At 65.5% G+C, this 56,335-nt stretch carries 55 protein-coding genes (2 of these 55 running past the window's edge); 35 read left to right on the top strand and 20 right to left on the bottom strand.

Annotated elements, in window-relative coordinates:
• Nucleotides 1-758 carry the 5' portion of a Fis family transcriptional regulator gene (locus AWC07_RS12715; RefSeq protein WP_244187574.1) on the bottom strand. The gene continues 451 nt to the left of window position 1, outside the view, so the window shows 758 of its 1,209 coding nt (coding positions 1-758); the start codon lies at nt 756-758; the stop codon falls past the left edge of the window.
• Between the two features lie 225 nt (nt 759-983).
• Here AWC07_RS12715 and AWC07_RS12710 point away from each other — a divergent pair, with 225 nt between their 5' ends.
• From AWC07_RS12710 to AWC07_RS12665, 10 genes are all read left to right on the top strand, one after another.
• A complete protein-coding gene (locus AWC07_RS12710) occupies nt 984-2,855 on the top strand; it encodes a hypothetical protein (RefSeq protein ID WP_036412065.1) in 1,872 nt (623 codons plus the stop codon).
• Nucleotides 2,856-2,870: 15 nt separating this feature from the next.
• Nucleotides 2,871-4,496: a class I SAM-dependent DNA methyltransferase gene (locus AWC07_RS12705; RefSeq protein ID WP_036412067.1), complete on the top strand. Its 1,626-nt coding sequence runs from the start codon at nt 2,871-2,873 to the stop codon at nt 4,494-4,496.
• Nucleotides 4,493-5,593, top strand: a complete 1,101-nt coding sequence (locus AWC07_RS12700; protein WP_036412068.1) for a restriction endonuclease subunit S — start codon at nt 4,493-4,495, stop codon at nt 5,591-5,593. The genes AWC07_RS12705 and AWC07_RS12700 overlap by 4 nt, the downstream gene beginning before the upstream one ends.
• Nucleotides 5,594-5,616: 23 nt before the next feature.
• Entirely contained in the window at nt 5,617-5,808 is a 192-nt protein-coding gene (locus AWC07_RS12695) for a hypothetical protein (protein WP_084293459.1), read from the top strand.
• Entirely contained in the window at nt 5,808-8,999 is a 3,192-nt protein-coding gene (locus tag AWC07_RS12690; RefSeq protein ID WP_036412069.1) for a type I restriction endonuclease subunit R, read from the top strand. The genes AWC07_RS12695 and AWC07_RS12690 overlap by 1 nt, the downstream gene beginning before the upstream one ends.
• An 86-nt stretch (nt 9,000-9,085) precedes the next feature.
• Nucleotides 9,086-9,322 (top strand): FitA-like ribbon-helix-helix domain-containing protein, encoded by a 237-nt coding sequence (locus AWC07_RS12685; protein ID WP_036417665.1) that lies wholly within the window; start codon nt 9,086-9,088, stop codon nt 9,320-9,322.
• Complete coding sequence (locus tag AWC07_RS12680; RefSeq protein WP_036417667.1) at nt 9,319-9,717, top strand: type II toxin-antitoxin system VapC family toxin; 399 nt, start codon at nt 9,319-9,321, stop codon at nt 9,715-9,717. Before AWC07_RS12685 ends, AWC07_RS12680 begins: the two co-directional genes overlap by 4 nt.
• 78 nt (nt 9,718-9,795) lie before the next feature.
• Entirely contained in the window at nt 9,796-10,548 is a 753-nt protein-coding gene (gene thyX, locus AWC07_RS12675; RefSeq protein ID WP_036417668.1) for an FAD-dependent thymidylate synthase, read from the top strand.
• Between the two features lie 70 nt (nt 10,549-10,618).
• Entirely contained in the window at nt 10,619-11,521 is a 903-nt protein-coding gene (dapA, locus tag AWC07_RS12670; protein ID WP_036417687.1) for a 4-hydroxy-tetrahydrodipicolinate synthase, read from the top strand.
• Nucleotides 11,522-11,540: 19 nt separating this feature from the next.
• The gene (locus AWC07_RS12665) at nt 11,541-13,217 is read left to right on the top strand and encodes a ribonuclease J (protein ID WP_036417670.1); all 1,677 of its coding nucleotides are present in this window, start codon (nt 11,541-11,543) and stop codon (nt 13,215-13,217) included.
• Between the two features lie 110 nt (nt 13,218-13,327).
• Here AWC07_RS12665 and AWC07_RS12660 read toward each other — a convergent pair whose 3' ends face one another.
• Genes AWC07_RS12660 through AWC07_RS12650 form a run of 3 tightly spaced genes read right to left on the bottom strand, consistent with a single transcriptional unit; the run spans nt 13,328 to nt 15,351 of the window.
• On the bottom strand, nt 13,328-14,200 hold the full coding sequence (locus AWC07_RS12660; RefSeq protein ID WP_036417672.1) for an SAM-dependent methyltransferase: 873 nt from the start codon (nt 14,198-14,200) through the stop codon (nt 13,328-13,330).
• Nucleotides 14,201-14,203: 3 nt separating this feature from the next.
• Nucleotides 14,204-15,037 carry a mycofactocin-coupled SDR family oxidoreductase gene (locus tag AWC07_RS12655; RefSeq protein ID WP_036417674.1) on the bottom strand — a complete coding sequence of 278 codons (834 nt, stop codon included), beginning with the start codon at nt 15,035-15,037 and terminating at the stop codon, nt 14,204-14,206.
• Nucleotides 15,037-15,351 carry a putative quinol monooxygenase gene (locus AWC07_RS12650; protein WP_036417676.1) on the bottom strand — a complete coding sequence of 105 codons (315 nt, stop codon included), beginning with the start codon at nt 15,349-15,351 and terminating at the stop codon, nt 15,037-15,039. The genes AWC07_RS12655 and AWC07_RS12650 overlap by 1 nt, the downstream gene beginning before the upstream one ends.
• Nucleotides 15,352-15,576: 225 nt before the next feature.
• On the opposite strand from AWC07_RS12650, the gene AWC07_RS12645 reads away from it, so the two are divergent.
• A complete protein-coding gene (locus tag AWC07_RS12645; protein WP_036417679.1) occupies nt 15,577-18,102 on the top strand; it encodes an FtsK/SpoIIIE family DNA translocase in 2,526 nt (841 codons plus the stop codon).
• A 15-nt stretch (nt 18,103-18,117) separates the two neighbouring features.
• Here the strand turns inward: AWC07_RS12645 and AWC07_RS12640 are convergent, their stop codons facing one another.
• Nucleotides 18,118-18,651 carry an amino-acid N-acetyltransferase gene (locus tag AWC07_RS12640; RefSeq protein ID WP_036417681.1) on the bottom strand — a complete coding sequence of 178 codons (534 nt, stop codon included), beginning with the start codon at nt 18,649-18,651 and terminating at the stop codon, nt 18,118-18,120.
• Nucleotides 18,652-18,735: 84 nt separating this feature from the next.
• Here AWC07_RS12640 and pgsA point away from each other — a divergent pair, with 84 nt between their 5' ends.
• From pgsA to pspM, 4 genes are all read left to right on the top strand, one after another.
• On the top strand, nt 18,736-19,308 hold the full coding sequence (gene pgsA / locus AWC07_RS12635) for a CDP-diacylglycerol--glycerol-3-phosphate 3-phosphatidyltransferase (RefSeq protein ID WP_036417683.1): 573 nt from the start codon (nt 18,736-18,738) through the stop codon (nt 19,306-19,308).
• Between the two features lie 163 nt (nt 19,309-19,471).
• Entirely contained in the window at nt 19,472-19,801 is a 330-nt protein-coding gene (clgR, locus tag AWC07_RS12630) for a transcriptional regulator ClgR (protein WP_036417689.1), read from the top strand.
• 147 nt (nt 19,802-19,948) lie between these two features.
• On the top strand, nt 19,949-20,770 hold the full coding sequence (gene pspA / locus AWC07_RS12625) for a phage shock protein PspA (protein ID WP_036417685.1): 822 nt from the start codon (nt 19,949-19,951) through the stop codon (nt 20,768-20,770).
• Between the two features lie 9 nt (nt 20,771-20,779).
• Nucleotides 20,780-21,595, top strand: a complete 816-nt coding sequence (gene pspM / locus AWC07_RS12620; RefSeq protein ID WP_036411123.1) for a phage shock envelope stress response protein PspM — start codon at nt 20,780-20,782, stop codon at nt 21,593-21,595.
• A gap of 14 nt (nt 21,596-21,609) precedes the next feature.
• On the opposite strand, the gene AWC07_RS12615 is transcribed toward pspM, so the two are convergent.
• A complete protein-coding gene (locus AWC07_RS12615; RefSeq protein WP_036411124.1) occupies nt 21,610-22,050 on the bottom strand; it encodes a limonene-1,2-epoxide hydrolase in 441 nt (146 codons plus the stop codon).
• A gap of 73 nt (nt 22,051-22,123) precedes the next feature.
• Between AWC07_RS12615 and AWC07_RS12610 the strand changes: the two genes are divergently transcribed.
• Both AWC07_RS12610 and AWC07_RS12605 read left to right on the top strand, forming a co-directional pair.
• Nucleotides 22,124-23,278, top strand: a complete 1,155-nt coding sequence (locus tag AWC07_RS12610) for a glycosyltransferase (protein ID WP_036411126.1) — start codon at nt 22,124-22,126, stop codon at nt 23,276-23,278.
• Nucleotides 23,279-23,308: 30 nt separating this feature from the next.
• The gene (locus AWC07_RS12605) at nt 23,309-23,503 is read left to right on the top strand and encodes a DUF3046 domain-containing protein (RefSeq protein WP_036411128.1); all 195 of its coding nucleotides are present in this window, start codon (nt 23,309-23,311) and stop codon (nt 23,501-23,503) included.
• A 94-nt stretch (nt 23,504-23,597) separates the two neighbouring features.
• Here AWC07_RS12605 and AWC07_RS12600 read toward each other — a convergent pair whose 3' ends face one another.
• Nucleotides 23,598-24,248: a (2Fe-2S)-binding protein gene (locus tag AWC07_RS12600; RefSeq protein ID WP_036411130.1), complete on the bottom strand. Its 651-nt coding sequence runs from the start codon at nt 24,246-24,248 to the stop codon at nt 23,598-23,600.
• Between the two features lie 182 nt (nt 24,249-24,430).
• On the opposite strand from AWC07_RS12600, the gene recA reads away from it, so the two are divergent.
• From recA to AWC07_RS12580, 4 genes are all read left to right on the top strand, one after another.
• Nucleotides 24,431-25,483 carry a recombinase RecA gene (recA, locus tag AWC07_RS12595; RefSeq protein WP_036411745.1) on the top strand — a complete coding sequence of 351 codons (1,053 nt, stop codon included), beginning with the start codon at nt 24,431-24,433 and terminating at the stop codon, nt 25,481-25,483.
• Complete coding sequence (gene recX, locus AWC07_RS12590) at nt 25,449-25,970, top strand: recombination regulator RecX (protein ID WP_036411743.1); 522 nt, start codon at nt 25,449-25,451, stop codon at nt 25,968-25,970. Before recA ends, recX begins: the two co-directional genes overlap by 35 nt.
• 90 nt (nt 25,971-26,060) lie before the next feature.
• Complete coding sequence (miaB, locus tag AWC07_RS12585; protein WP_036411741.1) at nt 26,061-27,689, top strand: tRNA (N6-isopentenyl adenosine(37)-C2)-methylthiotransferase MiaB; 1,629 nt, start codon at nt 26,061-26,063, stop codon at nt 27,687-27,689.
• Nucleotides 27,673-28,287 (top strand): Rv2732c family membrane protein, encoded by a 615-nt coding sequence (locus tag AWC07_RS12580; RefSeq protein ID WP_036411739.1) that lies wholly within the window; start codon nt 27,673-27,675, stop codon nt 28,285-28,287. The genes miaB and AWC07_RS12580 overlap by 17 nt, the downstream gene beginning before the upstream one ends.
• Here the strand turns inward: AWC07_RS12580 and AWC07_RS12575 are convergent.
• Nucleotides 28,284-29,630 (bottom strand): DUF349 domain-containing protein, encoded by a 1,347-nt coding sequence (locus tag AWC07_RS12575; RefSeq protein ID WP_084293448.1) that lies wholly within the window; start codon nt 29,628-29,630, stop codon nt 28,284-28,286. The two genes, AWC07_RS12580 and AWC07_RS12575, sit on opposite strands and share 4 nt — an antisense overlap.
• Before the next feature lie 196 nt (nt 29,631-29,826).
• Nucleotides 29,827-31,611, bottom strand: coding sequence for a serine/threonine-protein kinase (locus AWC07_RS12570; protein ID WP_036411737.1), 1,785 nt, complete (start codon nt 31,609-31,611; stop codon nt 29,827-29,829).
• 588 nt (nt 31,612-32,199) lie between these two features.
• Between AWC07_RS12570 and AWC07_RS12565 the strand changes: the two genes are divergently transcribed.
• The 7 genes from AWC07_RS12565 (at nt 32,200) to AWC07_RS12535 (ending at nt 39,853) form a co-directional block, all read left to right on the top strand.
• Complete coding sequence (locus AWC07_RS12565; protein WP_036411735.1) at nt 32,200-33,102, top strand: DMT family transporter; 903 nt, start codon at nt 32,200-32,202, stop codon at nt 33,100-33,102.
• Nucleotides 33,103-33,540: 438 nt separating this feature from the next.
• Nucleotides 33,541-34,512 carry a DMT family transporter gene (locus AWC07_RS27580; protein ID WP_084293447.1) on the top strand — a complete coding sequence of 324 codons (972 nt, stop codon included), beginning with the start codon at nt 33,541-33,543 and terminating at the stop codon, nt 34,510-34,512.
• Nucleotides 34,513-34,617: 105 nt separating this feature from the next.
• A complete protein-coding gene (locus tag AWC07_RS12555; protein WP_036411733.1) occupies nt 34,618-35,313 on the top strand; it encodes a class III extradiol ring-cleavage dioxygenase family protein in 696 nt (231 codons plus the stop codon).
• Nucleotides 35,310-36,239 (top strand): tRNA (adenosine(37)-N6)-dimethylallyltransferase MiaA, encoded by a 930-nt coding sequence (miaA, locus tag AWC07_RS12550; protein ID WP_036411732.1) that lies wholly within the window; start codon nt 35,310-35,312, stop codon nt 36,237-36,239. The genes AWC07_RS12555 and miaA overlap by 4 nt, the downstream gene beginning before the upstream one ends.
• Before the next feature lie 4 nt (nt 36,240-36,243).
• Nucleotides 36,244-37,116, top strand: a complete 873-nt coding sequence (dapF, locus tag AWC07_RS12545; RefSeq protein WP_036411731.1) for a diaminopimelate epimerase — start codon at nt 36,244-36,246, stop codon at nt 37,114-37,116.
• Between the two features lie 46 nt (nt 37,117-37,162).
• A complete protein-coding gene (hflX, locus tag AWC07_RS12540; RefSeq protein ID WP_036411729.1) occupies nt 37,163-38,614 on the top strand; it encodes a GTPase HflX in 1,452 nt (483 codons plus the stop codon).
• 78 nt (nt 38,615-38,692) lie between these two features.
• A complete protein-coding gene (locus AWC07_RS12535) occupies nt 38,693-39,853 on the top strand; it encodes an acyl-CoA dehydrogenase family protein (protein WP_036411726.1) in 1,161 nt (386 codons plus the stop codon).
• A 13-nt stretch (nt 39,854-39,866) separates the two neighbouring features.
• On the opposite strand, the gene AWC07_RS12530 is transcribed toward AWC07_RS12535, so the two are convergent.
• The gene (locus AWC07_RS12530; protein WP_036411724.1) at nt 39,867-41,045 is read right to left on the bottom strand and encodes a TerC/Alx family metal homeostasis membrane protein; all 1,179 of its coding nucleotides are present in this window, start codon (nt 41,043-41,045) and stop codon (nt 39,867-39,869) included.
• Nucleotides 41,046-41,336: 291 nt separating this feature from the next.
• On the opposite strand from AWC07_RS12530, the gene AWC07_RS12525 reads away from it, so the two are divergent.
• The gene (locus AWC07_RS12525) at nt 41,337-43,577 is read left to right on the top strand and encodes an LGFP repeat-containing protein (RefSeq protein WP_208622409.1); all 2,241 of its coding nucleotides are present in this window, start codon (nt 41,337-41,339) and stop codon (nt 43,575-43,577) included.
• A 46-nt stretch (nt 43,578-43,623) separates the two neighbouring features.
• On the opposite strand, the gene lexA is transcribed toward AWC07_RS12525, so the two are convergent.
• Nucleotides 43,624-44,304, bottom strand: a complete 681-nt coding sequence (gene lexA, locus AWC07_RS12520) for a transcriptional repressor LexA (RefSeq protein WP_036411722.1) — start codon at nt 44,302-44,304, stop codon at nt 43,624-43,626.
• 308 nt (nt 44,305-44,612) lie between these two features.
• On the opposite strand from lexA, the gene AWC07_RS12515 reads away from it, so the two are divergent.
• The 3 genes from AWC07_RS12515 (at nt 44,613) to AWC07_RS12505 (ending at nt 46,278) form a co-directional block, all read left to right on the top strand.
• A complete protein-coding gene (locus AWC07_RS12515) occupies nt 44,613-45,131 on the top strand; it encodes a LysM peptidoglycan-binding domain-containing protein (RefSeq protein ID WP_036411719.1) in 519 nt (172 codons plus the stop codon).
• A gap of 166 nt (nt 45,132-45,297) precedes the next feature.
• Nucleotides 45,298-45,762, top strand: coding sequence for a transcriptional regulator NrdR (nrdR, locus tag AWC07_RS12510; protein ID WP_036411716.1), 465 nt, complete (start codon nt 45,298-45,300; stop codon nt 45,760-45,762).
• Between the two features lie 30 nt (nt 45,763-45,792).
• Entirely contained in the window at nt 45,793-46,278 is a 486-nt protein-coding gene (locus tag AWC07_RS12505; RefSeq protein WP_036411713.1) for a peroxynitrite isomerase, read from the top strand.
• A gap of 2 nt (nt 46,279-46,280) precedes the next feature.
• Here AWC07_RS12505 and AWC07_RS12500 read toward each other — a convergent pair whose 3' ends face one another.
• The 4 genes from AWC07_RS12500 to sthA form a co-directional block, all read right to left on the bottom strand.
• Nucleotides 46,281-46,967 carry a PhzF family phenazine biosynthesis protein gene (locus AWC07_RS12500; RefSeq protein ID WP_036411709.1) on the bottom strand — a complete coding sequence of 229 codons (687 nt, stop codon included), beginning with the start codon at nt 46,965-46,967 and terminating at the stop codon, nt 46,281-46,283.
• A gap of 45 nt (nt 46,968-47,012) precedes the next feature.
• Nucleotides 47,013-48,038 (bottom strand): alpha/beta fold hydrolase, encoded by a 1,026-nt coding sequence (locus AWC07_RS12495; protein ID WP_036411707.1) that lies wholly within the window; start codon nt 48,036-48,038, stop codon nt 47,013-47,015.
• Nucleotides 48,039-48,094: 56 nt separating this feature from the next.
• Nucleotides 48,095-49,072: a proteasome assembly chaperone family protein gene (locus tag AWC07_RS12490; RefSeq protein ID WP_085105091.1), complete on the bottom strand. Its 978-nt coding sequence runs from the start codon at nt 49,070-49,072 to the stop codon at nt 48,095-48,097.
• A gap of 296 nt (nt 49,073-49,368) precedes the next feature.
• On the bottom strand, nt 49,369-50,775 hold the full coding sequence (gene sthA / locus AWC07_RS12485; RefSeq protein ID WP_139829673.1) for a Si-specific NAD(P)(+) transhydrogenase: 1,407 nt from the start codon (nt 50,773-50,775) through the stop codon (nt 49,369-49,371).
• A gap of 114 nt (nt 50,776-50,889) precedes the next feature.
• Between sthA and AWC07_RS12480 the strand changes: the two genes are divergently transcribed.
• The gene (locus AWC07_RS12480) at nt 50,890-51,966 is read left to right on the top strand and encodes a DUF4192 domain-containing protein (protein ID WP_036411134.1); all 1,077 of its coding nucleotides are present in this window, start codon (nt 50,890-50,892) and stop codon (nt 51,964-51,966) included.
• Here the strand turns inward: AWC07_RS12480 and ideR are convergent, their stop codons facing one another.
• The 3 genes from ideR to AWC07_RS12465 all read right to left on the bottom strand — a co-directional run bounded on the left by ideR (nt 51,967) and on the right by AWC07_RS12465 (nt 54,380).
• Nucleotides 51,967-52,659, bottom strand: a complete 693-nt coding sequence (gene ideR, locus AWC07_RS12475) for an iron-dependent transcriptional regulator IdeR (RefSeq protein WP_023372597.1) — start codon at nt 52,657-52,659, stop codon at nt 51,967-51,969.
• A 167-nt stretch (nt 52,660-52,826) separates the two neighbouring features.
• On the bottom strand, nt 52,827-53,786 hold the full coding sequence (sigB, locus tag AWC07_RS12470; RefSeq protein ID WP_036411136.1) for a sigma-70 family RNA polymerase sigma factor SigB: 960 nt from the start codon (nt 53,784-53,786) through the stop codon (nt 52,827-52,829).
• Nucleotides 53,787-53,936: 150 nt separating this feature from the next.
• On the bottom strand, nt 53,937-54,380 hold the full coding sequence (locus AWC07_RS12465; RefSeq protein ID WP_084293409.1) for a DUF3099 domain-containing protein: 444 nt from the start codon (nt 54,378-54,380) through the stop codon (nt 53,937-53,939).
• A 45-nt stretch (nt 54,381-54,425) separates the two neighbouring features.
• On the opposite strand from AWC07_RS12465, the gene AWC07_RS12460 reads away from it, so the two are divergent.
• Complete coding sequence (locus AWC07_RS12460) at nt 54,426-54,665, top strand: DUF3039 domain-containing protein (protein ID WP_036411138.1); 240 nt, start codon at nt 54,426-54,428, stop codon at nt 54,663-54,665.
• A gap of 49 nt (nt 54,666-54,714) precedes the next feature.
• Here AWC07_RS12460 and AWC07_RS12455 read toward each other — a convergent pair whose 3' ends face one another.
• Together AWC07_RS12455 and AWC07_RS12450 are read right to left on the bottom strand one after the other, a co-directional pair.
• Complete coding sequence (locus AWC07_RS12455) at nt 54,715-55,647, bottom strand: YihY/virulence factor BrkB family protein (protein ID WP_051507874.1); 933 nt, start codon at nt 55,645-55,647, stop codon at nt 54,715-54,717.
• A gap of 75 nt (nt 55,648-55,722) precedes the next feature.
• The gene (locus AWC07_RS12450; RefSeq protein ID WP_023372607.1) at nt 55,723-55,908 is read right to left on the bottom strand and encodes a DUF7455 domain-containing protein; all 186 of its coding nucleotides are present in this window, start codon (nt 55,906-55,908) and stop codon (nt 55,723-55,725) included.
• 126 nt (nt 55,909-56,034) lie between these two features.
• Here AWC07_RS12450 and AWC07_RS12445 point away from each other — a divergent pair, with 126 nt between their 5' ends.
• Nucleotides 56,035-56,335: the 5' portion of a DUF952 domain-containing protein gene (locus AWC07_RS12445; protein WP_036411139.1), read on the top strand. Its footprint extends 68 nt past the window's final position; the window shows 301 of its 369 coding nt (coding positions 1-301); its start codon is at nt 56,035-56,037; the stop codon falls past the right edge of the window.

The following is a 56,335-nucleotide window of genomic DNA, read 5'->3' as shown; positions in this document are numbered from 1 at the left end:
GCGTTTAGCTGGTTCTCGAACGTGTCACCCTTGATTGGCGTGATCTTTGCCAGGCTGGCCTTGGCGTCTTGGACCTTCAGCACAGTCGCGAGTTCGTCGAGCTTCTTAACCAAGTCTTTGTGGTTGGTGTCGAAATGCTCGGCCAACTTGCGCTGCTGCGCCTGGAGCTCCGCGGTGTGCTTCGCCATCGGCGACGTGGGATCACTGGGATCGAACTGCTTCACGGCCTGTGCGATCAGGTCCGTCGTGCCCGCCTTCACCTTGGCGTCGAGAGCGGTTCCGAATTTATCGAGAACGGGCTGCAGCCGATCTAACAACTCAGGGTTCTCACCGCTGAAAATCCGTCGCAACTCCGCGTTGAGGCCCTTAGTCGCCACCGAGACCGATTCGCTGAATTCCTTTCGACTGGCTTCGTCAGCCTCGACGGTGGCCCTTTTGGCGTCGTAGGCCGCCTTCGCTACCACCTCTGACGCGGCCCTCGCGGCTCGTTCGGTGTTTGCTACGGCCTTGTTGGTCGTTTCAGCGATCCGCTGCCCGACTTCCTTCAGCATCTGTTCTAGGGCTCGGGATTCCTGCGCCTGGCCGGCCGCGGATAGCGCGTGGGCGCCAATCTTGACGGCCTCGGTCACAAATTGCGAAAGGTCGGCGCCGGCGAGAATGGCGGGATCATCGACGATCGCTCCGCGTTCGCCGCTAGTCCAACGTTGCGCTTCACGCGGAACGTCCTTGTCGCGCACCGTAAGTCGGTCGATGACCACGGCGGAGAGGTTGTCGTCGAAATGCGCGTGTCGGTTGTGATCGGGCGTGGGCGTCCCTCCTCGGGTAGGGGCTGCCGCACGTGTGGCAGCGCGATGAAGGGCAGAATTGGCCGTACTCATTTTAGTAGTCAAGAAAATCACTGATAAGCCTGCTTATCAGATACTGGCATTGCTATATCCAGACCTGGGCTTAATTATGTGAGCTGACCGGAGGAAGGGGCCACGGTGAACACGCTGACGCTGCAGGACGTCGCCGACCTTGCCAAGGTACGCCGGCCTGTGGTCAGCATGTGGCGAAAACGCCCAATTGTTCGCGGCGTGTCGATTCCATTCCCGGAACCGGTGGAGGTCGTCGACGGCGTCGCGCGGTTCGCCTGGGATGAGATGGTCGACTGGCTGACGCGCACCCGCCGCGGCAAGAACTCAGAACACGCCTATGACGCACCTGCGGTGGCCGTGCCCGACGGCGCGGAGCTGGAGGATGTGGTGACGCTGTTGTGCTGGCACGTCGTGACTGGAGAGGAACTCGGGGACACCTCGCTTGGCCAACGCGTTCGACGGGCAGAACAGTTCGACCCGGATGATGTTGTGTTGCTGCGTGAGATCCGCCGCTTGCAGGCCTCGGATGCGGTGCTCACCTACGTCGACGATCTGGTGGAGGCCTCGTTCGGGCCGCCCGATGCGTTGGCGCGGCTTGAGCGAGGGCGTCTGAAGCGGGTGCAGGGGGTGCGGGAGCTGACACCGGCCGCGGTGGAGTTGCTCGGCTGGATCGTTGGGGCGGCGGCCACACACCTCGGGCAAGAGCCCGTCGTCATGCGCGCCGACGATTCGCTCGTCGCCCTCGATATAGCCGCGGCATGCGAACTCGACATCGCTTCGGACAACCGAGAACTTCGGCGCAGAGCGGTGATCCGCGGTATCCCCGTCAGGGAACCGACCGTTCGGTCCGGCATTTCCGTGTCATCGTTCGTCGGACTGGGCATCTCGGAAACGCTTGACGGTGCCGACGACGTCGTCGTCGCGCTGAACGACGGCGACATAGCGCTGGTCGTGGGTCCCGCCGCCGCGCTTTCCGATGAGCTGGCCGGAACCCTGCAACAACGTCGCGCAAGGACACTGCGGGTTGGCAATGTGGTTGCAGCGATCCGACTTCCGCGGGGACTGTGGCGCGAGGCGCACAGGCAGAGCCTTGCCGTATGGATATGCCTGGGAGGTGCCAACGCTCAGCGGCCCTGGGTTGCCGACCTGGGCGCCGTCGACGACCTTGAGCGCAGCGATATTGCTGCTGATGTCGCGGGGGCGTTGGCGCAGACCGAGGATCGCGCCTTTCGGTATGCGCGCCGCGTTGAGCTGGCCAGCGTACTGGCCGCGGGTTCGGTAGTACCCCGCGGGGTACGGGCGCCGACATTGCGAGAACCGGAACCGTCCGCACACCTGGATCGCGTCCATGCTGCGACGTTGACCACGACCTCGCCGTTGAGGCCGTTGGATGTCCTGGTAGCGCCCTCGCCAGGACGCTTCCGACTGGTACACCGATCCCTTGGCGAGCTCCATGAACGCAAGCATTTAATTGTCAAGCGCGGCAACAGAATCGATTTGGCTGATGCCTCACCTCACGGGACGGTGCCGGTGCTACCACCCGAAATAGCCGGAACGATCACACTCGACCCGTTCGACGCCGCCCGCAAGTATCCGCGTGCGGTCCGCACCGAGCCTGACGACGTGATCTTCGTAGAGAAGCCGCGCCCGCGCGCCTGGGTCGACACGGTTGGCGGCGCCATGGTCGCCTGCCCCGCGCGGATCATCCGGCTGCGTGACTCGGCCGAGATAGGCCCCATGGTCCTCGCAACGGTAATCAACGAAATGGCTTCTGCAGGAAGCGAATGGAAGACGTGGACGGTTCCTACCATGCGCCGCGACGAGGCGGCGCGGCTCGAAGAGGCGCTGACGCGGGCTGAGGAGTTCGAACGCGAAGCGCACCGGCGGGTCGACGCAGCGCGGGATCTGAAGACCGCCCTGATCGAGGGGGTCGCGGCGGGCGCCCTCACGCTCGATGCCCACCCCACCACGCCCGGGATCCCCGTGGCCGAGAGATAGGAAGGAAATCCTCCGATGCCTCCGAGAAAGAAGCAGCTGGAGCCGCAGGCGCCGTCGACCATGAAAGAGCTCAAGGACACGCTCTGGAAGGCTGCCGACAAATTGCGGGGGTCGCTATCGGCCAGCCAGTACAAGGACGTGATCCTGGGTCTAGTGTTCCTTAAATACGTGTCGGACGCGTATGACGAACGGCGAGAGGCGATTCGTGCCGAACTGGCTGCCGATGGGATGGACGAGTCTCAGATCGAAGACCTGATCGACGATCCTGAGGAGTACCAGGGCTACGGCGTGTTCGTGGTGCCGCCGAATGCACGCTGGAAGTTCTTGGCGGAGAACGCAAAAGGAAAGCCGGCGATTGGCCATGAGATGGCGAAGAACATCGGCCAGCTGATCGACGAGGCGATGGATGCGGTGATGAAGGCCAACCCGACGCTGGCCGGGACACTGCCGCGGTTATACAACAAGGACAACATCGACCAGCGCCGGCTGGGTGAGCTGATTGACCTGTTCAACAGCGCACGGTTCAGTCGTCAAGGCGAACACCGTGCGCGCGACCTCATGGGCGAGGTCTATGAATACTTTCTCGGGAATTTCGCACGTGCGGAAGGCAAACGGGGTGGGGAGTTCTTCACCCCGCCCAGCGTGGTCAAGGTGATCGTTGAGGTGCTCGAACCGTCACGGGGGCGGGTGTATGACCCGTGCTGTGGGTCGGGCGGCATGTTCGTGCAGACCGAGAAGTTCATCTACGAACACGACGGCGATCCGAAGGACATCTCGATCTACGGCCAAGAGAGCATCGAAGAAACATGGCGGATGGCCAAGATGAACCTCGCGATTCACGGCATCGACAACAAGGGCCTCGGAGCGCGGTGGGGCGACACCTTCGCTCGCGATCAGCATGCCGATGTGCAGATGGATTACGTGATGGCCAATCCGCCGTTCAACATCAAGCACTGGTCGCGCAACGAGGAAGACCCGCGCTGGCGCTTCGGCGTTCCGCCGGCCAACAACGCCAACTATGCCTGGATTCAACACATCCTGTCCAAGCTGGCGCCGGGGGGCAAGGCCGGGGTGGTGATGGCAAACGGCTCAATGTCGTCAAACACCAACGGCGAGGGTGATATTCGTGCGCAGATTGTCGAAGCCGATCTGGTGGCGTGCATGGTCGCGTTGCCGACGCAGCTGTTTCGTAGCACAGGAATACCCGTGTGCCTGTGGTTTTTTGCGAAGGACAAGACGCCCGGTAAGCAGGGTTCTGTTGACCGGTCTAGGCAGGTGCTGTTTATCGATGCGCGCGAGTTGGGCTACCTGGTGGACCGAGCCGAGCGTGCGCTGACCAACGAGGAGATCGTCCGGATCGGCGACACCTACCACGCGTGGCGAGGGTCTGCCTCGGCCGCCGCGAAAGGGCTTACCTATCAGGATATTCCGGGATTTTGCAAATCGGCGACGTTGGAGGAGATTAAGGCGGCTGACTATGCGTTAACGCCGGGACGGTATGTTGGTGCGCCCGAGGTCGAGGACGACGGTGAGCCAATCGACGAGAAGATCGCGCGGCTAACGAAGGAGCTGTTAGTGGCGTTCGACGAGTCTGCGCGGCTGGAGAAGGTGGTGCGGGAACAGCTGGAGCGGTTGTCGTGAGTCGGGCGTGGCCGATTGTTCAGTTCGGGGATGTCCTTGAACTGCAACGAGGGCATGATCTACCTACCTCGTCGCGTTGCTCCGGAACTGTGCCTGTTATCGGTTCTTTTGGCGTGACGGGCAGTCATAACCAGGCAGCTTACGATGGTCCCGGTGTCGCCATTGGTAGGAGCGGCGCAGCGATTGGTACTGCGACCTTTGTTGATGCGCCGTTCTGGCCGCTTAACACATGCTTATTTGTTCGCGACTTCAAAGGAAACGATCCCCGTTGGGTCTATCGGCTCCTTCAGGTGACCGACTTCTTGGCGTTCAATTCGGGAAGTGCCCAGCCATCATTGAATCGCAACTTTCTTCGAAATATCGAAGTCCCGCTCCCCCCAATTTATGAACAGCGTGCAATCGCTGAATTGCTGGGAGCGTTCGACGACAAGATCGCTGCTAACGAGCGGGTTGTCGACGCTGCAGAAGCATTGATGTTGGCAGCTGCCGAATCAGTTACAGTGCGCACGCCGCTGTCCACGCTAGCGAGTCAATCGAATGCGTCTCGTAGGCCTGAAGAGTTCGCGGATTCCATTGCGCATTTCAGTCTTCCCGCATTCGACGCCAACGCTCAACCTGAGATCGTGGGCGGGGCGAGCGTCAAGAGCAGCAAGTTTTTTCTTTCGAAACCGTGCGTGTTGTTTTCTAAGCTGAATCCGCGGATACCTCGTATTTGGGACGTCTGCACCTTACCAGCAGAGATGGCCTTGGCTAGTACAGAGTTCGTCGTCCTCATACCGGCCTGCGTGGATGCAACATTGTTGTGGGCTACGTTGCGTCAAACCGACATATCAGAAGAGTTGACACAGATGGTCGCTGGTACATCTGGTAGCCACCAACGGATTAGGCCCCATGATCTACTTGGTGCCTGGGTGCGGGACATACGCGAACTGGAGCCTGATCTCGCTAGCTTGCTCGTCGATCTCGGACAGGTATGCCATCGACGCCGGAAAGAGTCGCAACTACTGGCACGGACCCGCGACCAACTTCTCCCCGTCCTGATGTCCGGCAAGATTCGGGTCAAGGATGCCGCGGCATCCGTGGGCGAGGTGTTGTGAGCACCGCAGGGCACGACTCATGAGTGAGCACGGCGTGCGGCCGACAGGGTCGGGCCCGGCTGGGGTACACCACACCGATCGGTGTGGCGGAGAGGAAGACCGCTATCACCGAGAGCCTGCCCGCCGAACTCGAATCCATCCTTCCCGCAGTGGAAGAACTCGAAATTGAGTTGGCATGCGCCCCCGGCGGCGTCCCACACGAAGGAGACGGCTGATGACCGGATTCAGTGAAGCCGATTGGGAACAGCTCGCGCTGGACACGCTCGGCGAACATGAATGGCAAAAGCTCACCGGAACGCAGATCGCTCCAGGCGCTGAGGGTGGCCGCCAGTCGTGGACCGACATCACCCTGCCCGACCGCATGTTGGCCAAGATGCGCGACCTCAATCCGCACGTTCCCGCTGAGTACCTCGACCAGGCCCGCGCCGCGATCATCCAGCCGCAGTCGCAGGACGCGATCGCCGAGAACTACCGCATACACCAGCTGCTGGTACACGGCTACCGCGGCATCACTTACATCGACGTCGACGGTATCGAGCAGAACCCCACCATCCGTTTGGTCAGCCACCGACCTGAAGACAACGAATTCCTTGCGGTGCAACAGGTCACGGTCCGCAGCACCGAACATCAACGGCGCTTCGACGTCGTGCTATACCTCAATGGCATGCCGGTCGCGATCTTCGAACTCAAGCAGGCCGGTTCGGCACACGCCGACATCGCCGCCGCACACGCACAACTGCAGACGTATCTGCGGGAGTTCCCAATGGCGTTTCGTTTCACGGTGCTGGTGGTCGCCAGCGACGGCATCACCGCCCGATACGGAACACCGTTCACTCCGCTGGAGCACTTCGCTCCTTGGAACGTCGATGACGACGGCAGGCCCGTGCCGTATGGCGAGCCCTCCGATAAAGAAGACGTTCCGATCGAACTCGAAACCCTCATCGACGGGTTATTCAACACCGAGCGGTTCCTGCAGCTCCTGCGCAACTTCACGGCTTTCGATGAGGACGGCGACGGGCTCGTCAAGCGAATCGCCAAGCCGCACCAGTATTTTGCCGTCACCAAGGCCGTGTGGAAGACGGTGCAAGCCACCGAAAGCAATGGCAAGGCCGGCGTTGTCTGGCACACGCAAGGCTCCGGCAAGTCGATGGAGATGGAGCTTTATGCGCACCTGGTCGCCAACCAGCCTAAGCTGAAAAACCCGACCATCGTCGTCGTCACCGACCGCAAGGAGCTCGACACCCAGCTGTTCGAGACCTTCAATCGGTCACGGCTGCTTGACGAATCGCCGAAGAAGATGACCAAGCGCTCGGAGCTGCGCGACGAGCTGTCCAATCGAACCACTGGGGGCATCTACTTCACCACCTTGCAGAAGTTCGGCCTGACCAAAGAGGAACGCGCATCGGGCACCGATCACCCGTTGCTCACCGACCGGCGCAACATCATCGTCGTCGTCGACGAGGCCCACCGCAGCCACTACGACGACCTCGACGGCTATGCCCGCCACATCCGCGACGCCCTACCGAACGCCGTCTTCATCGCGTTCACCGGCACGCCGATCTCGGAAGTGGCCCGCAACACTCGCGAAGTCTTCGGCCCCGATATCGACGTCTACGACCTCACCCGCGCTGTTGCTGACAATGCCACCGTCCCAGTGTATTTCGAGCCTCGACTAGCGAAAGTCGGGTGGTCCAAGGACTTCAGCGAAGACGACCTCGACCACGCCGTCGACGAGGCAACGCTTGGACTCGACGACGTGGAGCGCGCTCAAATCGAAAAGTCAGTCGCGGTCATCAACGCCATCTATGGCGCGCCCGAGCGGCTGGCGACGCTCGCCGCGGACATCGTCAGCCATTGGGATGCCCGATCTGCCGAGATGCGCAAATTCATCTCCTCACCCGGTAAGGCGTTCATCGTCGGCGCCACCCGCCAGATTTGCGCACAGCTATACGAGGAGATCATCAAATTACGACCGCATTGGCACGACGACTCCATCAACAAGGGCGTGATCAAAGTCGTCTACTCCGGCTCCCCGCAAGACCAGGGGATCATTGCCAAACACGTTCGCCGCGAAAGCCAAAACAAGGCGATTCAACGGCGGCTGCGTGACGCCGAAGACGAGCTGCAGATCGTAATCGTCAAGGACATGATGCTCACCGGCTTCGACGCGCCGCCGCTACACACGCTCTACCTCGACCGCCCCCTCAAGGGGGCGCTGCTGATGCAGACGCTGGCGCGAGTCAACCGAACATTCCGTGGCAAGCCATCGGGACTCTTGGTCGCCTACGCGCCGCTCGCGGAAAACCTCGCCGCAGCACTCGCCGAATACACGGAGACCGACCGCCACACCAAGCCCGTCGGCAAGGACATCGACACGGCGGTGAAGCTGACCGCCGATCTCGTCGGTCAGCTCGACCAGCTGTGCGCCGGATACGACTGGCGATCGAAAGCCAAGGCGCCACAACATGGATGGATGAAGGCCGCGATCGGCCTCACCGCTTACCTGCGCTCACCATCCACTCCGGGAAATCAGGTTCCCGACGAAGAGCCGAACTTTGGGGACCGGTTCCGCAAGCTCGCCAACCACCTGGCCCGCGCGTGGTCGCTGTGCGCCGGCAACGAAACCCTGGATGCCTTGCGGCCGACAATCAGGTTCTATGAGCAAGTCCGGGTATGGATGGGCAAGTTCGACGCCGAACAGCGGCGGGCCGAAGGCAAGCCAGTCCCAGAAGAGATCAAACGGTTGCTTTCCAGCCTCGTCGATGAATCGACCGCGTCGGGCGACATTTTTGACATCTACGACGCTGCGGGCCTGCCGAAGCCGGCGCTGTCAGACCTTGGCCCGGACTATGAACTCAAGGCTAAAGCCGCAGCGCATCCGCACCTGGCGATCGAGGCGCTGCGCGCGGTGCTGACTCAGGAGCTTGCTACGGCCACGAAGAACAACGTGGTGCGGCAGCGCGCGTTCTCCGATCGAATCGCTAAACTAATGCGCCAATACACCAACCAGCAACTCACCTCTGCCGAGGTGATCGCAGAGCTAATCGCGATGGCGAAAGAGGTTGCGGCCGAAGGTAACCGAGGCAAGCGCTTTACCCCGCCGCTATCCCACGATGAGTTGGCCTTCTACGACGCGGTAGCCCAGAACGAGTCCGCGGTCGAGCTTCAGGGTGAGGAAGTGCTGGCCCAGATCTCGCGCGGGCTGGTTGGTGTGATGCAGCGTGATACCAAGACCGACTGGACCGTGCGTGACGACGTACGCGCGAAGCTGCGCTCCTCGATCAAGCGCCTGCTGGTGAAGTACCGGTACCCGCCGGACAAGCAGCCGGAAGCAATCAAGTTGGTCATCGAACAAATGGAGGCACTCGCGCCGCACTACGCGGAGCGGGCACGCTATGCCGGTTAACGTCGAGAAGCCGCGAACAAGCACCAAGCAGCCTGTGCGCCACCCGAAGCGCTATTTTAGCGCTAAGATAGCGCTAAAATAGCGCTATGGCCACAATACAGATCCGCGAGATACCCGACGAAGCCTACGAGGTCATCCGCAAGCGCGCCCGTGCTGCGGGGCGCTCCATCCAGTCCTACATGCGAGATTGGGTGATCCAGTTCGCGAGCCGTCCGACCACCGACGAAGCGCTGGCAGCCATGGAAGCCGCGCGAGAAGCCAGCGAGACACCGGGGGCGACCAGGGAGTCCATCCTCACCGACTTGGCTGCGGACCGGCGGTGAACGACTACGTCATCGATGCGTCGGCGCTAGTGCTGGCTTTGGCCGGCAAGACGAAAGCCGCCGACAGACTTCGGGCCCGCCTGCCGGGCATGCGGCGACACGCACCACACCTGATCGACGCCGAAGTGGGCAACGTGCTGCGTCGCCATGAGCTTGCGGGTCTCATCAGCACTAGGGAGGCTGAGACTGCGGCGCGTGTCGCCAGCTTGCTCATCGACGACCGATATCCGCACGTCGGCGTACTTGCTCGACGCGCATGGACCCTGCGTCACACCATGACTTTCTACGACGCGCTCTACGTGGCACTCGCCAGCTACCTCGACATCCCACTACTCACCGGCGATGCGCGTCTTAGCCGCGCGCCGGGACTGATCTGCCAGACCGAACTGGTTTGAACAATAGGCTCTGGTTGGACCGAGGGTTGTGTGCGACAGCCTCAGAGCCTGACGGGTCGCCCCGCTAGGGTGAGCGCCGTGGCCCAAACCGCCCCGCTACGTGTGCACCTGATCGCCAAGACTGACTTCCTGGCACCGCCCGACGTGCCGTGGACCACCGATGCCGACGGCGGCTCGGCGTTGGTGGAGTTCGCCGGTCGGGCGTGCTACCAGAGCTGGTCCAAACCCAATCCCAGGACCGCGACCAACGACGGATACCTCAAGCACATCATCGACGTCGGCCATTTCTCGGTGCTCGAGCACGCGAGCGTGTCCTTCTACGTCACCGGGATTTCGCGGTCGTGCACCCATGAACTGATCCGGCACCGCCACTTCTCTTATTCGCAGCTGTCGCAGCGTTACGTGCCCGAAGGCGACTCGCAGGTCGTCGTGCCCCCGGGAATGGAGGACGACGCGGAACTGCAGCAGATCCTGACCGCCGCCGCCGACGCCAGCCGCGCCACCTACACCGAGTTGCTGACCAAGCTGGAGGCCAAGTTCGCCGACCAGCCCAACGCCGTGCTGCGGCGCAAACAGGCACGCCAGGCCGCCCGTGCCGTGCTGCCCAACGCCACCGAGACCCGCATCGTGGTGACCGGCAACTACCGGGCGTGGCGGCACTTCATCGCCATGCGGGCCAGCGAGCACGCTGATGTGGAGATCCGGCGGCTGGCCATCGAGTGCCTGCGTCAGCTCGCCGACGTCGCACCCGCGGTGTTCGCCGACTTCGAGGTCACGACCCTGGCCGACGGCAGCGAGGTTGCGACGAGTCCGCTGGCCACCGAAGCCTGAGGCTTGGCCCGCGCACACGCGCTGGCGCTGCTGCCAAAAAGCTTGGCGGCGCCAGGTAACCTTGGACAACGTGAGCACCGTCGGATTCGACGTCCCCGCGCGCTTGGGGACATTGCTGACCGCGATGGTGACACCATTCGGCGCCGATGGCTCCCTGGACACCGCCGCCGCGGCGCGCCTGGCCAATCGCCTGGTGGACCAGGGATGCGATGGCCTGGTGGTTTCGGGTACCACGGGTGAGTCGCCGACGACCACCGACGACGAGAAGCTCGAGTTGCTGCGTGTCGTCTTGGAGGCGGTGGGTGACCGGGCGCGGGTGATCGCCGGCGCCGGCACCTACGACACCGCGCACAGCATCCGGCTGGCCCAGGCGTGCGCTGCCGAGGGAGCGCACGGGCTGCTGGTGGTCACCCCGTACTACTCGAAGCCGCCGCAGAGCGGGCTGCTGGCGCACTTCACCGCCGTTGCCGATGCGACCGATCTGCCGGTGCTGCTTTACGACATCCCGGGCAGGTCCGGCGTGCCGATCGAGCCCGAGACCATCCGCGCGCTGGCGTCGCACCCCAACATCGTCGGGGTCAAAGACGCCAAAGCCGACCTGCCCAGCGGCGCCCAGATCATCGCCGACACCGGACTGGCCTATTACTCCGGCGACGACGCGCTCAACCTGCCGTGGCTGGCAATGGGTGCCATCGGGTTCATCAGTGTGATCGGTCATCTGGCGGCAGGTCAGCTTCGCGAGTTGCTGTCGGCCTTCCAGTCGGGCGACATCGCCACCGCGCGCAAGATCAACGTCGCGGTAAGCCCGTTGTGCAAGGCGATGAGCCGTCTGGGCGGGGTCACCATGGCCAAAGCGGGCCTGCGACTACAGGGCATCGATGTCGGAGACCCCCGGTTGCCGCAGATGCCCGCAACACCGGAGCAGATCGACGCGTTGGTCGCCGATATGCGTGCAGTTTCGGTGCTTCGGTGAGTCATAGAGCGAGCCACCCGTGAACGAAGACCTCCCGCCGCCAGCTCCGTTGGCTGCGGGCGGTTTGCGGGTCACCGCGTTGGGCGGCATCAACGAAATCGGCCGCAACATGACGGTTTTCGAGCATCTGGGCCGGCTGCTGATCATCGACTGCGGGGTGCTGTTCCCCACCCACGACGAACCCGGCGTCGACCTTATCCTGCCTGACCTGCGTCACATCGAAGACCGCCTCGACGACATCGAGGCGCTGGTGTTGACCCATGCGCACGAGGACCACATCGGGGCGATCCCCTTCCTGCTCAAGCTGCGCCCCGACATCCCCGTCGTCGGCTCGAAGTTCACCCTGGCATTGGTTGCCGCGAAATGCCGCGAGCACCGCATCAAACCGGTGTTCGTCGAGGTCGCCGAGGGGCAGAGCAGTAGGCACGGGGTGTTCGAGTGCGAGTACTTCGCGGTCAACCACTCCGTCCCCGACGCGCTGGCCATCGCCGTCTATACTGGCGCGGGAACCGTCTTGCACACCGGCGACATCAAGCTCGATCAACTGCCGCTCGACGGCCGTCCCACCGACCTGCCCGGCATGTCCCGACTGGGCGACGCCGGCGTCGACCTGTTCTTGTGCGACTCCACCAACGCCGAGATTCCCGGTGTCGGGCCATCGGAAAGCGAGGTGGGCCCGACGCTGCACCGGTTGATCCGGGGCGCCGAGGGTCGGGTCATCGTGGCATGTTTTGCCTCCAATGTGGATCGGGTGCAGCAGATCATCGACGCCGCAGTGGCTTTGGGCCGGCGAGTGTCATTCGTGGGCCGGTCGATGGTGCGTAACATGGGCATCGCAAGGGAATTGGGTTTTTTGCGGGTGGCCGATTCCGACCTGATCGACATCGCCGCCGCGGAGATGATGCCGGCCGAACAGGTGGTGCTGATCACCACCGGCACGCAGGGCGAACCGATGTCGGCGTTGTCTCGGATGTCGCGCGGCGAACATCGCAGTATCACTCTGACTTCGGGTGATCTCATCGTGTTGTCGTCGTCGCTGATTCCCGGAAACGAGGAGGCGGTCTACGGCGTCATCGACGAGCTCTCCAAGATCGGAACTCGCGTTGTCACCAATGCCCAAGCACGGGTGCATGTTTCCGGACACGCATACAGCGGCGAGCTGCTGTTCCTGTACAACGGACTACGGCCGCGCCATGTGATGCCGGTACACGGGACCTGGCGAATGCTGCGCGCCAATGCGAAGCTCGCGGCCGGCACCGGAGTTCCGGAAGAATCGATCCTGTTGGCCGAGAATGGGGTCAGCGTCGATCTGGTCGGCGGCAGAGCATCGATCGCCGGCGCCGTGCCGGTCGGCAAGATGTTCGTCGACGGGCTGATCACCGGCGACGTCGGCGAAATCACCCTGGGTGAACGGCTGATCCTGTCGTCAGGCTTTGTCGCGGTGACCGTGGTGGTCAAGCGTGGCACCGGGCTCCCGGTGGCGACGCCGCATCTGTATTCGCGCGGCTTTTCCGAAGATCCCAAGGCGCTGGAACCGGCCGTGCGCAAGGTCGAAGCGGAGCTGGAATCGCTGAGCGCCGCCAACGTCACCGATCCGACCCGGATCGCGCAGGGCGTGCGTCGCACGGTCGGCAAGTGGGTGGGTGAAACCTACCGCCGCCAGCCGATGATCGTGCCCACGGTCATCGAGGTCTGATCCTCGCCTTCGCGAAACTTTAACGGCTGCTACGTGTTTCGCCGTGTCGTAGCGGTCATTTAAGTGTCGTGATCGCAGCCGGCCCAGCGAGGCCAGCCAGCCCAGCCGGCCTAGATCTTCTCCGCATAGGCAGACCATTCGATCTGCGAGGCCTTGAGTTTGCGACCGGTGGGCGCGACATAGCGCTGGACGAGTTCGTCCGGCCCGGCTTGTTCCACCAGCCGCCATCCGTATTCGGCGAGAAAATCGGCCACCTGCTCGGGCAGCAAGCCGAAATGCCACAGCTGACGCCGCTGCCGGACAGCACGGTACAGCGTCCGGGTGCCGTATCGGTTGCTCCCGTCGATGAAGTCGCGGCGCACGTAGGTGAACACCAAGCGACTACCCGGTGCGGTGGCGCGCAGTCCGTCCAACGTCCGCCGGACGGCGGGTTCGCTGAGGTACTGGGTCACGCCTTCGCAGATGAAAAAGACCCGATAATCGGTGCGATAGCCGTGCTCGGCCAGCGCGGTGAGCAGATCGTCATGCTCGAAATCCAAGGCTACCAACCGAACTGACAGCGGCAACTCGCCCAGCACGCGTCGGACCGTCTTGGCCTTGCGCGCGATGTTGACCGGCAGGTCCACTTCGAAGACCGGGATGCGTACCTGCCGGGTCAACCGATAAGCGCGGGTGTCCAATCCGGCGCCGAGAATGACGACCGCGTCGACGTCGTCGAGTGCTGCGGCGAGCAAGTCGGCGATGAATCGTTTGCGGCACACCAGGTTCGCCCACAGGCCGCGGCCCGACCACTCCGACCCCGCGATGAACAGGCGCCTGATTGTCGTCGCCCGGGTGGCGCTGACGAGCCAGCGTAGCGGCCTGGGCAAGAACAGGTCCGCGAGGTCGTCGTCCACCAGCCGGTGCTCGGGTGGCTCGTTTTGTTCGACGGCCGATAAGACTATCGGGCCGAATGCAGTCTGCGCAGCGGGATTTCGGGCCATCAGCTACCTCTTGTTCACACAACCCGCGTCGACCGGCAACGGCACGCCGGTGATGTATCGGGCTTCGTCGGACACCAGCCACGCCACGGCATTGGCGACGTCTTCTGCTTGCAGAATCTGCACCGGCAACGCGTTGCCCGCGCCCGACGCGGAGCCGGTCGAAGCGGCCATGTCGGCAAGCCACTGCGCGGTGAACTCGTTGTTGATCATCGGGGTGGCGACAGCGGACGGATGCACGGAGTTAACTCGAATGTTATGGGGTGCAAGCAAATTGGCGTATAGCCGCATCAACCCCACCAGTCCGTGTTTGGCGGCGGTATAGCCGATGGAGCCGGCATCGGCGCTGCCGAAGCCGGCCAGTCCCGCCGCCGAACTGATCAGCACGATTGACCCGCCTTCACCTTGAGAGACCATGCTCGGTATCGCGACATCCACGGTGTGGTAGACGCCGGTGAGGTTGACGTCGATGACGTCGCGCCAGCCGTCGGCGCCCGACTGCATCGGGGCGATCCCGGCATTGGCGACGACGATATCGAGCCGGCCGAATTCGTCGAGGCCGGCCCGCAGCGCGGCGGCCAGCGACGCGCGATCGCGGACGTCGGCTTGTTGTGCGACGATGCGCGCGCCGGTGTCCTCGACGAGCTTGACGGTGAGTGCCAGGTCGTCGGCGGTGCCCAGCGGGTAGGGCACGCTGGCGATCTGCTCGCACAGGTCGACCGCGATCACGTTCGCGCCGTCGGCCGCAAGGCGAACCGCATGGGCGCGGCCCTGGCCGCGCGCGGCTCCGGTGATGAAGGCGACCCGGCCGCTCAGCGGGCCTTGTGACGGCCGAGCCATCAGGGCCGAAGCTGCCCTTTGCCCGGATCGCCCGCTGGGATGGGCTGCAACATCTTGATGTCGGGGGCACCGACCAAGTGGTCACCGGCCGCCTTGGACATCTTGGCGACTGCGGGCGCGGTGCTGTGGACTTTGAGTGCGTCGGCGTCGGCCCATTGTTCGACGAAGACGAAGGTCTCACCCGATTGATGCAGCGAGTACAGCTCACAACCAGGTTCGCCGTGCACCTCTTCGACCACGGTCGTGAGGATGTCGCGGACTGTGTCGACCGACTCGGGCTTGACGGTCAGCGTGGCGACGACGACGACGGGCATGCTGGGTCCTCCTGGAAGTGCGGCGGATTATCGGCGGCGTGACGCGGCATGACGCGGATGACCGCGGATGACCGCGGATGACCGCGGATGACCGCGGATGACAATTGTCACCTCTGGCCACCCTACTCACGCCTGCCGGTCACGAGGCGAGCACGGGTTGGAGAAGCCGGCGTTACCAGTGTGGCATGTGGTGCAGAAGATGCATTTGCGACTAGGCTTGCCGGCATGGCCAATCGGACCGTTGCCCGCTCCGGAAGCAGAACGAGCAGGTCAAAAGCCACTTCGCGGGGGGCGACGCGCAGTGCGTCGCGGTCGGCTGCGCCCAGAAAGCCCCCGAGCAGGCCGGTCAAGCGGGTGAGTCGGCCCGCTCGGCGGCGCAACCAATCCCTGCTGGTGTTGACCGGGCTCGCCTGCGGCCGGGCCATGCGCGCGACCTGGCTGATGGCGGCCAAGGGCACCGGGGGAGCGGCGCGGTCGATCGGACGCGCGCGTGACATCGAACCCGGACATCGTCGCGACGGTGTGGCGCTGGTTCTGCTGGGCCTTGCCGTGGTCGTCGCCGCCGGTTCGTGGTTCCACGCCGCGCGGCCCGTCGGGGCGTGGGTCGACGCGGTGCTGCGAATACTCATCGGCTCGGCCGTCGTGCTGCTGCCCATCGTCCTCGTCGCCACGGCCATAGTGCTGATGCGGACCGAGCCCAATCCCGACACCCGTCCCCGGCTGATCCTGGGATCCAGCCTGATCGCGACATCTTTCCTGGGTTTACGGCACTTGTGGGCCGGGTCACCGGAAACCCCAACGTTGCGCGGGCACGCGGCCGGGTTCATCGGTTTTGTGATCGGTGGGCCGTTGTCGGACGGGCTGACGGCGTGGATCGCCGCACCACTGTTATTCATCGGTGCGCTGTTCGGGCTGCTACTGCTCACCGGAACCACGGTCCGCGAGGTGCCAGACGCCCTGCGGCGCATCTTCGGCACGCGGCTATTCCAGCGTGACTACTTCCAGGACCACGAATACGAGCACGAATACGACCAGGGCTGTGACGACTTCGCGGGCGACGACGCGGACACCGTCGAGGTTGCGCGCGAGGATTTCTCCGACGGCTACTACGACGAAGTCCCGCTGCGGCCGGAGAGCTGCCCGCCTTCTGACGATGACGTACCGACCGTTCCCGAACCGGCGGTCGGGCGCGGCCGCAAGCGCAGCCCCAAGAAGCAGGACACCCAAGCACTGGACCGCGTCGTCGAGGGTCCCTACACGCTGCCCTCGCTGGACCTGCTGGTGGCCGGCGATCCACCCAAGAAACGCAGCGCGGCCAACAACCACATGGCCGCCGCCATTGGCGAGGTGCTCACCCAGTTCAAGGTCGACGCGGCCGTCACCGGCTGCACCCGCGGCCCCACCGTCACCCGCTACGAGGTCGAACTGGGGCCCGGCGTCAAGGTGGAGAAGATCACCGCGCTGCAGAAGAACATCGCCTACGCCGTGGCCACCGAGAGTGTGCGGATGCTGGCCCCGATCCCCGGCAAGTCGGCCGTCGGCATCGAGGTGCCCAACACCGACCGGGAAATGGTGCGGCTGGCCGACGTGCTGACGGCGCCGTCAACCCGCCGCGACCACCATCCGCTGGTGATCGGGCTGGGCAAGGACATCGAAGGCGACTTCATCTCGGCCAACCTGGCCAAGATGCCGCACCTGCTGGTCGCCGGCTCCACCGGATCCGGCAAGTCCAGCTTCGTCAACTCCATGCTGATATCGCTGTTGACCCGGGCCACCCCGGAAGAGGTCAGGATGATCCTGATCGACCCGAAGATGGTGGAGCTGACGCCGTATGAAGGCATCCCCCATCTGATTACGCCGATCATCACCCAGCCGAAGAAGGCCGCGGCCGCGCTGGCCTGGCTGGTCGAGGAGATGGAGCAGCGCTACCAGGACATGCAGGCGTCGCGGGTGCGCCACATCGACGACTTCAACGACAAGGTGCGATCCGGCGCGATCACCGCGCCGCTGGGCAGCCAGCGGGTGTACCGGCCCTACCCCTACGTCGTGGCGATCGTCGACGAGCTGGCCGACCTGATGATGACCGCCCCGCGTGACGTCGAGGACGCCATCGTGCGGATCACCCAGAAGGCGCGGGCGGCTGGCATTCATCTGGTGTTGGCCACCCAGCGCCCGTCGGTCGACGTGGTTACCGGCCTGATCAAGACCAATGTGCCGTCGCGGCTGGCGTTTGCCACGTCGTCGCTCACCGACAGCCGGGTAATCCTGGACCAGGCGGGTGCGGAAAAACTGATCGGGATGGGCGATGGCCTCTTCCTGCCGATGGGCGCCAGCAAGCCGGTCCGGCTGCAGGGCGCCTACATCACCGACGAGGAGATTCACGCCGTCGTCACCGCCTGTAAGAACCAGGCCGAACCCGAGTACACCGAGGGCGTCACCACCGCCAAGCCCAGCGCCGAGCGCACCGACTCGGATGGTCGGGACCCGGACATCGGCGACGACATGGACGTCTTCCTGCAGGCCGTGGAGCTGGTGGTGTCCAGCCAGTTCGGTTCCACCTCGATGCTGCAGCGCAAACTGCGGGTGGGTTTCGCCAAGGCCGGCCGGCTGATGGACCTGATGGAGACGCGCGGCATCGTCGGGCCCAGCGAAGGGTCCAAGGCGCGTGAGGTGCTGATCAAGCCCGACGAGCTGGCGGGGACGCTGGCATTGATCCGGGGCGGCAGCGGCGCCGACGGCGACCCCGAGTAGCGCCTGCTCGCGAACTCACAAGACCAGCAGCATCCGCGAGTTTCCCAGAATGTTGGGCTTGACATAGCTCAAGTCCAGGAATTCGGCGACCCCGAGGTCGTAGGACCGGCACATCTCCTCGAACACCTCGGCGGTGACCGGCGTGCCCTCGATCTCGGTAAATCCGTGCTGGGCAAAGAATTCGGTCTCGAAAGTCAACACGAACAGCCGCTCCAGCTGAAGTTCGCGGGCAACCTCGAGCAACCGGTCGACGATCGCGTGGCCGATGCCGCGACCCGTCATGACGGGGTCGACCGCGACGGTACGGATTTCCCCGAGATCGGCCCACAACACGTGCAGCGCCCCGCAACCGACTATTTTTTTCGGGTTGCCTGGGTCGCTGGGGTGTTCGGCCACCCAGAATTCCTGCACCGCTTCGTAAAGCGTTACCAGGTTCTTTTCCAGCAGAATCTTTCCCGCATAGGTGTCGACAAGTTTCTTGATCGCAGGCACGTCCGACGTGCGGGCGCGCCGGACTACCAGTTGGAAATCCCGCGGACTTTCGGTCACGGGAGAACAGTATCGACATCGGCGACGGACGGGCTGGTCAACCGTTATTCTGTTGCCGTGCCCGGGCAGCCGCAAACAGGTCAGATGCCAGGAACCGCCCGTATTGCCAACCTCGCCAATATTCTGACCGGCCTGCGGCTGGTGTTGGTGCCGATTTTCTTGTACGCACTGTTCTTTGACGGCGGCCACCAAACCCCGGCCCGAGTCGCGGCCTGGGCGATATTTGCCGTTGCCAGCATTACCGACCGGTTCGATGGCTTGCTGGCCCGCAACTACGGTATGGCGACCGAATTCGGCGCATTCGTCGATCCGATTGCCGACAAGACCTTGATCGGGGCGGCGCTGATCGGCCTGTCGATGTTGGGCGACTTGCCGTGGTGGGTCACGGTGTTGATCCTGGCCCGGGAGGTCGGGGTGACGGTGTTGCGGCTGGCCGTGATTCGCCGCGGTGTCATTCCCGCCAGTTGGGGCGGCAAGCTCAAGACCGTGGTCCAGGCGGTGGCGATCGGCTTGTTCGTGTTGCCACTCTCGGGCGCGCTGCACACGGCGGCGGTGGTGGTGATGGCCGCTGCCATCGTGCTTACCGTGGTGACCGGTGTCGATTACGTGGCATCCACAGTCAGGGAGATTCGTGCGGGGAGCCGCGGGGCCAAGTAATCGGCGTTAATTGGGTACTTCGGGATATTTCCGGGTAGTCCGTGCTCCTCCGGTGCCCGGGAACCGCATCGCCCTGCTCGGCGTTGACCTAAGGACCATTGCGATCGGGTTGCGATCGGGTGTGGTTGAGATGTCGGTGCGTGACCGGATGAAGGAGAGCACGATGGCGTCATTGGTGCGCGAGGTCATTGGCGACGTGTTGCGCGGGGCTCGGACTTCGCAGGGCCGGACGCTGCGGGAGGTGTCCGATTCAGCGCGGGTGAGCCTCGGATACCTGTCGGAAGTCGAACGCGGCCGCAAGGAGCCTTCCAGCGAGCTGCTCAACGCGATTTGCGTGGCGTTGGAGGTTCCCCTGTCGGAAGTCCTCATCGTCGCCGGCGAGCGGTTGGCCGGCGAGGAGCGTCCCGCACGTGTCCCGTCGGTGGCTGGTGCCAGCATCGGCGTCAGCACCAAGGTGGTCATCCCTGCGGTCGCGTCGCTGGCGGTGGCCTGAGCATCACCGGGGCGGAAGTTGGTGCCGGCCAGTTATGCAACCACGGGTGGGGAGATCGGGCCTGACCCGATAAATTGAGCGGCAGGGTAAGCGGTGGGCGATGCAGCGCCCATCCGGCACACAAGAAAGCGAAGGCGGAGCTAACCGATGGCCAATCCGTTCGTCAAGGCGTGGAAGTACCTGATGGCGCTGTTCAGCTCCAAGATTGACGAGTACGCCGACCCCAAAGTGCAGATCCAGCAGGCCATCGAGGAAGCGCAGCGCACCCATCAAGCGCTGACTCAGCAGGCGGCGCAGGTGATCGGCAACCAGCGGCAGCTGGAGATGCGGCTCAACCGGCAGCTGGCCGATATCGAAAAGCTTCAGGTCAATGTCCGTCAGGCGCTGACGCTGGCCGACCAGGCCACCGCGGCCGGCGACGCAGCCAAAGCGGCCGAGTACAACAATGCCGCCGAGGCGTTCGCCGCGCAGCTGGTGACCGCCGAGCAGAGCGTCGAAGACCTCAAGACCCTGCATGACCAGGCGCTCAACGCCGCCGCTCAGGCCAAGAAGGCGGTCGAGCAGAATTCCATGGTGCTGCAGCAGAAGATCGCCGAACGCACCAAGCTGCTCAGCCAGCTCGAGCAGGCGAAGATGCAGGAGCAGGTCAGCGCATCGCTGCGGTCGATGAGCGAGCTCGCGGCCCCGGGCAATGTGCCCAGCCTCGACGAGGTACGCGACAAGATCGAACGTCGCTACGCTACCGCGCTTGGTCAGGCCGAGCTTGCGCAATCGTCGGTGCAGGGCCGCATGCTCGAAGTCCAGCAAGCCGGCATCCAGATGGCCGGTCATTCCCGGCTGGAACAGATCCGAGCGTCGATGCGCGGAGAAGCTTTGCCGGCCGGGGGCACCGTCAGCCCCGGCGCCACCCCGGCCACACCTGCCGCCGAGGGCGGCGGGCAGATTACCGAGAAACCGTTCGGCCAGTAAGGGCGTCAGATGGCGGTCAAGTCGGCTCAGTGTGGGCGGCGGCGTGCGTTGCTGCCGCGTTGGCTCGACATGGTCGCCGAGATATTCGACTTCGCTGCGCGAAAGATCAGCGCCGCCACCGACCCGCGGGCCCGGTTGCTTCGCCGCCGCCGCCGTGCGCTGCGCTGGGCGCTGATATTCAGCGCCGGATGCGTGTTCTGGGCGGCGGTGACGGCGGTGCTGGCGGCCTGGGGCTGGTTCGCGTTGCTGCTGCAGATCACCGGCGCGATCGCGGTGGTCCAGGTCATCCCCGCGACGCTGCTGTTCTTCCGCTATCGCTGGTTGCGTGCCGAGCCGCTGCCGACGCCGCGGCCAGCCAACACGCGCCGGTTGCCCCCGCCCGGTTCGGCGGCCCGGCCCGCGATGTCGGCGCTGGGTGCCTCCGAACGCGGGTTCTTCTCGTTGTTGGGTGTGATCGAGCGGGGCGCGATGCTGCCGGCCGACGAGATCGCTGACTTGACGGCCGCGGCCAACCAGACCTCGGCGGCGATGGCGGCGACGGCGGCCGAAGTGGTGTCGATGGAGCGGGCGGCGCAGTATTCGCAATCGTCGCGGTCGCATCTGGCGCCCACCATCAACGCGTTCACCGCGCAGCTCAGCGCCGGCGTCCGTCAGTACAACGAAATGGTCACCGCCGCAGCGCAATTGGTCTCGTCGGCCAATGGCGGCGCGGCGGGTGAGCCGGGATCACAACAGCACTACCGCGAGGAGCTGGCCGGTGCCACCGATCGTCTGGTCGGTTGGGCGCAGGCTTTCGACGAACTCGGCGGGCTGCCCCACCGGTAGCGCTTGCCGCTTGCCTACAACGTCGTCCTGAGCTGTGGGATCACCAGTGCGGCCAGACCGCGTACCAGCGCCTTCGTCATGTCGTAGAGATCCACGTAATCCCGCCAAAGGGTGATTCGGCCGTCGTGCACTTCGAACACGCCGCAGACCCAGAACTGCAGCCGCAGCGGTCCGAGGATCAGCGCGTCGGTCCGTTCGGTGAGTACCGCTGCGCCGTCGGCGGCGATGCGGTGGATCTTGACCTCGAACCCGAGGCGCCCTTGCATCTTGCGGAGCAGCTTCACCGTCCGGCGGCCACCGCGGATCCTGGAAAATCCCACGTTCTCATAGATGAGGTTGTCGTCGAATGCCGCTGCTACGGCGTCGAAGTCCTCGTTCTGCAAGGCATTCAGGAAACCCTCGACCGTGCGGATGTTGTCTGCAGTTTCGGGGGTGGTCTGGGTCAGCTCGGTCATGATTGCCAGCCTAGGCGAGCGCGGGGGAGCGTGGGCGAGCGTGGTGACCGGGCGCTGTGGCAGGGTAGGGCCGATGCGCGTCGCCGTGGTCGCCGGGCCGGATCCCGGGCACTCGTTTCCTGCGATCGCGCTGAGCCAACGCTTTCAGGCGGCCGGGGACACACCCACGTTGTTCACCGGCGTGGAATGGCTGGACGCCGCACATGCGGTCGGGATTGACGCCGTCGAATTGGACGGTTTGACGGCCACCGACGAGGATCTGGACGCCGGGGCGAGGATTCATCGAAGAGCTGCGGAGATGGCGGTGCTCAATGCGCCGGCGTTGCGCGAACTGGCACCCGACTTGGTTGTTTCCGATGTGATCACCGCCTGCGGGGGCCTGGCCGCGGAGCTGGTGGGTATTCCCTGGATCGAGCTCAACCCGCATCCGCTGTACTTGCCGTCGAAAGGTCTGCCGCCGATCGGCAGCGGGCTGGCACCGGGCACGGGAATCCGCGGCCGGCTGCGCGATGCGACCATGCGGGCGCTGACGGGACGGTCGTGGCGTGCGGGTCTGCGACAGCGTGCCGCCGTCCGGGTCGAGATCGGGTTGCCGGCAACCGATCCCGGGCCGCTGCGGCGGCTGATCGCCACGCTTCCCGCGCTGGAGGTGCCGCGGCCGGACTGGCCGGCTGAGGCCGTGGTGGTGGGCCCGTTGCATTTCGAGCCCACCGATCGGGTGCTGGCGATACCACCGGGCTCCGGGCCGGTCGTGGTCATCGCGCCGTCCACCGCGGTGACGGGGACCGCCGGACTAGTCGAGGTCGCGTTGGAGTGCCTGATGCCGGGCGACACGCTGCCTGAGGGCTCGCGGGTGGTGGTCTCCCGGCTGGGGGGCGAGGATCTGCCGGTGCCGGCCTGGGCGGTGGTCGGGCTGGGAAACCAGGCCGAGCTGTTGACGCATGCCGACCTGGTGATCTGCGGTGGCGGTCACGGGATGGTGGCCAAGACGCTGCTGGCCGGGGTTCCCCTGGTGGTGGTACCCGGCGGCGGGGACCAGTGGGAGATCGCTAATCGGGTGGTACGGCAGGGCAGCGGCCGGTTGGTCCGGCCATTGACCGCCGAGGCGCTGGTGGCCGCGGTGAACGAGGTGCTGTCGGCGCCCGGGTACCGCCAGGCCGCGCAGCAGGCTGCCGGCGGCATCGCCGAGGTCGCCGATCCGGTCCGGGTGTGCCATGAGGCGCTTTAGTGCGGTGACTCGCTGGGTATCTTGACTGGCGTGCGGTTGACGGAGTTCCACGAGCGGGTCACCCTGCGATTCGGTGCCGCTTACGGCGCATCCGTCTTGGCGGACCATGTGTTGACCGGCTTCGGGGGGCGTACCGCGGCCCAGGCGATCGAGGACGGTGTCGAACCCCGCGACGTTTGGCGGGCGCTGTGCGCCGACTTCGACGTCCCTCGCGACCAGTGGTGAGTTTGTGGGTTTCGAGTCTGCGTCCAGCGCGTCCGAGTGGGCCCGGCACACGCGCTCACCGCAGATTCGATGAGCTGGCCGCAGACTCGCCTCGCTACAGCGGGCAATCGCCGCAGGTGCCGCCCCCCGGCACGCGGTAGAAGAGGCAGCAGCTGCGACGCCTGAAGTCCAGCCCCGTGACCACGCCGGTTCCGGCCAGAACGCCGGTGTCCAGTAGGCGGTTGGTGGTCTCGACGAGCGGCCCACGCAAGTCAGGCCGTGCCGAGAGCAATGCCCGCGAGGCTCCGACGAGGGCTGATGCGATATTGCCGGACAGCAGGGCAGGTGCAACCTTGACCCGCAGGCCGGCCGCGAGCGGTTCCATATGGTCCTGTACGACCAGACGGTACAACCTGGCCGGGAGCTCCGGGAAAGACGGGACAGCGTCTCCGACAGGTTCGGGCAGTCGTAACTGCGCTCCGTCGTCGGCGCGTTGCAGGTCGCGCAGGTCCGGAAGGACGCCGTGGGCCAACGCACAGGCGAGAACGGGTGACCACAGCCGGGCGGCGTGGCCGAGGTGAACCAGCGAGGCGCCGATCCGCGACTCCGTGGTGCGGTAACGGGTGAGGGTGGTGTCGATCAGGTCCGCGAATCCGGCGGCGTAGAAATGGGCTACCGGACGCCATCCGGTGTCGTCGCCGCCCACGGTCGGCGCGAAAAACCCGCCATAGGCCGATATTTCGGCCAGCTCCGTGGAGATGTTCATGTGCTTTCGGTCAGTCGGTATCAAGCGATGTCGGCGCGTCCGGCGTGTCAACTTGAATCGAACAGGTGTTCGGCTACTGTGGTGACCATTGGCGAAGATGTCGACTTGTCGGTGGCCTTCTCTAGTGTCACGGCCAACCGACCGATACCGGTCAACCGAACACCGACTATAGGAGAGGCACCATGGCGCAAGCCCCCGACCGTGAGAAAGCTCTCGAACTGGCGATGGCCCAGATCGAGAAGAGTTATGGCAAAGGCTCGGTGATGCGCCTCGGCGACGAGGTGCGTCAGCCGATTTCGGTCATTCCGACCGGATCCATCGCCTTGGACGTCGCCCTGGGCATCGGCGGCCTGCCGCGTGGCCGGGTGGTGGAGATATACGGCCCGGAGTCCTCGGGCAAGACCACCGTCGCGCTGCACGCGGTGGCCAATGCGCAGGCCGCCGGCGGCGTCGCGGCGTTCATCGACGCCGAGCACGCGCTGGATCCGGAGTACGCCAAGAAGCTCGGCGTCGACACCGATTCCCTGCTGGTCAGCCAGCCGGACACCGGTGAACAGGCACTCGAGATCGCCGACATGCTGATCCGCTCGGGCGCACTCGACATCGTGGTCATCGACTCGGTGGCGGCGCTGGTGCCGCGCGCGGAACTCGAAGGTGAGATGGGGGATAGCCATGTCGGGCTGCAGGCTCGGCTGATGAGCCAGGCGCTGCGGAAAATGACTGGCGCGCTGAACAATTCGGGAACCACGGCGATCTTTATCAACCAGCTCCGCGACAAGATCGGCGTCATGTTCGGATCACCCGAGACGACAACCGGCGGCAAGGCGCTGAAGTTCTACGCGTCGGTGCGCATGGACGTGCGACGGATCGAGACGCTCAAGGACGGCACCAACGCGGTCGGCAACCGCACCCGGGTCAAGATCGTCAAGAACAAGGTGTCGCCGCCGTTCAAGCAGGCCGAGTTCGACATCCTCTACGGCAAGGGCATCAGCAGAGAGGGCTCGCTGATCGATATGGGCGTGGATCAGGGCTTTATCCGCAAGTCCGGGGCTTGGTTCACCTACGAGGGCGAGCAGCTCGGCCAGGGTAAGGAGAATGCCCGCAACTTCTTGATGGAGAACGCCGACGTGGCTAACGAGATCGAGAAGAAGATCAAGGAAAAGCTTGGCATTGGCGCAGTGGTGACCGATGACCCCTCAAATGTCGACGTCTTGCCCGCCCCCGTCGACTTCTGAGCCATCCCGCGAAGAGCAGGCGCGGGCATTGTGCCTGCGCCTGCTCACCGCGCGATCACGGACTCGCGCCGAGTTGTCCGGCCAGCTGGCCAAGCGCGGATACCCCGACGACGTCAGCAACCGGGTCTTGGATCGGCTGGCCGCTGTTGGTCTGGTGGACGACACCGGCTTCGCCGAACAATGGGTGCAGTCCCGGCGGGCCAACGCGGGAAAAAGCAAGCGCGCGTTGGCTGCTGAGCTGCACACCAAGGGCGTCGACAACGACGTAATCACCACGGTGCTGGCCGGGATCGATTCAACCGCCGAGCGGGAACGGGCCGAGCAACTGGTACGGACCAGGCTGCGGCGGGAAACGCTGGGCGACGATGACACGCGGGTCAGCCGCCGGCTGGTGGCGATGCTGGCCCGTCGCGGCTATAGCCAGACGGTTGCGTGCCAGGTGGTGGCCGCCGAGCTGGCCGCAGAACGGGAGCGCCGGCGCGTCTAGGGCCGGCGCCGAGTCCCGATGCGCCCTGCTAGGCGTGGGGCCGCGCCATCCGGCCCGGCGCCAACCGGCCGGTCGCCGTACCATGACCCCGTGACTTCGACGGTGGCGCAGCGGGCCGATGCTGCCAATGTGGCGGGCAACGCCGCGCCCACTGCCGCACGTTCCTACCAGGTCCGCACCTACGGCTGTCAGATGAATGTCCACGACTCCGAGCGTTTGGCGGGCCTCCTCGAAGCTGCCGGCTACCAGCGTGCAGCCGACGGTTCAGATTTTGGAGACGCCGACGTCGTGGTGTTCAACACCTGCGCCGTTCGCGAGAACGCCGACAACAAGCTGTACGGCAACCTCAGCCACCTGGCCCCGCGCAAGCGCACCAATCCAGACATGCAGATCGCGGTCGGCGGTTGCCTGGCCCAAAAAGATCGCGACGTGGTGCTGCGCAGGGCGCCGTGGGTCGACGTCGTCTTCGGAACCCACAACATCGGATCGCTGCCGACATTGCTCGACCGGGCCCGGCACAACAAGGTCGCCCAAGTCGAAATCGCCGAGGCGCTGCAGCAGTTCCCGTCGTCGCTACCGAGTGCTCGCGAATCCGCTTATGCCGCTTGGGTTTCCATCTCGGTAGGCTGCAACAACAGCTGCACCTTTTGTATTGTTCCGTCGCTGCGCGGCAAGGAAATCGACCGCAGTCCCGCCGACGTCCTGGCCGAGGTGCGGTCGCTGGTGGACATAGGTGTGCTCGAAATCACGCTGCTTGGACAAAATGTCAACGCCTACGGCGTCTCGTTCGCCGACCCCGCGTTGCCGCGCAACCGGGGCGCGTTCGCCGAATTGCTGCGCGCCACCGGCCGCATACCGGGCTTGGAACGAGTCCGGTTCACCTCCCCGCATCCCGCCGAGTTCACCGACGACGTGATCGAGGCGATGGCGCAGACACCCAATGTCTGCCCGGCGCTGCACATGCCGCTGCAATCCGGGTCGGACCGGGTGTTGCGCGCGATGCGGCGGTCCTACCGAGCCGAACGCTATCTCGGCATCATTGAACGGGTTCGTGCCGCGATGCCGCACGCCGCCATCACCACGGACCTGATCGTGGGCTTTCCCGGTGAGACGGAGGAGGACTTCGCGGCCACTCTCGATGTCGTGCGCCAGGCCCGATTCGCGGCCGCGTTTACCTTCCAGTACTCCAAACGCCCTGGTACTCCGGCCGCAGACTTCGACGAACAACTGCCGAAAGCCGTTGTGCAGCAACGCTATGAGCGGCTCATCGAGTTGCAGGAGCAGATCTCGCTCGAGGGCAACAGAGAGCTCGTCGGCCAGAGCGTCGAGGTGTTGGTCGCTACCGGTGAAGGACGCAAAGACACCCGCACCTCCCGCATGAGCGGGCGGGCACGTGACGGGCGACTGGTCCATTTCCGAGCAGGCGATCAGCACGTTCGTCCCGGCGACATCATCACCACACAGATCACCGGCGCCGCACCGCACCATCTCATCGCCGACGCGGGCATCACTACTCACCGCCGCACCCGCGCCGGCGACGCCTACGCTGGCGGACAGCGCGCCGGCGACACCTACACCGGCGGAGGGCGATCACCCGGCGTCGGGCTCGGAATGCCCGGTGTCGGACGGCCCGTCGCCGCCGATCCCGTGGGTTGCGGCTCCGGGTGCGGCCCGACGGACGATCCGGGAAACGGGTCTTTCGATGAACGGAGCAGTTGACGTGGCCGACTTCGATGCCTACCGGTCCGAAATCGAGGCGGCAGAGCGCCGGGTAACAGGTGAGATCGAGCCTGGCGCCAGGGGTTTCGTGGTCGCGATCCTGGTGTTCGTGTTGGTGGGGTCGTTCATCTTGCCGCACACCGGCAGCGTGCGGGGATGGGATGTGCTGTTCAGCAGCCACGGCGCCGCCGCCGCTGCGGTGGCGTTACCGTCACGGGTCTTTGCCTGGTTGACACTGGTTTTCGGGGTGGGCTTCTCGATGTTGGCCTTGATGACGAGGCGATGGGCGCTGGCCTGGATCGCGCTCGTCGGGTCGGGACTGGCCAGTGCCACCGGCCTGTTGGCGGTGTGGTCGCGCCAGACTGTCGCCGCGGGTCACCCGGGGCCGGGTATCGGGCTGATCGTGTCGTGGATCACCGTGATGCTTCTGACGTTTCACTGGGCACGGGTCGTATGGCAGCGCACCATCGTGCAACTCGCTGCCGAGGAACAGCGTCGCCGCTTGGCGGCGCAGCAACAATCCCAAACACTGTTGGACAGCCTGGACGAGCCCGACGAACCCGGTGCCGGGACCGCTACCGACGGCAGGGACCGCTAGGACCTGCGGCTCAGCGCGTCGGCGGCAGCTTCGGCCCATTGCCGCCACTGTTCGGCGTTCGCTTTGGCCTCTTCGGCTTCCTTGGTCCTGCCAGCGGCGGCCGCTTTCGCGGCCTGCTGCTCGAACTGCTCGGCCCGGGCGCGGAATTGTTCGGCGCGTGCCTGGGCCTGCGGGTCGGCCCAATCCGATTCGCCGGCGTCGCGCACCTTTTTCTCCACCGCGCGCAGGCGGCGCTCCAACTCGGCGGATCGCTCCCGCGGTACTCGGCCGATCGCGTCCCACTTGTCGATAATGGACCGCAGCGCCGCCCGGGCCGCGTCAAGGTTGCTGGTGTCGAGCTTTTCGGCCTGGGCTAGCAGCGCTTCTTTGGCCGCAGCATTGGCTTGCAGCTCGGCATCTTTTTCCGCGGTCGCGGCGTTGCGGGCGGTAAAGAACGCATCCTGGGCGGCCTTGAAACGACGCCACAAGGCGTCATCGACGTCCTTGCTGGCCCGACCGGCGGCTTTCCATTCGGTGAGCAGCTTGCGGAATTCCGCACTGGTGGCGGTCCAGTCCGTCGAGCCGGACAACTCCTCGGCGTGCTCGCAGAGCCGTTCCTTGGTCTGACGGACACCGGAACGCTCCCGGTCGAGTTCGGCGAAGTGGGATCCGCGCCGGCGGTTGAAGGTCTCGCGGGCCGCCGAATACCGCTTCCACAGTGCGTCGTCGACTTTGCGATCCAGACCGGTGATCGTCTTCCATTCGTCGAGGATCGCCCGCATCCGATCACCGGCGGCCTTCCACTGGGTGGAGTTCGCCGCCAACTCCTCGGCTTCGGCGGCCAGTGCCTCCTTGCGCGCGGTCTGTGCGGCACGGTGCTCATCGCGTCTGGAGCGATCCGCCGCGACCACGGCCTCGGCCCGCTCCCGAAGGGAGTTCAGCCTTTCCGCGAGCGCCTCGACATCGCCCAACACGCTTGCCGTAGGCAAGGTCTCGGCCACCGCCATGGTGTTGGCCCGGATTTTGCGGGCATCCCCGGTGCCCGAGGCCAGCCGCTCTTCCATCAGCGTGACCTCGGTGCTCAGGTCGTCGAACCGCCTGCCGAAATGCGCAAATGCAGCTTCCGGATCGCCCGCCTGCCAGGTGCCGACAACGCGCTCGGCGGCCGAGGTGATCAGCCACACCGTGCCGTCGTCGTCGACACGCCCGAAGCGGTGCGGATCGCTGTGCGGGGGTGCTGCCACCGGGTGCCGGACGGGCCGCGACACCGGACCCGGGCGCGGTCCCGGACGTGGCACGGGGCCTGGAACCGGCCTCGAAACCGGCGGGTGCGGATCGCTGCTGCGGGGCTCGTCAGCCGTCATTTCTCGTCACCTACCCTTTGCACCCTTTCGCGCGTTGGATACCCGCGCATCGGCCGCGCGAAGCGGCACCATACGGCCGGCAGGTCTGATGGGCCCTATGCGTCACCAGGGTTTCCGGCCGGTTCCAACAGTATTGAAGCAGCTTGCCGGGCCGTGCGCTGCCACCTTATTCGGTGTCGCGGTACGGGCGGCCCGATCACCAGTGCTTTTTCCACCATGCGTAGAGCTGGTCGAGGTTGGGTCCCTCGGGATCCCCCTGGGCGAGGAAGATCATCAGTTGGGCCTCGTTGGTCCATACCAGGGTCGGGCTGCTTTCCTGGACCGCGCAGAAGACCATGCCGCCCACTTGTGGGCTCTCGGGGCGATGCCAACCCGTCGGCGACTTGGATTCCCCGGGACAGTTGACCATGATGTCGGTTCGCAGCAGTCCGTCGAAGAATTGGCGCAAGGTGGCGGTTTCCCCGAACAGGGTGTAAATCGCCCGGGACGGTCCGCCGGCGTCGACGTTCTTGTCGCAGATGACCCTGGCCAGTGCGTCTTTGGGCGGCAAGAAAGGCCTGCAGGTGCCTGGTGCGTACCCCAACGGCAGCAGGCTGAGCAGCCGGGCCAATGCGTCCGCGGATGCCGTCGACGCGGGAGACGTCGGTGCCGGGGAGGCCGTGACCGTCCGGGGACCCGACGCCGCGTTCGGCCGAACGGTGAGCCGGATCCCCTGCGCCGCGAACACCAGCAATACCGCCAGCGCGGTGGCCGCGAGCAGTATCCACGGGTTGCGCAACCGCCCGGAAAACGACGGCGCGCGCCGGCCGGAGGGTGGCGTGGCATCCGCTTTTTGCGGTGGTGGCTGCTGCGGCGGCGGCGGTGGCTGCGGTGGCGGGGTGCTGGCCAAGCCGGGCCAGGAGCTGGTCTCCGGGTTGGACGACGAAACGTTCACCTCCGACGTCGGAAGTGACGGAAGTGCCAGCGGCGCGGACACATTGAGGTCCGGCTGCGGCGTCGCCGCTACCGGGGTGGGCGCCGATGGGGTGGAGGTCGAAAGACTCCCGTAGGTGACGCCGGTGATGTCTTCAGCCAGGACCTCGCCGTACAGGCCGCCAGCCTCCTCGCTGCGCTTGAGGATGCGAAACTCCTGGGCCTGGTGTGGCCCACTGAGTGCTTGATGAGCCGCCAGCGCCAAGTCACCCGCGCTTGCGTAGCGGTCCTCCGGCCGTTTGGCCATCCCTCGTGCGATCACCGCGTCGAACGCGGCGGGGATCCCGGGGCGCAACTGGCTGGGGCGTGGAATCGGTGCCATCAGGTGGGCGGTGATCAGCATGCCGGCGCTGTCGGCCCGATACGGCGGCGTCCCCGTCAAGCACTCGTGCAACACGCAGGTCAAGGAATAGATGTCGGCGCGGTGCGTGACCTCGGCGTCGGAAAACCGTTCCGGGGCCATATACCGCCAGGTCCCTACCGCACTGCCGAGTTGGGTCAGTTTCTCGTCGGTTGCCGCGCTCGCGATCCCGAAATCCACCAGGTACACGAAGTCGTCGCGAGTGACCAGGATGTTCTCCGGCTTGACGTCGCGGTGCATCACCCCGGCCGCGTGGGCGGCGTCCAACGCCGAGGCCACCTGATGCACCAGGGCCACCGCCCACGGGGGTGTGACCGGGCCGAACCGTTCCAACAACAGCGCCAGGTGGGTGCCCTCGATCAAGCGCATGTCCAAGTACAGTTGCCCGTCGATTTCTCCGTAATCGTGGATGGGCACCACGTGCGGTTCCTGCAGCCTGCCCGCGTTGCGGGCTTCGCGTTGCATCCGCATCCGGAACACCGGATCGTGGCTCAGCGACTCCGACATCAGTTTCAGCGCCACCACGCGCTGCCTGACGGTGTCGACGGCCTCGTAGACCTCGCCCATTCCGCCGGTACCCAGCAGCCGCTTGAGGTAGTAGGGCCCGAACCGGGTACCCACTCGCGAACCTCGCGTGGAGGCACTCATCGCCGACTCCTCAAACCAACGGGTAATCGCACCAGCAAGCCACACTTACCGGCCGACCTGCTGACCGCACACCCCGGCCTAGCAATCATGACGGTAATTGCTTGCTATAGCGGGCGCACCAAAAATGAAGCATCCGTCCCACAGCTGCAATCGTTCCGTTAGCTGGGGTGCCCTGCCGCGGTAGCGGATGGGCATGGGTGATCGGCTACGCCGGCACCGCCAGCCGACCGCGCGGTAACTGTGTGCAGCACGACTGACGCCCGATTTGTGGTATTCGACGGTAATCGGCGTGGGGCCCGGATCGGCGCTGTCGGCGGCGTTGGTCACCGTCGGCGCTGACCGCAGGTCGCTTTGCTGCCCGAATCGGATTTTCGGCTGCGGAGCGGGGCGGGAAATGACGGCAGCGTGATTCGCATCGTCGGGAACATCGGTGCGTTGTGGTCCGCAAACTGCGACGCCGGCGGCAAATGAGCGATTTCGAATGGAAAGTCCCGTTGTGATGCTTAACCAGCGCACAAGAGTCATTATTGAACAACTGTGTAGCAGACGTTCGTCTGAGCACTTCCGGGCGTTCGCAGGGAGGTCACCGTGGCCAACGTCGAGTTCGCGACGTTGCTCGCGCTGGGCGCTGCGTTGCTGGCCGGCGTCGGATATGTGACCCTGCAGCGGTCCGCTCAGCAGGTCACCGACGAGGAAGTCGGCCACTTCACGTTGTTCCATCTCTCGCTGCGCCACGCCCTGTGGTGGCTGGGCAGCCTGGCCGCCCTGGGCAGTTTCGGACTCCAGGCGGTGGCGCTGACCATGGGGTCGGTGGTGTTGGTGCAGTCTCTGCAGGCTACGGCGTTGCTGTTCGCCTTGCCGATCGACGCTCGCATGGCCCACCACCGGTGCACCGCCAGGGAGTGGATGTGGGCGGTGTTGCTGGCCGGGGCGGTTGCCGTCATTGTTCTGGCGGGCGATCCGACGGCCGGCCACGCCCGTGCTCCGCTGTCGGACTGGGCCGTGGTCGCGATCGTGATCGTTCCGGCGGTGCTGCTGTGTGTGGTCGGCGCGCGTGTCTGGTCTGGTCCAGCGGCGGCGGTGTTGCTGGCGCTGGCGTCGTCGGCAGCGTTGGCGGTGTTCACCGTGCTGACCAAGGGAGTCGTAGCCGAACTGGCGCACGGGTTCACGGCGATGTTTCGGACTCCCGAGTTCTATGGCTGGATGTTGGTCCTGCCGATCGGGCTGATGCTTCAACAATCGTCGCTGAGGGCGGGTTCGCTGACGGCATCACTGCCGACGATCACGGTGGCCAGACCGGTGATCGCGTCAGTGCTGGGAATCACCGTGCTCGACGAGGTGATCCACTCGGGTGAAGGGCAGCTGTTCACGCTGGCGGTTGCGGTGGCGGTGGTGGTTGTCGCGACGGTGGCCTTGGCCCGCGACGAGGCTGCCATGATGGCCGCACCGGTCGGCGATCTGAACGTGCCAGGCCAGCTTGCGGTCTCGTAAAGGCTTTTGCCGCCCCGATTTTCACGTCATCGGCCAGGAGGCCGGTAACAGTTCGGTTGCCGTTGGGCGGGTACGCGTGACGACCTTCCCATGGCCGGTAACGTGGCGCAGAACATCGGCGAGTCGGCGGGCATGGGGCCGCCTGGGCCGGACCAGCAGTGGGGTATGGACGTCTCGTCAGGTGCTAGCTAGCGGGCGCGACAGAGGTATCGAGGCTCTCGGTTGCCTTTCGATTATGGGGTTCACAGCTGCCGCATAGCTGATGACAGGTCGTGCATAGGTCGTTACGGAAGTATTCGGAGGCGAACAACAAGCAACCGGCAGCAGAAATGTGAGCAGCACCACAGGATTTTCGGTGAACTGTTAGCGAACAACGGGTGTACGTGCAGCTGACCGGGGGAACGCTGGTAGGCGAGCGGAGAGGTGGAGGGTCGGCCCATGTCCAAGGTTGAGGTTGCCGCGCTGATCGCGTTGTGCGCGGCGCTGGCATCGGCGGTGGGCGACGTGATTCGCCAACGATCCGCCCAGGAGATTACCGACGAGCAGGTAGGTCACCTGAGGCTGTTCGGCCTGTCTCTGCGGGACAGCCGGTGGTGGCTGGGCGGCGCGGCCGCGGTTCTCAATTACAGCCTTCAGGCATTGGCGCTGGCCTGGGCGTCGGTGATGCTGGTGACCGCGTTGCAGGTCACCGCGCTGCTGTTCGCCCTGCCTATCTATGCGCGGTTCGCGCATCACCGGATCACCCGCTGGGAGTGGATGTGGGCGGTGGCCTTGGCGGCCGCGTTGGCGGTGGTCATCATCGTCGGAGACCCGGCGGCCGGCCACCAGCGCGCCCCGCTGCACACCTGGGTCATCGTCGCTGTGGTCCTGGGCCCGATTTTGGTGTCGTGCGTTCTTGCGGCCCGGTTATGCGTCGGTCGCCCGCAGGCGGCGGTGTTGCTGGCGGTGGTCTCGGGCGCATCGCTGGCATTGTTCGCGGTACTGACCAAGGGAGTGGTCGAGGTTGCCGAAGACGGCCTGGGCGCGGTGCTGCGTGCACCGGAGTTCTACCCCTGGCTCTTGGCGGCGTTGGCCGGCATGATCTTCCAGCAGTCCGCTTTTCGCGCTGGTGCGCTGACCGCCTCGCTACCCACGATCACCGTCGCCAAGCCCGTGGTGGCGGCGGTTCTGGGCGTTACCGTGCTCGGCGAGACCTTGGAAGCCAGCGGCCCGGAGGCGATTGTGCTGGTGCTTGCGGTGGCAGCGGTGATCGCGGCGACCGTGGCGCTGGCCCGTGGCGAGGCCGCGACCATGGTTGCTCAGACCGGGCGTGACAGGATACTGACAACGCCGCCGATGTTGTCGGACAAGCGCGATGCCGGCGTCGGTTTGATCGCCGATCCCGTCGCGGTGGTAGACGGTCCGGTCTGAGGATCTTTCCTCCGGGTAATCCCCGCGATGGGATCGCCACGGGTCCCGCGTGCCCGCCTGGTCCATCGCTGGGTCGCCGCGCCGTCGACGCGTTAGTTTGGTGGCGTGCTGGGCGCCATCGCGATCGTTCCCTCCGCGCCGGTGATCGTTGCCGAACTGGCCGGGGCGGCGGCTGACGAAGTGGCCGACATCCGTGCGGCGGTGACCGCGGCGGTGGCCATGTTGCCGCCGCGGTGGGTTGCCGTTGGGGTAGGCGCCGCCGACAGGGTTGTGGATCGCGATGCCGTCGGCACCTTCGCGGGTTTCGGCGCCGACGTCCGCGTCCGGCTCTCGCCGCTGCGCGACGACGAGCCGGCGCTGCCGGCCGAGTTGCCGCTGTGCGCGCTGATGACGGCCTGGGTGCGGGGCCGGGCACGGCCGGAGGCCACCGCCCAGGTCCGCGTCTATGCCGGCGACCACGATCTCGATGCGGCGCTGGCGCGCGGCAGACACCTGCGGGCCGAGATCGACCGAGTGGCCGATCCGATCGGCGTGCTGGTCGTGGCCGACGGCGTCAACACCTTGACGCCCCAGGCCCCGGGCGGTTACGACCCCGGCGGCGCCGACGTCCAGCTGGCCCTCGACGACGCGCTGGCAGCCGGCGACGTGGCGGCGCTGAGCACGTTGCCACCGCGGGTCCTCGGGCGGGCGGCATTTCAGGTATTGGCGGGCCTGACCCAAGCCGGGCCGCAATCGGCCAAGGAGCTGTACCGCGGGGCGCCCTACGGGGTGGGGTATTTCGTCGGCGTTTGGCTGCCATGAGGCCACTGGCGATCATCGGGCCGACGGGGACCGGAAAATCGCAACTGGCGCTCGATATCGCCGACCGGCTCACCGGCGAGGTGGGCGTGGAAATCGTCAACGCCGACGCCATGCAGCTCTACCGCGGCATGGACATCGGGACCGCAAAGCTGTCCGTCGAAGACCGCCGCGGCATCCCACATCATCAACTCGACGTCCTCGACGTCACCCAAACGGCGACCGTCGCCCGCTACCAACAGGCCGCCGCGGCCGACATCGCGGACATCCTGGACAGGGGAGCGCTGCCGATCGTGGTGGGCGGCTCGATGCTCTATGTCCAGTCGCTGCTCGACGACTGGACGTTTCCGGCCACCGACCCCTCGGTGCGCGCGCGATGGGAACAGCGCCTTGCCGAAGTCGGGGTGGGCGAGCTGCACGCCGAGTTGGCCCGCCGCGACCCGGCCGCGGCCGCGGTGATCCTGCCGACCGATGGGCGCCGAACCGTGCGGGCGCTCGAGGTGATCGAACTCACCGGGCGCCCGTTCGCCGCGTCCGCGCCGCGGATCCGGGAGCCCCGGTGGGGCACCGTTATCGTCGGATTAGACTGTGTCACAACAATTCTCGATGAAAGATTACAGCGGCGAACCGACGCGATGTTCGAGCAGGGCCTGGTTGCCGAAGTTCGCGAGCTGCTCGGTGAGGGGCTGCGGGACGGCGTCACCGCCGCACGGGCGCTGGGTTATGCCCAGGTGATCGCGGCGCTGGACGCCGGCGGGACCGCCGCCCAGCTGCGTGACGCGCGCGAGCAGACCTACGTGGGCACCCGTCGCTACGTGCGACGGCAGCGGTCCTGGTTCCGCCGGGATCACCGGCTGCACTGGCTTGATGTGAGCTCGGCCGACAACCTGGTGGACCACGCGATCCGCGCCTGGCGGGACGTACCCTGATCTGGTGATGTTCGCCAAGGGCCACGGCACCGAAAACGACTTCGTGCTGTTGCCCGACATCAGGGCACGGCTGTGGCTCGGCACTGGCCAGATTGCCGCGCTGTGTGACCGCCGCCGGGGACTGGGCGCCGACGGGGTGCTGCGGGTCACCACCGCCGAAGCCGCGGTGGCGGCCGGTGTGCTCGACCGGTTGCCCGACGGCGTCGGTGCGGCCGACTGGTACATGGACTACCGCAACGCGGACGGGTCGGTGGCGCAGATGTGCGGCAACGGCGTGCGGGTGTTCGCCCACTACCTGCGTGCCAGTGGTCTGGAGCGCCGCGACGAGTTCGTCGTCGGATCATTGGCCGGCCCGCGGCCGGTCACCGTACACAGCGTCGATGCGGTCAACGCCGACGTCACCGTCGATATGGGCAAGGCCAACCGGGTGGGGACCGGGGAGGTCACGGTTGGCGGTAGGCGCTTTGCCGGCCTGGCCGTTGACGTGGGCAACCCGCACCTGGCGTGCCTCGATCCCCGGTTGACGGTTGCGGACCTGGCGGCTTTGGACGTTGCGGCGCCGGTGAGCTTCGACCCGGAGCAGTTCCCCGACGGGGTCAACGTCGAGGTGCTGACGGCTGCGGTCGACGGCGTGGTCAGCATGCGGGTCCATGAGCGAGGGGTGGGTGAGACCCGTTCCTGCGGCACCGGGACGGTCGCCGCCGCCGTCGCCGCGCTGGCCGGCGTCGGGGCCGAGACCGGCACGCTCACCGTGCGGGTGCCCGGCGGTGCGGTCACGGTGACCGTCACCGATGCCACCAGCTTCCTGCGTGGGCCGTCGGTGCTGGTGGCCATGGGTGACGTCAGCGGGGAATGGTGGCGCGCCCAGCGGCGTTAATTCAGGTGCACGACACCGATTCAGCGTGCACTATTGCTAATTGCCTATGACATATCCCGAATTTCCCCATCAAGATCCGTTGGAGCCCAGCACCGGCGAACTTGCCCTCGAGGACAGGTCGGCGCTGCGCCGGGTTGTGGGGTTGTCGACCGAGTTGGCCGACATCTCCGAGGTCGAGTACCGCCAGCTGCGCCTGGAGCGCGTGGTGTTGGTAGGCGTCTGGACCGAAGGCAGCGCCGCTGACACCGAGGCCAGCCTGGCGGAGTTGGCGGCGCTTGCGGAAACCGCCGGCTCCCAGGTGCTGGAAGGGATCATCCAGCGCCGCGACCGGCCGGACCCGTCGACCTACATCGGCTCCGGCAAGGCGGCCGAACTCCGCGAGATCGTCGTGGCGACCGGAGCCGATACCGTTATCTGCGACGGAGAGCTCTCTCCAGCCCAGCTGACCGCGCTGGAGAAGGCGGTCAAGGTCAAGGTCATCGACCGCACCGCGCTGATCCTCGACATCTTCGCCCAGCACGCCACGAGCCGGGAGGGCAAGGCCCAGGTGTCGCTGGCCCAGATGGAGTACATGTTGCCGCGGCTGCGGGGCTGGGGTGAGTCGATGTCGCGGCAGGCCGGTGGTCGCGCCGGCGGCAGTGGCGGCGGAGTCGGTCTGCGCGGTCCCGGTGAAACCAAGATCGAGACCGACCGGCGCCGCATCCGCGAGCGGATGGCCAAGCTACGACGCGAGATCAAGGACATGAAGCAGGCCCGCGACACCCGGCGCAGCCGTCGGGTGCACAGCGACCTGCCGTCGATCGCCATCGTGGGCTACACCAATGCCGGCAAGTCCAGCCTGCTCAACGCGCTGACCGGGGCGGGGGTGCTGGTGCAGGACGCGCTGTTCGCGACGTTGGAACCCACCACCCGGCGCGCGGAGTTCGATGACGGTTCGGGCCGGCCGGGCCGATTCCTGCTCACCGACACCGTCGGCTTCGTCCGGCATCTGCCCACCCAGCTGGTGGAAGCGTTCCGCTCCACCCTGGAAGAGGTCGTCGACGCGGATCTGCTGGTGCATGTCGTCGATGGCGCTGACGTGAACCCGCTGGCCCAGATCAACGCGGTGCGTCAGGTGGTTGCGGACGTCGTCAGCGATCACCGGGCCGACGCGCCGCCCGAACTGTTGGTGGTCAACAAGGTCGACGCGGCCGGCGACCTGGCATTGGCGAAACTGCGCCATGCGCTGCCCGGCGCGGTATTCGTCTCGGCCCGCACCGGAGACGGTGTCGACGTGCTGCGGCGGCGGATGGCCGAGCTGGCCACCCCCACCGACACGCCGGTGGACCTGCTGATTCCGTACCACCGCGGCGACCTGGTGGCGCGGGTGCACGCCGACGGGCGGGTGCAGGAAGCCGAGCACCGGCCCGAAGGCACCCGGATCAAGGCCAGGGTGCCTCATGCGCTGGCGGCTAGCCTGCGCGAGTTCTCTGCCGCCGCAGCTGCCCCGCGGGCGTAACGGCCCACTGCATACTGCCGACCAACCGGCTGGTTGGTATATGTTGGGTAGCAGAGTCCGCTTCGCCGGAGGTTATCCATGGGCAGTGCCATCAAGTACCAGCGCACGCTTTTCGAACCCGAGCACGACTTGTTCCGCGAGTCCTACCGGGCCTTTCTGGACCGCCACGTGGCGCCGTACCACGACGACTGGGAAAAGGCCAAGATCGTCGATCGTGGGGTGTGGCAGGAGGCCGGCAAGCAGGGTTTCCTCGGCATGGCGGTGCCCGAGGAATACGGCGGCGGCGGTAACCCCGACTTCCGGTACAACACCATCATCACCGAGGAGACCAGCGCCGGACGCTACAGCGGCATCGGCTTCGGGCTGCACAACGACGTCGTGGCGCCGTATCTGCTGGCGCTGACGACCGAAGAGCAGAAGCAGCGCTGGCTACCGAAGTTCTGCAGCGGCGAGCTGATCACGGCCATCGCGATGACCGAGCCGGGAACCGGTAGCGACCTGCAGGGCATCAAAACCCGCGCGGTCAAGCACGGTGATCACTACGTGCTCAATGGCTCGAAGACATTCATCACCAACGGGATCAACTCCGACCTGGTGATCGTGGTCGCCCAGACCGACCCCGAGAAGGGCGCGCAGGGCTTTTCGCTGCTCGTGGTCGAGCGCGGGATGCCGGGATTCGAACGCGGCCGCCACCTGGACAAGATCGGGCTGGACGCGCAAGACACCGCCGAACTGTCGTTCACCGATGTGAAGGTTCCGGCCGAAAATCTGCTCGGCGAAGAAGGCATGGGATTCATCTACCTGATGCGGAACCTGCCGCAGGAACGCATCTCGATCGCCATCATGGCGGCCGCCGGAATGGAGGCCGTGCTGGAGCAGACACTGCAATACGTCAGGGAGCGCAAGGCTTTCGGCAAGCCGATCGGCAGCTTCCAGAACAACCGGTTCGTGCTGGCTGAGCTGGCCACCGAGGCCACCGTGGTGCGGATCATGGTCGACGAGTTCATCGCGCTGCACCTCGAAGGCAAGCTGACGGTCGAGCAGGCCGCCATGGCCAAGTGGTATTCCACCGAGAAGCAGGTGTACCTGAACGACCGTTGTCTGCAGCTGCACGGCGGTTACGGCTACATGCGCGAATACCCGGTTGCCCGTGCCTATCTCGATGCGCGGGTGCAGACCATCTACGGCGGCACGACCGAAATCATGAAGGAGATCATCGGCCGCGGTCTGGGTGTCTAACCGCCCGGGCGGCTCATCCGTGCGCTTCGTGTGCGTCGTGGGCGCTGCGCAACAGCGCCGTCAACTCTTCTTCCTGCTTGGCCGGTGCGCGATAGCGGGTTGAGAGCGAGTCGATCTCGTGCTCGGCGGCCAGTAGTGCCGCGAAGATCTTCTCCCGTTCGGCCGGATCCGCCTCGTAATGCAGATCGAGATATTCCAGCGCGTGCCGGCGTGCCCGGGCGACGGCGTTTTGCCTGCGGCCGCGCGCCGAGAACAACGACGCCACGGTGGTGATGACTAGGACGGCGACGATCACTGTCAATGATGTCGCGGTCGTGATCTCTACGATCGGCACCGGCCTGCCGTCGTTGATGAAGGGAATGTTGTTGTCGTGCAACGCTTCCAGCATCAACTTCACGCCGATGAAGCCCAGGATCGCGGCCAGCCCGTAGGACAGGTAGATCAGCCGGTCCAGCAGGTTGTCGATCAGGAAGTACAACTGGCGCAGCCCCAACAGTGAGAAGGCGGTCGCGGCGAACACCAGGTAGACATTTTGGGTCAGTCCGAACAGCGCCGGCACGGAATCGAACGCGAACAGCACGTCGCTGCCGCCGATGGCGATCATGACCAGCAGCAGCGGCGTCATGACCCGCTTGCCGTTTTCGACGACGAACAACCGGTCGCCGTTGTAGTCCGGGGATGTCCGCAAGAATCGGTTGGCCAACCGCAGGATCAGGTTGTCATTGCGGGTTTCGGGCTGTTCCGGTTTGGCGAGGTTGCCGGCCATGACCAGCAGACCCAAGCCGAAGGCGTAGAACGTCCAATTGAAGTTGTCGATGAGCGCGGCCCCCAGCAGGATGAATCCGGTGCGCGCGACGAGCGCGAACGCAATACCGAACAACAGCACCTTCTGCTGAGCGACCCGCGGAACCCCGAAGCTGCTGATGATCACCAGAAACACGAACAGGTTGTCGACGGACAGGGCCTCGTTGCTCAGGTAGCTTGCGAAGTACTCGATTGCCATGGCGGCGCTGCCGAAGACGGCCACCGCGATACCGAATAGGACGGCGATGCCGATGAACATCGCCGACCAGAGTGCGGACCCCCGTAGCGTCGGGCCGTGCGTATGTCGTACGTGGAAGACGTAATCCACCAGCATCAGGGCCGTGATCATGACGATCGTGAGGACCCAGACAACTATGGAAACACCCATGTCAGCTGGGTTTCCTCTCATGGGGTCGGTCGGGCTGGGCTCTCGGGCACGGTAACCTACCACCGGTGCGGGCCGAGCTGCGGTTCCTCGCGACACGCGCGCGACCCAGCATCATTTCGGAATCAGCTGGATATCCGTTTTCGGAATATTTACGATTTGACTTCGCATTTGTCGTTCGCTAGAGCAAAGTTATGCGGGCCCGGCGACGATGCGGAACGTAGCTGGGGGACGGCCCACAGGTGGGAAATCCGCCGGCTCGCGGCGCGGGCAGGGCATCGGCTGGGAGGCTTGGTGAACGGGCAGAGAGGTCAATTGAGCAGGCTGGTCGGGCGTGCGGTACTCAGCTTGGCGGCTGCGGTGCTGGCTGTCGGGCTGGTGGCGCCTACTGCGGCAGCGTCTCCGATAGGTGACGCGGAAGCCGCCATGATGGCTGCGTGGGAGAAGGCGGGGGGCGAGACATCGACGCTCGGCGCCCGGAAAGGTGACGTCTATCCCGTCGGGGATGGGTTCGGCCTGGATTTCGACGGCGGCAAGATGTTCTACACCACGGATACGGGTGCCAGATATCTGTACGGTCCGGTCCTGGCAAAATATGAGGCGCTGGGCGGGCCGGCCGACAGCGATTTGGGGTTTCCCGCCATCAACGAGGTTCCCGGCCTCGCCGGCCCTGACAGTCGGGTGAGTACCTTTTCCGCCACCGACAACCCGGTGATTTTCTGGACGCCCGACCACGGCGCGTTCGTGGTGCGCGGCGCGATGAACGCCGCGTGGGACAAGCTCGGCAGCTCTGGGGGAGTGCTGGGTGCCCCGGTCGCCGATGAAACCTACGACGGCGACGTCGTATCCCAGAAGTTCACCGGCGGCGAAGTCTCCTGGAACAAGAAGACCAAAGATTTCACCACCAACCCGGCGGTATTGGCTGATCAACTGAAGGGTTTGCAGGTGGCGCTCGACCCCACCGCCGCGATCAGCATGGCCTGGCGCGCCGCCGGCGGCGCCGCCGGCCCGCTAGGTGCCAAGAAGGGCGCGCCGTACCCGATCGGCGGTGACGGTATCGCCCAGGACTTTGTCGGCGGCAAGATCTTCTTCAGTCCCGCCACCGGTGCGAACGCCGTGGAGGGCCAGGTCCTGGCCAAATACGAGTCACTGGGCGGGCCGGTCAGCAGCGACCTTGGTTTTCCCATCGCCAACGAGTCCGACGGCGGCATCACGCCGGCCAGCCGTATCGCGGCGTTCTCCGCCGCGGACAAGCCGGTGATCTTCTGGACCCCTGATCACGGCGCCTTTGTGGTGCGCGGAGCGATGAAAGCCGCCTGGGACAAGCTCAAAGGTGCCACCGGCAAACTCGGTGCGCCGGTCGCCGACCAGACCGTCGACGGCGACGTGGTGTCGCAGAAGTTCACCGGCGGCAAGGTTTCCTGGAACCGCGCGAGCAACACATTCACCACCGACCCGGCGAACCTGGCGCCCTTGCTATCCGGGCTGCAGGTGTCCGGACAGAACCAGCCCAGTACCTCGGCGGCTCCATCGCACGGCAAGAAGTTCACCTGGCACTGGTGGTGGCTGGTGGCCGTGGTCCCCGTCGTGCTGCTGATCGTGATGTTCGTGTTGGTCGTGTTGGGCGTACGCCGGCGGCGCACTGGCCAACCCGCCGCCTACGAGACATACGAGCACGAGCAGGATCACGATGTGGAGGCCGGCTATGACGCCGCCGGTGGGCGCTGGCCGCACGACGATATCGATTTCGGCTCCGAAGACTTCCCGGCTGACGACCAGCATCTGCAGGAACATCGCGGTCCGGATGCCGGGGTGGCGTCGCGGGTCAGCTGGCCGCGGGGCGCCGCGACCGGGGCTGGTGTCGACGAATATGAATCTGGCAGTGGCGAATACGGCGGCGATGCACTGCGCGCGTCGGATATGGGCTTCGAGTTTGACGAAGAAAATCCGGACGCGGTGGATACCACGCCGACACCCATCGTGACCCGCGCCGACCTCGCGGAGGCGGCGGTTCCCGAGCCCGACGTACCAGAAACCGTGACCGGGGAACCCGTGGTGCCAGAAACATATGCGCCGGAAGCGGCGGTTCCGGAGGCAGCGGCTCCCGAAGTAGCCGTGCCGGAGACCGCGGTTGCGGATGTCGCCTTCCCGGATGCTTTCGCCCCGCGTGCTGCCTCCGCCGATGCCGAGTCCGGCTTCGCGGAGGTCGCCCCGGAGGCGTTCCCGGAGGTTGCGCCTCAGGGGAGGACGGGGCGCCACGCTGCCGCAGAGCCTGAGGATGAGTCGATAGAAGCGCCGGAACCGGCTCTCACGCCCACGGTTGCTTCCGGGCCGGGCCCGGCTGTGCGGCCCACCATCCATATGCCGCTGGACCACGACCCATATCAGGCGCCTGAGGGATATCCGATCAAAGCGAGCGCCCGGTTCGGCTTGTATTACACGCCCAGCAGTGCTCTGTATTACGACACGCTCGCCGAGATCTGGTTCGCCAGCGAGGAAGCCGCCCAAGCCAACGGTTTCATCAAAGCGGACTAGCTAGGAATCCGGCTCCCTGCGGTGTCTGCTGGGTGGCCGCCCGGCTCTATATCTTGCGGATCACCGTGACGACCTTGCCCAGCACTGTTGCGTCGTTGCCGGGTATCGGGTCGAAGGCCGGATTGTGGGGCATCAGCCACACTTGACCGCCTGCGCGTTTGAAGGTCTTGACGGTGGCCTCGCCGTCGATCATCGCCGCGACGATGTCGCCGTTGTCGGCGACGTTCTGCTGTCGCACAACCACCCAGTCGCCGTCGCAGATCGCGGCTTCGACCATCGAGTCGCCGACGACCTTGAGCAGGAACAGCGTTCCCTCGCCCACGAGTTCGCGCGGCAGCGGGAACACGTCTTCGACGGCTTCCTCGGCGAGGATCGGGCCGCCGGCGGCGATGCGCCCGAGGACCGGGACAAAGGTGGGCTCGGGCAGCGCGTCCGAGCCGGCGACCTCGGTGACTGCCGCCGGTGTCACGACGTCTTCGGCACCGCGGATGTCGACCGCCCGCGGGCGGTTCGGGTCACGCCGCAGATAGCCCTTCCGCTCCAGAACGCGCAGTTGGTGGGCTACCGACGAGGTCGACGTGAGACCGACGGCGTCGCCGATCTCGCGGATGCTGGGGGGATATCCGCGGTTGGTGACCGATGTGCGGATGACGTTCAAGATGGTGCGCTGCCGCTCGGTGAGTGTGGGGTCCACGGAACCGACTGAGGGGGCGTTGCTGTCGCTCATGGCACTGAATGTAACCCGATGGCGCCCGAGAATCAAACATGTGTTCGACCGGTGTGTCGGGGCGGGCTTGCCGGCCGTCCGAGCCCGGCTGACCCGCTGAGGTGCTGAATTACAAACGCGACGTAACTATTCGCGCGATCGGGTATCCAGTGCCTCACGGCAGCGATGGCGACCGATCGGCCTTGTCGGTGGCACGGTCTAGCGTTTTGTTCGCGCGACACGTTTCGATCAGATGTTCGGCAATCGAACACGCAATCGGCTAGGGTGTCGAACACATGAGCGACTAATTCTCGGGCGGAGGAACGAACATGACACTCATGCAGGCATTCCCGACGCGTACCCGTGGCGTGCCCCTGCCGTTAAACAGGCCGGTCAACAGGCCGGTCTACAGGCCTCTTCGTGAGCCTCTTGGGGCCCGGGGCGGTACGGCACCGCGGCGGCGGCCGGTACCGTGCCGGCCGGGCGGTGCGGCGCTGCGCTACCCGGGCACTGGCCTAGCGATCTCGGCGGCTCCGCATCGCAGGCGTCCCGTCTCGGTGGCGACCACGGTGGGTCTGGCGGTGCTTGCCGGGATGATCACGCTGTGGCTGGGTCTGATGGCGCATTTCGGGGAGCTGGTCAACAGCAATTCCGCGGATTCGTCGGCTGGCGTGCCAGACCGGCTTGCCGTCGTGCGAGTAGCGGCCGGCGAGTCGTTGCAGGACGTGGCGGCCCGGGTCGCGCCCGATACGCCGGTACGTCAGGTTGTCGAACGGATCCGAGAACTCAACGACCTGGATTCGTCTATGCCTGTCGCCGGGCAGACGTTGATCGCGCCGATCGGCTGACGACACCATGCAGGATGGTGGCGAAAATCGCTGCGCGCCAACGCTTCCGAGATTCCGCGGAATCGAACGTGGGTGGATGGCAACGGCGTTGGCAGTGCGCGGGAGCGCGCAGGTAGTCTCGGAGAGGTCTGAAACACCGGGATGCCACGACGGCGAAGGAGCGGCCATGCACTGTCCGTTCTGCCGGAATCCCGACTCGCGGGTGATCGACTCACGCGAAACCGATGAAGGCCAGGCAATCCGGCGGCGCCGGTCGTGCCCGGAATGCGGGCGACGTTTCACCACCGTGGAGACGGCGGTCCTGGCTGTAGTCAAGCGCAGCGGGGTCTCCGAACCGTTCAGCCGGGAAAAAGTCATCAGCGGGGTGCGCCGGGCGTGCCAGGGCCGCCACGTCGACGATGACGCTTTGAACCTGCTCGCCCAGCAGGTGGAAGACACCGTGCGGGCCGCGGGGTCGCCGGAGGTGCCCAGTCATGATGTCGGCCTGGCCATCCTGGGGCCGCTTCGCGAACTCGACGAGGTCGCCTACCTGCGTTTCGCGTCGGTGTATCGCTCTTTCTCGTCGGCCGAGGATTTCGAGCGGGAGATCGAGGCACTGCGTGCGCACCGCAAGGTGTCGACCGCACGCTGATTCGGGGGCGACGCCGTTAAGATCCCTGTCATGCCTGCGGACCTGCACCCCGATCTTGGACCGTTGGAGCCGTTGCTGGGTACATGGGTGGGCCGGGGTGCCGGTGAATATCCCACGATCGAGCCGTTCGAGTATTTCGAAGAGGTTGTGTTCTCACATGTCGGCAAGCCGTTTCTGGTTTACGGGCACACGACCCGGGCGGCGGACGACGGCAGGCCATTGCATGCCGAGGCGGGGTACCTGCGTGTTCCGCAACCGGGGCACGCGGAATTGGTCTTGGCGCATCCCAGCGGCATCGCCGAAATCGAACTGGGCACGTATTCGGTGCGCGACGATGCCGTGCACCTCGAGTTGGCCACCACAACCATCGGATTGACGCCCACCGCAAAAGAAGTTACGGCGATCACCCGGTCCTTCAGCGTCGCAGGCGACGAGCTCTCGCACTCGTTGCGGATGGCCGCGGTCGGGCAACCCTTACAGCATCACGTCGCCGCCTTGTTGCACCGTCAGCGCTGACGTCAAACCAATTGCATCACACCGTCATTGACGACCAATCCGGCAACCGTGACCCAGCCCTCGGCGCTCCACGTCGTCTTGAGCACCGATCCCTTGCCCTGCGTGATGGTCAGGTCGCGGCTGAGGTGGTCAGTGATCCGCATGGCCGCCGAACCGGTCGCTTCGTCTTCCTCGACCCCCAGGTTGGCGGCGAACATCCGGGCCCGTAGGGCGCCGGCGGGCTCGTCGGTCCAGGTCCACAGATAATGCGACGTGTCGTCGGAGAAGTCGTCGGGGTCCGCGGCCGTCAGGGCATCGAGTGAGTCGAGACGATGGATGGCCAATTCGGGCGCCCATTCGGCCCTTGCGCTGATCGCGGTCAGGTCGTTGTCATAGCTCACCTGGACCAGACCGGCCGGCACGTGCAGTGTCTTGATCGGCATTCCCCGCTCACGCAGCCACCATGACACACCCACGATGGGATGGCCGGCGAACGGAAGGCTGGTGCGGGGAGTGTGAATGGAGGCGTGCGCGGTGTGCGAGCCGGCGGCGGGCAGGTCGACGAATATTGTCTCGCTGTAACCCAATTGGTTTGCCAGGTGCTGTCGGTCGCCGGGTTGGACCCGGCTCGCATCGACTACGCCGAGCGGATTGCCGAAGTTCCCCTCGGAGTCGGTGAACACCCGCAACATAGTTACCTCGATGCCCATGGCCCGACTGTACGACGTCGCGCGAATCGATGACGGCCGGGTTGATCAGGTGGCGCTGCGTTCGTCGGAACCCATCGCGCTGAGCACGGCGATGCGGGTATCGGCCGAGCCGGAAACGGCTCCTTCGCCACCGCCGCTGCGAAGCAATTCCCGGAGCGCGGCCTGATCGTATTCGGCGGGTTCGGTGCTGTCGATGAAGCGCTGCACAGTGTCGATGAAACGGGCGGGATCGTCATGGAACGGGAAATGCCCGGAGCCCTCGAAGATCTCCAGGTGCGAGCCGGGCATCGCGGCGTGTGCCAGCCGGGCGTGGCGGACGGGGACAACGACGTCGCGGCTGCCCCAGATGATCTGCACCGGGATGGCCTGGGTCAAATAGCATCTGTCCAGCATGGTGACGATCTGCCCGCGCCAGTCCACCACGGCCCGCAGGGTGCGCGTGAACGCCGACGAGGCCGTCGGCTCGGGCAGGTCGTCCAGTATTCGCAACACATTGGGCAGGTCGCGGCCCAGGGCGGTTGAGCCGATCGCCAGGCCCAGCACCCGCCCGACCACCTGAACCGTCGGCCGCACCATCGGCAACCGCAGCAATGCCAGCGCTTCGGCGCCCATCGGCAGCGAGGCCAACCGGAACACGAGGTTGACGTCCTTGGTGACGCCACCGGCGCCGACCAGGATCAGCCGGTCGACCAACTGGGGAAACTGGTAGGCGAATTGCATCGCTACGCCGCCACCGAGCGAATGACCGATGACGGTCACCCGCTCGATGTCGAGCACGCTGAGCAGGTCGCGCATGCCATTGGCATAGGCGGCAACCGAGTAGTCGGCGCGCGGCTTATCGGACTTTCCATGACCCAACAGATCGGGAGCAATCACGGTGAACCGCTGCGCGAGCTTGGCGTGGATACCGGTCCAGGTCGTCGAATTGTCTCCGATGCCGTGGACCAGCAGGATCGCCGGCCCGGATCCGGCGATCCGGAACGCGCGCTTGTAACCGTGAATAGTGCGGAACTGCAGCGAAGGCGCAGTAACTTCGCGCACTGGGCGAAGATTGCGCTTCCGCTCGGTCATTCGCCAACCTCGTTGTCGGGCCGCCTACGGCTTTCTCGGGGGCGGTGTTGGAGCCATCAAGCCTGGTCGTCGTCGTCGCGCTTCTTCTCTGCCTGTTGGGCCAGGAATCGCTCGAACTCCGCACCCAACTCGTCGCCGCTAGGCAGATCCTCGTCACGCGTGAGTAACGATCTGTTTTCCTGAGCGTCGATGAAGGCATCGTACTGGCGCTCGAGGGCGGCCACCACTTGGGCGACTTCTGCGCTTGCCTGGACTTGTTCGTCGATCTTGGCCCGGATCTCCGCCGCCGCCTCTGCCAGCGCCGCCAAGGGCAGTTCCAACGATCCCGTCTTGGCGACTTGCTCGAGCAGGGACTGCGCGGCCGCCGGGTAGTCGGTCTGCGTCAGGTAGTGCGGGACGTGCACGGTGAACCCGACGACCTCGTGACCATGCTGCGCCATTCGGTACTCCAACAGGTTGGACGCGCTTGCCGGAACTTGGATTTCGGAGATCCACGGCTGGAAGTCGGCGATCAGTTCCGGATTGTTGGAGTGGGCGGTCATCGTGATCGGGCGGGTATGTGGTACGGCCATGGGAACGGTGCCCAGGCCGATGGTCTGCCGGACCCCAAGGCGTTCGGCCAGCAGTCGCACGGCTGTGATGAATCGCTCCCATTTCAGGTCCGGCTCCAAACCGGCCAGCAGCAGAAACGGGGTGCCGACGCTGTCGCGCAGTGCGTACAGGCTGAGCTCGGGGTCGTCGTAGCTGGTGAAGTGGTCAGTCTTGAAGGTCATCAGCGGCCGCCGGGAGCGATAGTCCAGTAATTCGTCGATCGCAAACGACGCGACCAACTCGGTGTCCAGTGCCCCCTTCAGGTGGGCAGCGGCCAGCCGAATCGCGTGGCCCGCGTCGGAAAAGCCCTCCAAAGCGTGCACCAACACGGGACCGCGGCCATCCGTCGTCGACAATTGCGGCGCCGGCAACTCGAGGTCGTACATGCCAGGCTGCCCGGGCTGGTAGTCCTGCGCCTCATCCCGGTCTTGATCGTGCGTCATGGGTGTTGCCTCCTTTCGGGGGTCTAACCGGGGTGCCCTGATCAGTGTCTCTCAAATCAACGGGCCCCAACGAACGAACATCTCACTTATGCGCACATCTTCATAACGCGAAAAGCTCCGCGCCGTATTCACAGCGGACTGCGCGGGCAACTGCGGACGCCCAACTCGACAACCAAATCGCCGCCCGTCGTTCGACGAACACCGTCCTGCGCTATCGGCCCAGGCCAAGCCGGCGCCCGGGTGATGCTAGGGCGATCCCGGGCCGACCGATTTCGACAATACGGCCTCGTGACGCGTCAGCGGCGGAACTGGTTGAGTGCGCGCACCTTGTTCATCACGTCGAGCGCGGCCACCTTGTATGCCTCGGAGAATGTCGGGTAGTTGAAAACCGCGTCGACCAGGTACTCGACGGTCCCTCCGCATCCCATGACGGCCTGTCCGATGTGCACCATCTCGGTGGCACTGGTGCCGAAGATGTGCACTCCAAGCAGCTTGAGATCGTCGGTGGACACCAGCAGTTTGAGCATGCCGTAGGAGTCGCCGGCGATCTGGCCGCGGGCCAGTTCCCGGTAGCGCGCCACACCCACCTCGTAGGGGATGGATTCCTTGGTCAGTTCCACCTCGGTGGCGCCGACGTAGGAGATCTCGGGGATCGAATAGATGCCGATCGGCTGCAGGTCGGTGATGCCGTCAGTGGGTTCCCCGAATGCGTGATAGGCGGCCAGCCGGCCCTGCTCCATCGACGTCGCGGCCAAGGCCGGAAAGCCGATGACGTCGCCGACGGCGTAGATATGGTCCACCTTGGTCTTGAACTGTTCGTCCACCCATATTCGCCCGCGGCGTTCGACCTCCAGGCCGGCGTTGGGCAGGTCGAGGTGGTCGGTCTGGCCCTGGCGTCCGGCGGAGTACATCACCGTCTCGGCGGGAATCTGTTTGCCGCTGGCCAGGGTGGTGACGGTGCCGGCCGAGCCGACGTCGACCGCGGTGACCTCTTCGCCGAACCGGAATGTCACCGCCAGGTCGCGCAGGTGGAATTTCAGCGCCTCGACGACCTCGGGGTCGCAGAAGTCCAGCATGTCTTCCCGTTTCTCGACGACGGTCACCTTGGTGCCCAGCGCGGCGAACATCGAGGCATACTCGATACCGATCACGCCGGCACCGACCACGACCATCGAAGCCGGGAGCGACTTGAGGTCCAGGATCCCGTCGGAGTCGAGGACCCGTTCTTCGTCGAATTCCACGCCGGACGGCCGGGCCGGCCTGGTGCCGGTGGCGATGACGATGTAATCGCCTGTGACAGTGGTCTTTTCGCGCCGCGTCTGGTCTTCGACCATGATGGTGTGCGGATCGACGAACCGGCCGTGCCCCACCAGCAGGTCGACCCGGTTGCGCATCAACTGATTGCGTACCACGTCGACTTCCTTGCCGATCACATGCTGGGTGCGGGCCAGCAGATCGGCCGGAGTGATCCGGTCCTTGACGCGGTAGCTCGCCCCGTAGAGTTCGCGCTGATTCATGCCGGTGAGGTAGAGCACCGCCTCGCGCAACGTCTTCGACGGGATGGTGCCCGTGTTGACGCACACGCCGCCCAGCATTCGGCCACGCTCGACGATCGCAACGGATTTGCCCAACTTGGCCGAGGCAATGGCCGCCTTCTGGCCGCCAGGCCCAGAGCCGAGAACCACCATGTCGTACTCGCGCATCGACCCCATGAGATAGACAGTAGAACGCACAGTGGCGACTTCGTCCACAGGATGGCGGCCCAGGTGCCGGATGCGCGCACCGGCTGACGGTGCCGGTCGTCAGCGTTGACGCCTATGACCAAGCATCGACCTGACTTTGAACTGAATCGCCCCGGCGCCCTGATCGCCGCGCTGCCGGCCATCCTCGGCTTCGTGCCGGAAAAATCGCTGGTTCTGGTCTCGGTGGCCGACGGTGAACTGGGATCGGTAATGCGTATTGACCTGTCGGAGGACCTTGGCCACCGGGTCGAGCAGCTCGCGGAGGTTGCCGCCGCGGCAGACCCCGAGGCCGCGATCGCGGTGATCGTCGACGCGGACGGAGCGCAGTGTCCGGGATGCAGCGACGAGTACCGGCGGGTGTGCGATGCGCTGACCGAGGCACTGGCGCAGCGTGACATCGTGCTCTGGGCGGCCCACGTGGTCGACCGCATCGCCGTGGGCGGACGCTGGCATTGCGTCGACGACTGCGGTTCGGGTGGTGTCATCGACGACCCGGCGGCGTCGCCGCTGGCGGTTGCTGCGGTGCTCGACGGTCGGCGGCTGTACCCGCGGCGTGCCGACCTCGAGGCCGTCGTCGCCGTTGACGACCGGGCGCGCACCGGCACACTGGCCGCCGCCATGAAGCGAGAGGCGGCCGAGCGGGAGATCGCCCAGCGCGCCGACCCGTTGGGCCGTAGCCGTCGCGACGTAGAGAAGGCGATGGCCGCTGCCGCGCGGGTGGCCGACGGGCAGCCGCTGTCCGACGGGGAGCTGGCCCGGTTGGGCTGCGCGCTGACCGACGTGCGGGTGCGCGACACGCTCTATGCCCTCGCGGTCGGTGAGGACTCCGGTCCGGCCGAGTCGTTGTGGGCAGTACTGGCCCGCGCGCTGCCCGAGCCGTGGCGGGTGGAGGCGCTGGTGTTGCTGGCGTTCAGTGCCTACGCCCGCGGAGACGGTCCATTGGCCGGGTTATCCCTGGAGGCCGCGCTGCGCTGCTCGCCGGGGCACCGGATGGCGGGCATGCTGGACACGGCGTTACAGTCCGGGCTTCGGCCGGAGCACATCCGGGAACTCGCGACCACCGGCTATCGGCTGGCTCGGCAACTCGGCGTGCGGCTACCGCCGCGACGGGTATTCGGCTCATTCGGCCAATCTGGCCGATGGGCGGGGTAGTCAGACCTTCTCGACCTTGACGGCGTGCGCCATCGCGTGGGGCAGGGTGACGTTCTCATGCCCCGGGATGACGATGGTCACGCCGCCTCCCGGACTGGTTTCGACCGTTACTCGGGCGTTCGGCACGACGCCGGCGTCCTTGAGCCGCGTGATCAAGTCGATGTCGCCTTGAACATGCTCGGTGAGCTGGCGAACGACGACTGCCACCGGCGGACCGGCCGGCAGCTCGGTCAACCGCACCAAGTTGGCGTCTTCGGCGCCGAATTCCGGCCCCACGCCCAGGTCCAGCAAGCCCGGAATCGGATTGCCGAATGGAGACGTAGTCGGGTTGTTCAGCACCTTGACCAGCCGACGCTCGACATCCTCGCTCATCACGTGCTCCCACCGGCATGCCTCGGCGTGCACCTCTTCCCACGGCAACCCGATGACGTCGACGAGGAGTCGTTCGGCGAGGCGGTGCTTGCGCATCACCGCGATCGCCAGCGCCCGGCCCTTGTCGGTGAGTTCGAGGTGGCGATCCCCGGCCACCCGAAGCAATCCGTCCCGCTCCATCCGGGAAACGGTCTGGCTGACAGTCGGCCCGCTCTGCTCCAGGCGCTCGGCAATCCGGGCGCGCAGCGGCGTGACGCCCTCTTCCTCGAGGTCGTAGATCGTCCGCAAGTACATCTCGGTGGTATCAACCAAGTCGTTCATTCAGCATCCTCCGTTGCCGCCGAGTCTACTTGGCCAGCTGCGCATGTGGTTGGCCCAAAACGCCCCCGACAGCAGTATGCCCGCCGCTCATCGCGGCGGGCACACTGTCTTGTACCTAGATTCTCGGCGCTTGTCTCGGCGCTTTCGGTGGGCGTCGGGGCGGGGTCTCAACTGGCGTATGACCGCAGCCGATCGGCACGTTCGCCATGGCGCAACTTGCACATCACGTCCCGCTCGATCTGGCGCACGCGCTCTCGGGACAGACCGAACAGCTTGCCGATTTGATCCAGCGTGCGCGGCTGGCCGTCGTCCAGGCCGAAGCGCAGCCGGATCACCTGGTGCTCACGCTCGTCGAGGGTGGCAAGCACACTGCGAATATCGGTGTGCAGCAGTTCGGCGATAACCGCGTTCTCCGCGGACATGGCTTCGGCGTCCTCGATGAAGTCGCCCAGCGGCGCCTCTTCCTCAGAGCCGACCGGCATGTCCAGGCTCACCGGGTCCCGGCTGTGTTCGAGCAGGTCGTTGATCTTGTCGACGGGAATGCCGGATTCGGCGGCAAGTTCCTCGTCGGTGGCTTCCCGACCCAGGTTCTGGTGCATCTCCCGTTTGATCCGCGCCAGCTTATTGACCTGCTCGACCAGGTGAACGGGCAGACGAATGGTGCGGCTCTGGTCGGCCATGCCACGGGTGATGGCTTGGCGGATCCACCAGGTGGCATACGTCGAGAACTTGAATCCCTTTGTGTAGTCGAACTTCTCCATCGCGCGGATCAGGCCCAGGTTGCCCTCCTGGATGAGGTCGAGCAGCGGCATTCCGCGGCCCGTATAGCGCTTGGCCAGCGACACCACCAGCCGAAGGTTGGCCTCCAGGAGATGACGGCGCGCCGCCTGGCCGTCGCGTACCACGGCCGCCAATTCGCGTTTCCGGTTCTCGCCCAACCGCTTTCGGGTTTCGAGCAGATACTCGGCGTACAGCCCGGCTTCGATGCGTTTGGCCAGCTCCACTTCATCGGCGGCGTTGAGCAACGCCGTCTTACCGATGCCGTTCAGATATACGCGCACCAAGTCCGCTGCGGGGCTTTGAGCATCCAGATCGCTGTCAGCCCGGCTTGTGGTGGCATGTGCCATAGCGCCCTCCCGATCGGCTTGTCCTGTCACGGGGTTTAACGACAGGCTCGACCACAGAGTTCCCGCCGCGCTGTCATCTCACACACCGTGACGTGCAGAAATGTGCCAGCGACCTGAGAATGTCCTGAGAAGTGCGCCGCGGCAGCCGGTTTAACCTGGATTGGACCAGCCGTCGAAGTCCGGGGGGTCCGATTGAGCCGATTGGGGCGCAGGGTCTCGCCGAGGCTCCAGCGCCGGACGCTTGGCCGTCGGAAACAGCGGGATGCGGCGTCGGGCGTCGTCGAATCGCCGGGGCTCATCGGCGCTGCGGGGCGGCCTATCGTTGGCGATGAGCACGGCCATCCACGGCAACGGAATCGAGACAGCCACGATCAGTAGCGAGACAAGACCGTTGTGCCAGGCCCCGTATGCGACGGCGGCCAGGATGAGCGCCGGAATCCGGAACGCCATCAAGGTCAGATACTTGCGCACCCGGGCTCGGTGCTGTTCCTCGTAGGACGGTGCGGCGGCGGTGATCAGTACCGGGCGGCCTCGCTCGTCGAAGTCATCGAAACTCAGCTCGAAGCCGCGCTTCATCTCTCTACTCTCCCACATCCAGTCGTTTCCGGCAGGAGCGAGTCAGGGGGCACAATGTCTGGTATGCAGACGCAGACGATCGAACGCACCGACACCGAGGAACGCGTCGACGACGGGACCGGCAGCGATGTCCCGAAGTACTTCCACTACGTCAAGAAAGACAAAATCGCCGAGAGCGCGGTGCTGGGGAGCCATGTGGTGGCGTTATGCGGTGAGGTGTTTCCCGTGACCCGGGCACCCAAGCCTGGCTCGCCGGTATGCCCGGACTGCAAGCAGATCTACGAGAAGCTCAAGAAAGACTGAATCGCGCGGCGGCTGCACCGTCGTGGTCTGCGACGTCCCGTCCGACGCCCTAGTCGGCTGTTCCCATAATGGCGGCGGTGCGGGTCCTCAGCCAGTTGCGCAGCCGATGTGCGTGTGTGGCCGGCGCCGGCCATTCCTCTTGGATCGCGGCGTTGAGTTCGGCTCCGATCATGACCGCAAAACCACCGAAGAACGCGAACAACAGGAAAGCGATGGGCGTGGACAGCGCGCCGTAGGTATAGCCCGTACTCGTGATCCATCTGAGATAGAACCGTAGACCCAGCGTCGCGATCAGGAACACCGCGGTGGCCAGCACTGCGCCGATGACCAGTCGGTGTGTCGGCAGCGGTACCGGCAGAGCGACGCGGTAAAGGATGATAACCCCCACCGTCAGGCCCGCGATCAGTGCCGGGTAGTAGCCGTAATGCAGGACATTGGCCAAGCTGGCCGGAATGTGGTCGCTCACCTTCCGTGGTCCCACCACCGCCACCGGCGCGGCGGCCACCAGGAACACCAGCATCACCACGTACAGGAACAGCGCGAAGAACCGCTGCCGCACCGGATGGCGCAGCGGAGTCTGGTCATGCGCCTCCACCACGGCGTCGACGTACGAAGAGATTGCCGACGATCCTGCCCACAATGAGATCAAGAAACCCAGCGACACCACCTCGCCGCGCGCGTTGGCAGTGATGTCGCGGATGGTCGGCTCGATGATCTCGTTGACCACACTGGGTGAGAAGAAACTGTGGGCGGTGGAAATGATGGTTTTTTCGATCGCGGGCAAGGTGTCCTCACCGAATAGCGGAGCCACGTAGGCCAGGCTGCCCAGCATTCCCAACAGCAAGGGCGGAAGGGACAGCGCCGACCAGAAACCTGCTTGCGCTGACTCGGAGAAGATCGAGTCGTCCCAACTCTTGGAGAGCGTCCGAAGGCTGATTCGCCAGATGTGGTGGCGGGACGGCTTTGGCGTTTGGTCGCTCATCCGGTCCAGCATTACCGATGATCGGTCACACGTGGCACATTGGACCCGACTTTAGGCGAGCGAGTTTCGGCGAACCTAGTTTCCACTTACCTCCAGGACGGCCGACAGCTCGATCAGTTTCGCTTCGTGCTCGTTGGCGTGGTGCTGGCAGAAGAGAAGTTCGGCACCGGAAGGCAGCTTGGCGCGCACCCGCGCTGCTGCGCCACAGCGGTCGCAGCGGTCGGCTCTAGTCAGCTCGGGACTGGTCAACGTTGCGTTCATGACTTCTCCATATCTCGGTAAGTTCACTGTCTCAGACGTTCCCCGCTTTCGCCTTGTTCCCTGGGTGGTATCAGGTGTGTCCTTTCTCACGGATGTCGGGACGATGAGTCGGGCAAGCTGGCTAGCATGTCGTCCACTCCGGCGGTGTTGGTGCACATGTGTGCGGCCCGCGAATGGTCGTCCGCCCGCCGCCGCGGCGGCTTCCGTCCCGGATCAGCTACCGCGTTCATCCATCTGTCGACGCCTGAGCAGATACATCTGCCGGCCAATCGGCTCTTCCACGGCCGTCGTGACATGGTCCTGCTGTATATCGACCCGGCGGCGCTCGACTCGCCCGTGCGTTGGGAGCCCGGAACGTTAGCGGATCCGGACTGGATGCTGTTTCCGCATCTCTATGGCCCGCTCCCACTGCGCGCGGTGATCAGAG

It is taken from the genome of Mycobacterium gastri, assembly GCF_002102175.1.
Taxonomy (GTDB): domain Bacteria; phylum Actinomycetota; class Actinomycetes; order Mycobacteriales; family Mycobacteriaceae; genus Mycobacterium; species Mycobacterium gastri.
The sequence above is the reverse complement of the archived record's forward strand: the minus strand, read 5'-3'. Positions and strand labels throughout refer to the sequence as shown.

Excerpts from the sequence above, each read along its gene's own strand:
- AWC07_RS12705 (WP_036412067.1), top strand. The coding sequence starts at position 2,871 with ATGCCTCCGAGAAAGAAGCAGCTGGAGCCGCAGGCGCCGTCGACCATG.
- AWC07_RS12690 (WP_036412069.1), top strand. The coding sequence starts at position 5,808 with ATGACCGGATTCAGTGAAGCCGATTGGGAACAGCTCGCGCTGGACACG.
- AWC07_RS12685 (WP_036417665.1), top strand. The coding sequence starts at position 9,086 with ATGGCCACAATACAGATCCGCGAGATACCCGACGAAGCCTACGAGGTC.
- AWC07_RS12660 (WP_036417672.1), bottom strand. The coding sequence starts at position 14,200 with ATGGCCCGAAATCCCGCTGCGCAGACTGCATTCGGCCCGATAGTCTTA.
- AWC07_RS12655 (WP_036417674.1), bottom strand. The coding sequence starts at position 15,037 with ATGGCTCGGCCGTCACAAGGCCCGCTGAGCGGCCGGGTCGCCTTCATC.
- AWC07_RS12650 (WP_036417676.1), bottom strand. The coding sequence starts at position 15,351 with ATGCCCGTCGTCGTCGTCGCCACGCTGACCGTCAAGCCCGAGTCGGTC.
- AWC07_RS12645 (WP_036417679.1), top strand. The coding sequence starts at position 15,577 with ATGGCCAATCGGACCGTTGCCCGCTCCGGAAGCAGAACGAGCAGGTCA.
- pgsA (WP_036417683.1), top strand. The coding sequence starts at position 18,736 with ATGCCAGGAACCGCCCGTATTGCCAACCTCGCCAATATTCTGACCGGC.
- clgR (WP_036417689.1), top strand. The coding sequence starts at position 19,472 with ATGGCGTCATTGGTGCGCGAGGTCATTGGCGACGTGTTGCGCGGGGCT.
- pspA (WP_036417685.1), top strand. The coding sequence starts at position 19,949 with ATGGCCAATCCGTTCGTCAAGGCGTGGAAGTACCTGATGGCGCTGTTC.
- pspM (WP_036411123.1), top strand. The coding sequence starts at position 20,780 with ATGGCGGTCAAGTCGGCTCAGTGTGGGCGGCGGCGTGCGTTGCTGCCG.
- AWC07_RS12615 (WP_036411124.1), bottom strand. The coding sequence starts at position 22,050 with ATGACCGAGCTGACCCAGACCACCCCCGAAACTGCAGACAACATCCGC.
- AWC07_RS12610 (WP_036411126.1), top strand. The coding sequence starts at position 22,124 with ATGCGCGTCGCCGTGGTCGCCGGGCCGGATCCCGGGCACTCGTTTCCT.
- AWC07_RS12600 (WP_036411130.1), bottom strand. The coding sequence starts at position 24,248 with ATGAACATCTCCACGGAGCTGGCCGAAATATCGGCCTATGGCGGGTTT.
- recA (WP_036411745.1), top strand. The coding sequence starts at position 24,431 with ATGGCGCAAGCCCCCGACCGTGAGAAAGCTCTCGAACTGGCGATGGCC.
- recX (WP_036411743.1), top strand. The coding sequence starts at position 25,449 with ATGTCGACGTCTTGCCCGCCCCCGTCGACTTCTGAGCCATCCCGCGAA.
- AWC07_RS12580 (WP_036411739.1), top strand. The coding sequence starts at position 27,673 with ATGAACGGAGCAGTTGACGTGGCCGACTTCGATGCCTACCGGTCCGAA.
- AWC07_RS12575 (WP_084293448.1), bottom strand. The coding sequence starts at position 29,630 with ATGACGGCTGACGAGCCCCGCAGCAGCGATCCGCACCCGCCGGTTTCG.
- AWC07_RS12570 (WP_036411737.1), bottom strand. The coding sequence starts at position 31,611 with ATGAGTGCCTCCACGCGAGGTTCGCGAGTGGGTACCCGGTTCGGGCCC.
- AWC07_RS27580 (WP_084293447.1), top strand. The coding sequence starts at position 33,541 with ATGTCCAAGGTTGAGGTTGCCGCGCTGATCGCGTTGTGCGCGGCGCTG.
- miaA (WP_036411732.1), top strand. The coding sequence starts at position 35,310 with ATGAGGCCACTGGCGATCATCGGGCCGACGGGGACCGGAAAATCGCAA.
- hflX (WP_036411729.1), top strand. The coding sequence starts at position 37,163 with ATGACATATCCCGAATTTCCCCATCAAGATCCGTTGGAGCCCAGCACC.
- AWC07_RS12535 (WP_036411726.1), top strand. The coding sequence starts at position 38,693 with ATGGGCAGTGCCATCAAGTACCAGCGCACGCTTTTCGAACCCGAGCAC.
- AWC07_RS12530 (WP_036411724.1), bottom strand. The coding sequence starts at position 41,045 with ATGGGTGTTTCCATAGTTGTCTGGGTCCTCACGATCGTCATGATCACG.
- lexA (WP_036411722.1), bottom strand. The coding sequence starts at position 44,304 with ATGAGCGACAGCAACGCCCCCTCAGTCGGTTCCGTGGACCCCACACTC.
- AWC07_RS12515 (WP_036411719.1), top strand. The coding sequence starts at position 44,613 with ATGACACTCATGCAGGCATTCCCGACGCGTACCCGTGGCGTGCCCCTG.
- nrdR (WP_036411716.1), top strand. The coding sequence starts at position 45,298 with ATGCACTGTCCGTTCTGCCGGAATCCCGACTCGCGGGTGATCGACTCA.
- AWC07_RS12505 (WP_036411713.1), top strand. The coding sequence starts at position 45,793 with ATGCCTGCGGACCTGCACCCCGATCTTGGACCGTTGGAGCCGTTGCTG.
- AWC07_RS12500 (WP_036411709.1), bottom strand. The coding sequence starts at position 46,967 with ATGGGCATCGAGGTAACTATGTTGCGGGTGTTCACCGACTCCGAGGGG.
- AWC07_RS12495 (WP_036411707.1), bottom strand. The coding sequence starts at position 48,038 with ATGACCGAGCGGAAGCGCAATCTTCGCCCAGTGCGCGAAGTTACTGCG.
- AWC07_RS12490 (WP_085105091.1), bottom strand. The coding sequence starts at position 49,072 with ATGACGCACGATCAAGACCGGGATGAGGCGCAGGACTACCAGCCCGGG.
- sthA (WP_139829673.1), bottom strand. The coding sequence starts at position 50,775 with ATGCGCGAGTACGACATGGTGGTTCTCGGCTCTGGGCCTGGCGGCCAG.
- AWC07_RS12480 (WP_036411134.1), top strand. The coding sequence starts at position 50,890 with ATGACCAAGCATCGACCTGACTTTGAACTGAATCGCCCCGGCGCCCTG.
- ideR (WP_023372597.1), bottom strand. The coding sequence starts at position 52,659 with ATGAACGACTTGGTTGATACCACCGAGATGTACTTGCGGACGATCTAC.
- sigB (WP_036411136.1), bottom strand. The coding sequence starts at position 53,786 with ATGGCACATGCCACCACAAGCCGGGCTGACAGCGATCTGGATGCTCAA.
- AWC07_RS12465 (WP_084293409.1), bottom strand. The coding sequence starts at position 54,380 with ATGTGGGAGAGTAGAGAGATGAAGCGCGGCTTCGAGCTGAGTTTCGAT.
- AWC07_RS12460 (WP_036411138.1), top strand. The coding sequence starts at position 54,426 with ATGCAGACGCAGACGATCGAACGCACCGACACCGAGGAACGCGTCGAC.
- AWC07_RS12455 (WP_051507874.1), bottom strand. The coding sequence starts at position 55,647 with ATGAGCGACCAAACGCCAAAGCCGTCCCGCCACCACATCTGGCGAATC.
- AWC07_RS12450 (WP_023372607.1), bottom strand. The coding sequence starts at position 55,908 with ATGAACGCAACGTTGACCAGTCCCGAGCTGACTAGAGCCGACCGCTGC.